48 protein-coding genes (2 of these 48 running past the window's edge) are annotated in these 57,114 nt (G+C 66.6%); 25 read left to right on the top strand and 23 right to left on the bottom strand.

From position 1 onward, the window contains the following. Together IE191_RS01430 and IE191_RS01425 are read left to right on the top strand one after the other, a co-directional pair. Positions 1–2,463 carry the 3' portion of a TonB-dependent receptor gene (locus tag IE191_RS01430; protein WP_191322548.1) on the top strand. The gene continues 381 nt to the left of window position 1, outside the view, so 2,463 of the gene's 2,844 nt are visible here — the last part of the coding sequence; its start codon lies beyond the left edge, outside the window; the stop codon is at positions 2,461–2,463. Between the two features lie 98 nt (positions 2,464–2,561). Then, positions 2,562–4,112: a tryptophan halogenase family protein gene (locus tag IE191_RS01425; RefSeq protein ID WP_191322547.1), complete on the top strand. Its 1,551-nt coding sequence runs from the start codon at positions 2,562–2,564 to the stop codon at positions 4,110–4,112. Here the strand turns inward: IE191_RS01425 and IE191_RS01420 are convergent. Beyond that, complete coding sequence (locus IE191_RS01420; RefSeq protein ID WP_191322546.1) at positions 4,075–5,568, bottom strand: PAS domain-containing protein; 1,494 nt, start codon at positions 5,566–5,568, stop codon at positions 4,075–4,077. The two genes, IE191_RS01425 and IE191_RS01420, sit on opposite strands and share 38 nt — an antisense overlap. Positions 5,569–5,806: 238 nt before the next feature. On the opposite strand from IE191_RS01420, the gene IE191_RS01415 reads away from it, so the two are divergent. Genes IE191_RS01415 through IE191_RS01405 form a run of 3 tightly spaced genes read left to right on the top strand, consistent with a single transcriptional unit; the run spans position 5,807 to position 10,093 of the window. Further along, on the top strand, positions 5,807–6,493 hold the full coding sequence (locus IE191_RS01415) for a response regulator transcription factor (protein ID WP_191322545.1): 687 nt from the start codon (positions 5,807–5,809) through the stop codon (positions 6,491–6,493). A 1-nt stretch (position 6,494) separates the two neighbouring features. Next, positions 6,495–7,835 (top strand): FecR family protein, encoded by a 1,341-nt coding sequence (locus IE191_RS01410; protein ID WP_229815021.1) that lies wholly within the window; start codon positions 6,495–6,497, stop codon positions 7,833–7,835. Next, positions 7,832–10,093, top strand: a complete 2,262-nt coding sequence (locus tag IE191_RS01405; protein WP_229815020.1) for a CHASE2 domain-containing protein — start codon at positions 7,832–7,834, stop codon at positions 10,091–10,093. The genes IE191_RS01410 and IE191_RS01405 overlap by 4 nt, the downstream gene beginning before the upstream one ends. Before the next feature lie 148 nt (positions 10,094–10,241). Here the strand turns inward: IE191_RS01405 and IE191_RS01400 are convergent, their stop codons facing one another. Together IE191_RS01400 and IE191_RS01395 are read right to left on the bottom strand one after the other, a co-directional pair. Then, complete coding sequence (locus IE191_RS01400) at positions 10,242–10,424, bottom strand: hypothetical protein (RefSeq protein ID WP_191322544.1); 183 nt, start codon at positions 10,422–10,424, stop codon at positions 10,242–10,244. Between the two features lie 134 nt (positions 10,425–10,558). Continuing rightward, a complete protein-coding gene (locus IE191_RS01395; protein WP_191322543.1) occupies positions 10,559–10,819 on the bottom strand; it encodes a hypothetical protein in 261 nt (86 codons plus the stop codon). A gap of 167 nt (positions 10,820–10,986) precedes the next feature. Here IE191_RS01395 and IE191_RS01390 point away from each other — a divergent pair, with 167 nt between their 5' ends. Then, positions 10,987–12,063, top strand: coding sequence for a zinc-binding metallopeptidase family protein (locus IE191_RS01390; protein ID WP_191322542.1), 1,077 nt, complete (start codon positions 10,987–10,989; stop codon positions 12,061–12,063). Here the strand turns inward: IE191_RS01390 and IE191_RS01385 are convergent. From IE191_RS01385 to IE191_RS01375, 3 genes are read right to left on the bottom strand one after another with little or no spacing between them, the layout of a single operon-like run. Beyond that, entirely contained in the window at positions 12,056–12,817 is a 762-nt protein-coding gene (locus IE191_RS01385; protein WP_229815019.1) for a GDSL-type esterase/lipase family protein, read from the bottom strand. The two genes, IE191_RS01390 and IE191_RS01385, sit on opposite strands and share 8 nt — an antisense overlap. Then, positions 12,814–14,310: a carboxylesterase/lipase family protein gene (locus IE191_RS01380; RefSeq protein ID WP_191322541.1), complete on the bottom strand. Its 1,497-nt coding sequence runs from the start codon at positions 14,308–14,310 to the stop codon at positions 12,814–12,816. Before IE191_RS01380 ends, IE191_RS01385 begins: the two co-directional genes overlap by 4 nt. Next, positions 14,307–17,771: a glycosyl hydrolase 2 galactose-binding domain-containing protein gene (locus IE191_RS01375; RefSeq protein ID WP_229815018.1), complete on the bottom strand. Its 3,465-nt coding sequence runs from the start codon at positions 17,769–17,771 to the stop codon at positions 14,307–14,309. The genes IE191_RS01380 and IE191_RS01375 overlap by 4 nt, the downstream gene beginning before the upstream one ends. A 129-nt stretch (positions 17,772–17,900) precedes the next feature. Between IE191_RS01375 and IE191_RS01370 the strand changes: the two genes are divergently transcribed. After that, entirely contained in the window at positions 17,901–19,256 is a 1,356-nt protein-coding gene (locus tag IE191_RS01370; protein WP_373299207.1) for a sugar porter family MFS transporter, read from the top strand. Positions 19,257–19,301: 45 nt separating this feature from the next. On the opposite strand, the gene IE191_RS01365 is transcribed toward IE191_RS01370, so the two are convergent. Continuing rightward, positions 19,302–21,881 carry a glycoside hydrolase family 3 protein gene (locus tag IE191_RS01365; protein ID WP_191322540.1) on the bottom strand — a complete coding sequence of 860 codons (2,580 nt, stop codon included), beginning with the start codon at positions 21,879–21,881 and terminating at the stop codon, positions 19,302–19,304. A gap of 159 nt (positions 21,882–22,040) precedes the next feature. Between IE191_RS01365 and IE191_RS01360 the strand changes: the two genes are divergently transcribed. Next, a complete protein-coding gene (locus IE191_RS01360; protein ID WP_191322539.1) occupies positions 22,041–23,300 on the top strand; it encodes an ROK family transcriptional regulator in 1,260 nt (419 codons plus the stop codon). A gap of 23 nt (positions 23,301–23,323) precedes the next feature. Here IE191_RS01360 and IE191_RS01355 read toward each other — a convergent pair whose 3' ends face one another. From IE191_RS01355 to phhA, 6 genes are all read right to left on the bottom strand, one after another. After that, positions 23,324–24,244 (bottom strand): ROK family protein, encoded by a 921-nt coding sequence (locus IE191_RS01355; protein WP_191322538.1) that lies wholly within the window; start codon positions 24,242–24,244, stop codon positions 23,324–23,326. Positions 24,245–24,299: 55 nt separating this feature from the next. Beyond that, on the bottom strand, positions 24,300–25,841 hold the full coding sequence (locus IE191_RS01350; protein WP_191322537.1) for a tryptophan halogenase family protein: 1,542 nt from the start codon (positions 25,839–25,841) through the stop codon (positions 24,300–24,302). A 104-nt stretch (positions 25,842–25,945) separates the two neighbouring features. Then, a complete protein-coding gene (locus IE191_RS01345) occupies positions 25,946–28,900 on the bottom strand; it encodes a TonB-dependent receptor (protein WP_229815017.1) in 2,955 nt (984 codons plus the stop codon). Further along, entirely contained in the window at positions 28,854–29,207 is a 354-nt protein-coding gene (locus tag IE191_RS01340) for a hypothetical protein (protein WP_191322535.1), read from the bottom strand. The genes IE191_RS01345 and IE191_RS01340 overlap by 47 nt, the downstream gene beginning before the upstream one ends. A gap of 61 nt (positions 29,208–29,268) precedes the next feature. Then, complete coding sequence (locus tag IE191_RS01335; protein WP_191322534.1) at positions 29,269–29,571, bottom strand: 4a-hydroxytetrahydrobiopterin dehydratase; 303 nt, start codon at positions 29,569–29,571, stop codon at positions 29,269–29,271. Between the two features lie 8 nt (positions 29,572–29,579). Continuing rightward, positions 29,580–30,446 carry a phenylalanine 4-monooxygenase gene (gene phhA / locus IE191_RS01330; protein ID WP_191322533.1) on the bottom strand — a complete coding sequence of 289 codons (867 nt, stop codon included), beginning with the start codon at positions 30,444–30,446 and terminating at the stop codon, positions 29,580–29,582. Between the two features lie 177 nt (positions 30,447–30,623). On the opposite strand from phhA, the gene IE191_RS01325 reads away from it, so the two are divergent. Next, positions 30,624–31,097 (top strand): Lrp/AsnC family transcriptional regulator, encoded by a 474-nt coding sequence (locus IE191_RS01325; RefSeq protein WP_191322532.1) that lies wholly within the window; start codon positions 30,624–30,626, stop codon positions 31,095–31,097. Positions 31,098–31,104: 7 nt separating this feature from the next. On the opposite strand, the gene aguB is transcribed toward IE191_RS01325, so the two are convergent. The 5 genes from aguB to IE191_RS01300 all read right to left on the bottom strand — a co-directional run bounded on the left by aguB (position 31,105) and on the right by IE191_RS01300 (position 34,734). Then, positions 31,105–31,968, bottom strand: a complete 864-nt coding sequence (gene aguB / locus IE191_RS01320; RefSeq protein ID WP_191322531.1) for an N-carbamoylputrescine amidase — start codon at positions 31,966–31,968, stop codon at positions 31,105–31,107. A gap of 11 nt (positions 31,969–31,979) precedes the next feature. Then, complete coding sequence (locus IE191_RS01315; RefSeq protein WP_229815016.1) at positions 31,980–32,939, bottom strand: agmatine deiminase family protein; 960 nt, start codon at positions 32,937–32,939, stop codon at positions 31,980–31,982. A gap of 206 nt (positions 32,940–33,145) precedes the next feature. Continuing rightward, entirely contained in the window at positions 33,146–33,457 is a 312-nt protein-coding gene (locus IE191_RS01310) for a hypothetical protein (RefSeq protein ID WP_191322529.1), read from the bottom strand. A 43-nt stretch (positions 33,458–33,500) separates the two neighbouring features. Beyond that, positions 33,501–33,944: an OsmC family protein gene (locus IE191_RS01305; RefSeq protein WP_191322528.1), complete on the bottom strand. Its 444-nt coding sequence runs from the start codon at positions 33,942–33,944 to the stop codon at positions 33,501–33,503. A 91-nt stretch (positions 33,945–34,035) separates the two neighbouring features. Continuing rightward, a complete protein-coding gene (locus tag IE191_RS01300) occupies positions 34,036–34,734 on the bottom strand; it encodes a pirin family protein (RefSeq protein ID WP_191322527.1) in 699 nt (232 codons plus the stop codon). 118 nt (positions 34,735–34,852) lie between these two features. On the opposite strand from IE191_RS01300, the gene IE191_RS01295 reads away from it, so the two are divergent. Beyond that, positions 34,853–35,782, top strand: coding sequence for a LysR family transcriptional regulator (locus IE191_RS01295; RefSeq protein ID WP_191322526.1), 930 nt, complete (start codon positions 34,853–34,855; stop codon positions 35,780–35,782). On the opposite strand, the gene IE191_RS01290 is transcribed toward IE191_RS01295, so the two are convergent. Beyond that, positions 35,761–36,606, bottom strand: coding sequence for a LysR substrate-binding domain-containing protein (locus tag IE191_RS01290; RefSeq protein ID WP_191322525.1), 846 nt, complete (start codon positions 36,604–36,606; stop codon positions 35,761–35,763). The two genes, IE191_RS01295 and IE191_RS01290, sit on opposite strands and share 22 nt — an antisense overlap. Before the next feature lie 127 nt (positions 36,607–36,733). On the opposite strand from IE191_RS01290, the gene IE191_RS01285 reads away from it, so the two are divergent. Then, positions 36,734–37,702 carry a bile acid:sodium symporter family protein gene (locus IE191_RS01285; protein ID WP_191322524.1) on the top strand — a complete coding sequence of 323 codons (969 nt, stop codon included), beginning with the start codon at positions 36,734–36,736 and terminating at the stop codon, positions 37,700–37,702. On the opposite strand, the gene IE191_RS01280 is transcribed toward IE191_RS01285, so the two are convergent. Continuing rightward, positions 37,678–38,334, bottom strand: a complete 657-nt coding sequence (locus IE191_RS01280) for a DUF1826 domain-containing protein (RefSeq protein ID WP_191322523.1) — start codon at positions 38,332–38,334, stop codon at positions 37,678–37,680. The genes IE191_RS01285 and IE191_RS01280 overlap by 25 nt on opposite strands. A 176-nt stretch (positions 38,335–38,510) precedes the next feature. On the opposite strand from IE191_RS01280, the gene IE191_RS01275 reads away from it, so the two are divergent. The 9 genes from IE191_RS01275 (at position 38,511) to IE191_RS01235 (ending at position 48,480) form a co-directional block, all read left to right on the top strand. Further along, the gene (locus IE191_RS01275) at positions 38,511–38,807 is read left to right on the top strand and encodes a hypothetical protein (protein WP_191322522.1); all 297 of its coding nucleotides are present in this window, start codon (positions 38,511–38,513) and stop codon (positions 38,805–38,807) included. A 92-nt stretch (positions 38,808–38,899) separates the two neighbouring features. Continuing rightward, entirely contained in the window at positions 38,900–38,989 is a 90-nt protein-coding gene (kdpF, locus tag IE191_RS01270) for a K(+)-transporting ATPase subunit F (RefSeq protein WP_168555055.1), read from the top strand. A 13-nt stretch (positions 38,990–39,002) separates the two neighbouring features. Continuing rightward, complete coding sequence (gene kdpA / locus IE191_RS01265) at positions 39,003–40,718, top strand: potassium-transporting ATPase subunit KdpA (RefSeq protein ID WP_191322521.1); 1,716 nt, start codon at positions 39,003–39,005, stop codon at positions 40,716–40,718. Positions 40,719–40,761: 43 nt separating this feature from the next. Further along, positions 40,762–42,759 carry a potassium-transporting ATPase subunit KdpB gene (gene kdpB, locus IE191_RS01260; RefSeq protein ID WP_191322683.1) on the top strand — a complete coding sequence of 666 codons (1,998 nt, stop codon included), beginning with the start codon at positions 40,762–40,764 and terminating at the stop codon, positions 42,757–42,759. 12 nt (positions 42,760–42,771) lie between these two features. Further along, positions 42,772–43,383 carry a potassium-transporting ATPase subunit KdpC gene (gene kdpC / locus IE191_RS01255; protein ID WP_229815015.1) on the top strand — a complete coding sequence of 204 codons (612 nt, stop codon included), beginning with the start codon at positions 42,772–42,774 and terminating at the stop codon, positions 43,381–43,383. After that, positions 43,380–46,040, top strand: a complete 2,661-nt coding sequence (locus tag IE191_RS01250) for a DUF4118 domain-containing protein (protein WP_444544235.1) — start codon at positions 43,380–43,382, stop codon at positions 46,038–46,040. Before kdpC ends, IE191_RS01250 begins: the two co-directional genes overlap by 4 nt. Next, positions 46,037–46,726, top strand: coding sequence for a response regulator (locus IE191_RS01245; RefSeq protein ID WP_191322519.1), 690 nt, complete (start codon positions 46,037–46,039; stop codon positions 46,724–46,726). The genes IE191_RS01250 and IE191_RS01245 overlap by 4 nt, the downstream gene beginning before the upstream one ends. A 62-nt stretch (positions 46,727–46,788) precedes the next feature. Next, positions 46,789–47,253 (top strand): Lrp/AsnC family transcriptional regulator, encoded by a 465-nt coding sequence (locus IE191_RS01240; RefSeq protein WP_191322518.1) that lies wholly within the window; start codon positions 46,789–46,791, stop codon positions 47,251–47,253. Positions 47,254–47,322: 69 nt separating this feature from the next. Next, entirely contained in the window at positions 47,323–48,480 is a 1,158-nt protein-coding gene (locus IE191_RS01235; protein ID WP_191322517.1) for a pyridoxal phosphate-dependent aminotransferase, read from the top strand. On the opposite strand, the gene IE191_RS01230 is transcribed toward IE191_RS01235, so the two are convergent. Continuing rightward, positions 48,477–49,145 carry a pyridoxamine 5'-phosphate oxidase family protein gene (locus tag IE191_RS01230; RefSeq protein WP_191322516.1) on the bottom strand — a complete coding sequence of 223 codons (669 nt, stop codon included), beginning with the start codon at positions 49,143–49,145 and terminating at the stop codon, positions 48,477–48,479. The genes IE191_RS01235 and IE191_RS01230 overlap by 4 nt on opposite strands. A gap of 99 nt (positions 49,146–49,244) precedes the next feature. Here IE191_RS01230 and pdxR point away from each other — a divergent pair, with 99 nt between their 5' ends. Continuing rightward, on the top strand, positions 49,245–50,693 hold the full coding sequence (pdxR, locus tag IE191_RS01225) for a MocR-like pyridoxine biosynthesis transcription factor PdxR (RefSeq protein ID WP_191322515.1): 1,449 nt from the start codon (positions 49,245–49,247) through the stop codon (positions 50,691–50,693). Here the strand turns inward: pdxR and IE191_RS01220 are convergent. Beyond that, positions 50,672–50,833 carry a hypothetical protein gene (locus IE191_RS01220; protein ID WP_191322514.1) on the bottom strand — a complete coding sequence of 54 codons (162 nt, stop codon included), beginning with the start codon at positions 50,831–50,833 and terminating at the stop codon, positions 50,672–50,674. The genes pdxR and IE191_RS01220 overlap by 22 nt on opposite strands. Positions 50,834–50,976: 143 nt before the next feature. Then, the gene (locus IE191_RS01215) at positions 50,977–51,387 is read right to left on the bottom strand and encodes a group II truncated hemoglobin (protein WP_191322513.1); all 411 of its coding nucleotides are present in this window, start codon (positions 51,385–51,387) and stop codon (positions 50,977–50,979) included. A gap of 66 nt (positions 51,388–51,453) precedes the next feature. Between IE191_RS01215 and IE191_RS01210 the strand changes: the two genes are divergently transcribed. The 4 genes from IE191_RS01210 to IE191_RS01195 form a co-directional block, all read left to right on the top strand. Next, positions 51,454–52,134 (top strand): response regulator transcription factor, encoded by a 681-nt coding sequence (locus IE191_RS01210; protein WP_191322512.1) that lies wholly within the window; start codon positions 51,454–51,456, stop codon positions 52,132–52,134. Beyond that, entirely contained in the window at positions 52,124–53,530 is a 1,407-nt protein-coding gene (locus IE191_RS01205; protein ID WP_191322511.1) for a sensor histidine kinase, read from the top strand. The genes IE191_RS01210 and IE191_RS01205 overlap by 11 nt, the downstream gene beginning before the upstream one ends. Positions 53,531–53,684: 154 nt before the next feature. Then, the gene (locus tag IE191_RS01200) at positions 53,685–56,939 is read left to right on the top strand and encodes an efflux RND transporter permease subunit (RefSeq protein ID WP_191322510.1); all 3,255 of its coding nucleotides are present in this window, start codon (positions 53,685–53,687) and stop codon (positions 56,937–56,939) included. Further along, positions 56,929–57,114: the 5' end (the start) of an efflux RND transporter periplasmic adaptor subunit gene (locus IE191_RS01195; RefSeq protein WP_191322509.1), read on the top strand. Its footprint extends 996 nt past the window's final position; 186 of the gene's 1,182 nt are visible here — the first part of the coding sequence; it begins with the start codon at positions 56,929–56,931; the stop codon falls past the right edge of the window. The genes IE191_RS01200 and IE191_RS01195 overlap by 11 nt, the downstream gene beginning before the upstream one ends.

The raw sequence follows: 57,114 nt of genomic DNA, 5'->3' as shown, positions 1-57,114 counted from the left end.
GGCGACAACCGCGGCGTCGAATACGATCTCTATCCATCCGAAATCATCGATAGCGCCGTGGTCTACAAGACCCCCAGCGCCGATCTGAGCGCCATGGGCGTGGGCGGCACGGTGGACCTGCGCACGATCCACCCGCTGGAGCACAAGCGCACTCTGGTGGCCAACGGCACGCTTGAAAAGAACGCGATGAAGTCCAAGAATCCCGACTTCAAGGACAGCGGCTATCGCCTCGCCCTGTCGTTTAGCGACAAGTTTGCCGACGACACCATCGGCGTGGCGCTGACCGCCGCGACCACGTCGTCGCCTACGCAGGACCAGTATTTCAGCGTCTGGGGCTATGACAAGGGTGCGATCACCTCTGGCCCCGATGCGGGCAAGTATGCGCCTGCGGGCATCGACATCTCCTCGCGCTCCCGTGTGCTCAAGCGGAACACGCTGGCCGGGGTGATCGAGTTCAAGCCTTCCGATGTGTTCCACGCCACGTTCGATGCGCTCTACATCGATTTTTCCGATCGCGGCATTTCGCGGGGCTTTATCGAGGCGCTGCCGATCGCGGCCGACGGCAGCACGGTGATCAGTTCCAATGCCACGGCCATCACCTCGGCCCGGACCACCGGGTTCAATTCGGTTTTGCGCACCGATCCGCTCGACAAGCGCGGCAAGCTCAAGACCTTCGGCGGCAATCTCAAGTACGAACCGTCGCAGGATTTCCACGTGATGCTCGACGTGTCGCATTCCGAAAGCACCAAGCGCGATACGCGCGCGGAAAGCTATTCCGGGCTCGGCCGCGCAGGCCTGACCACGCAGGGGCCCAACAACCTGCGTACCTACAGCTACTCCGGCAATGGCCTGACCTTTTCCAACAATTCGCAAAGCTTCAACGATTATGACGTGGTGCGCCTCGCCGGGCCGCAATCCTGGGGCGGCAGCCTCTCGCCGATCAGCCAACTCAACCAGAGCGCAGTGATCGGCGCCAGTGGCCAGCCGATCGGCTTTGCCCAGGCACAGGACGGGTTCGTCAATACCGGCATTTTCGACGAAAATCTCAATGCCTTGCGCTTTGAAGTTCAGAAGGACTTCGAGGATTCGCTGGTCACCCACCTCAACATCGGCGTGCGTTGGTCCGATCACAAGAAGTCCAAGGCCAACGAAGGCTATTTCCTTACTGCTCAGACTTATCCGCTCGACGGCGCCATTCCCGAGAGCGCCCGGCGCGGCACGGCCGATGTGAACTGGGCCGGGCTGGGCAACGTGGTAGCCTATGATGCCCTCGCCTTGATCAACAGCAACTTCTACACCCGCTATTCGGCGGCCGAACTGGAACCCGATCGCATGGGCGATACCTATGTGATCCGTGAAAAAGTCTGGCAGCCGTTCGTGAAAGCGGATTTCGAGCACCAGTTTGCGGGCGCGCGGATGTTCGGCAATGTCGGGGTGCAGGGGGTGATCACTCGCCAGCGCGGATCGGGCTACAACTCCGTGGTCGGCGCGAACCAGTTCGTGATCGCCACGCCGATCACCGATGGCGCCAACTATTCCCGCGTCCTGCCCAGCCTCAATCTGAATTTCGATTTCGGCGGTGGACAGACGCTGCGCTTTGCCGCCTCCAAGGTGATCAGCCGGCCACGGATCGATTACCTCAATCCCGGCTCGTCGGTGAAGTTTCGCAACAACGTGGCCAACGTCACCAATCCCGATCCCAGCCTCGGCCCATGGGTTTCCACGTCCGGCAACGCGGAATTGCGCCCCTATGAAGCCAACCAGTTGGACTTGTCCTACGAATACTATTTCGCTGCCGACGGCTTCGTTTCGCTGGCCGGGTTCTACAAGGATCTGGTGAACTGGAACGTCGCCACCACCACGATCCGGGATTTCACGCAGTTCTACATTCCCGGCTATCACCAGGCGGTGAGCAGCGATGGCAGCACGATCTACACTCCCGCCACGTTCAAGGGCCTCAACACGACCTATCGCGGCGGGCTGAAGGGCCAGGTGAAGGGCGTCGAACTGCAATTCAGCCTGCCGCTGCGCCAGTTGACTCCTGCGCTCGATGGCCTGGGCCTGGTCGGCGGCGCAGCCTACACCGATGGTGCGCTCGACGATGGCAGCGCGGTGCCGGGCCTGTCGAAATACGTCTACAAGCTCACTGGCTATTTCGAGAAGAGCGGCTTTTCCGCCCGCGTATCGCTCAACAAGCGCACTGGCTATCTTTCCGAGGATCGCGGCGGCAGCAACACGATCTCGCCGGTCAACCGGGCCGGAGAGACTCTGGTAGACGCGCAAATCGGCTATGATTTCAAGAACACGGGGATCGAATACCTCAAGGGGTTGCGTATCTCGTTGCAGGGCCAGAACCTGACCAACCAGAAGGACGTCTATACCGACTCCGCCAGCGGGCTTGTCACGCGGGTAGAAACGTTCGGTCGCAACGTCTTGCTGAACCTGACGTATTCGTTCTTCTAATCGATCGGGGCGGACGGCTCCGACGGCCCCGGCGGTGATGCGGAAATCGCCGGGGCCACATCCGCCCGGAAACCCGGGATGCGGGAGAGGAAAAGGCAATGCACGATCACGCCGGGCAGCGGGTGCGCAAAGTGGTCATTCTCGGCGGTGGCACAGCCGGCTGGATGGCGGCCGCGCTGATCGCGCGCGTGCTGGGCGGCCGCGTGGCGGTGGAACTGCTTGAATCCGAAGAGATCGGCATTGTCGGCGTGGGGGAAGCGACGATCCCGCCGATCCGTACGCTCAACGCCGTGCTGGGGATCGACGAAGCCGAGTTCCTGCGCGAGACCCGCGCCACGATCAAGCTGGCGATCCGCTTTGAAAACTGGCGCGAAGAGGGTAGCGCCTATTACCACACGTTTGGCACCGCCGGGCGCAACACCGCGTTCGCCGCGTTCCACCATTTCTGGACACGCGCCCGCAAACTCGGGCTGCCGGGCAGCTATTGGGATTTCGACCTCAACTACCTCTGCGCCCAAGCTGGCAAGTTCGCTCCGACCGAAGGCAACGATCCGATCTGGGATATGCCCTATGCCTTCCATTTCGACGCGGCGCTCTATGGGCGCTTCCTGCGGCGCTATGCCGAGCAGCGGGGCGTGATCCGCACCGAAGGCATGGTGGCCGATGTCCAGCGCATGGCCGGGGTGGGCAATGTTTCGGCGCTGGTGCTGCGCGATGGCCGGGTGGTGCACGGAGACCTGTTCATCGATTGTTCGGGCAGTCGCGGCGTGTTGATCCAGCAGCATCTTGGCACCGGATATGAAGACTGGAGCCATTGGCTGCCGTGCGACCGCGCCGTGGCCGTGCCGTCAGAGCGGTTTGCCCAGACCCTGCCGTTCACCCGTGCGATTGCCCATGGTGCGGGCTGGCAATGGCGCATCCCGCTCCAGCATCGCAACGGCAATGGCCTGGTCTACAGCAGCCGCCACTTGTCCGATGATGCGGCGGCCGCCTTGCTCATGGCCAACCTCGAGAGCCCCGCGCTGGGCGAGCCGCGGTTGATCACGTTCCGCACCGGGCGGGCGCTGCGCCAGTGGAACCGCAACGTCGTGGCCGTGGGGCTGGCCAGTGGCTTTCTTGAGCCGCTGGAGTCGACCAGCATTCACTTGATCCAGTCGGCCATTGTCCGCCTGCTACATCTGTTTCCGCACCAGGGCATCACCGATGAACTGGTGGCCGAATATAATCGCCAGTCCCGGATCGAGATGGAATTGATCCGCGATTTCATTATCTTGCACTATCATGTTAACAATCGACATGACACCGCGATGTGGCGCGATCTGCGCAACATGGCCGTGCCGGAGCGCCTCGCGCGCAAGATTGCCCTGTTCCGCGCCAATGGCACGCTCGTGCAGGACCAGTACGATATCTTCATGGAGCCGTCGTGGGCGCAGGTGCTGATCGGGCAGGGGGTGCTACCGGTCGATCATCACCCCCTGGCCGCAGAGACGCCAGCGCAGGACTTTGCGGCGCAACTGGCCGATCTGGCGCGGATCAAGGCGCGCCCGTTGGCAAGCCTGCCCAGCCACGATGCCTATCTTGAAAAGGTCGTCGGGCTGAACTCGCCCACCCTTACTCCGGATCGGCCGGTGCCCGCAGGGCGAGGCTGATCCGGCACTGCACGCCTGCGGGCGCGAAGAACAGGTCCACCCGGTTCCCACGGGTGCGGGGCAGGGCGCGTTCGATCAACGTCGTGCCGAAGCCCTTGCGATCTGGCTGGCGCACCGCCGGCCCGCCGCTTTCATGCCACAGCAACTCCACGCGGTTTTCGGTGGTGATCACCGACCAGGTCAGCGAAAGCGCGCCGTCATCGCGCGACAGCGCGCCATACTTGACCGCGTTGGTCGCCAGTTCGTGGAGGATCAGGGCGAGGCCCTGTGCGGCGGCAGGCTCGATCTCCGCGCTCGGGCCTTCCATGGTGACGCGCCCGAACAGATCGATGTGGAGCTTCATCACCGCCATGGCGATCAGCGCCACGTCGGACGGCGCGAGGCGGCCTTCGATCAGCGCGGGCTGGGTTACGGCCAGCACGCTCAACCGCGCCAGGATATCACGGCGGGCGCTGGGCAGGTCCTGGGCATTGCGCAGCGTGGCCGAAACCACGGCCTGGGCCATGGCCAGCGTGTTCTTGATGCGATGCACGCTTTCCCGCATGATCGTGGCCATGCGCATTTCCGTGCGCGCCTGTTCCGTCACGTCCACGCCCTGCACGAAAATGCCTTGGATCGCGCCATCGGCATCGCGCAAGGGCTGATAGGCGAAATCGAGAAACCGTTCTTCCTCGGGCAGGTCTGGCGCAACCTTCAGCATGACCGAGACGCCACGGCCGATATAGGGCTCTCCGGTGCGATAGACCTGGTCGAGCAGATCGATGAATCCCTGCGCCACCACTTCGGGCAAGGCTTCGCCGACGGGCTGACCAAGCAGCGGGCGGTCTCCCACCAGTTGCCGATAGGCCGTGTTGGCGATTTCGAACACGTGGCGCTGCCCGTGGAGAATGGCCACGAATCCGGGTGATTGGTCGAATAGATCGCGCAGGCGCTCGATTTCGGCCTGAACCTGGTTGGCCCGCATCAGGATGCCAGCCTCCAGAATGGCTCCCCGGTTGGCGTCCGCCGGGGCGTTCAGCAGCGCGGTGATGTCTGCGGTATGTTGCAGGATATAGCGCAGCGCGCCGTCCTTGCCCAGGATCGGGACGTGCGTGGCGCTCCAATAGCGCATGGTCGGCACTTCGCCGGGTTCGCCCACTGCATAGGGAATGAACGCGATGTGGTCGGTTTCCAGCGTGTGCAACACGCGATCGATCGAGTGGCGCAGCAGGCGATAGCTCTCGCTGTGCGGATCGGCGGGAAACGCCTCGAACAACGGGTGGCCAACGAAGGTGTCGCGCGTGCGGCCCACGGCTGCCATGTAGGCATCGTTGCATCCCACGATCACGAGATCGGGGCGAAGCATCATATAGGCGTTGGGCGCAACGCCGATCAGGCCGTGGAGACGGCCATCCGCGCTGAAGATATCCGGATCCCTGTCTTCTGTGGCGGGAACTCGGTACTCGGGGCGGTCCATGGCGTGTCCTTGAGATTGGGCACTGTGGTCCGCTCGGGCCGATTTCCCCACCGTGCACGTCTATATGACAGACTTTGCGCACGACCGGAATGGCCCGAAACGGGCTTTTTTGCTGCCTCGGTCGTCTTTGGTCGCGCTGTAAAAGATTGCAAAGGGATTTTGCGCTATCTCGCAATGCGCGCTGGCGTTGCTATGGAGGCGATTGGTCGCCCGGCATTGCGGGCGCAGAAGGGCCGCCGTGCGCATAGCGATTTTGGAAGATGACGTGGCTTTGGCCGGGTTGGTGGAAATGACCCTGGCCGAAGCGGGACACACTTGCGAAGTGTTCGGGGACGGACAGGTGCTCACGCGCGCCTTGCATCGAACCACTTACGATCTCCTGATCCTCGACTGGAACGTGCCGGGGATGACCGGCCTCGGGATCATCGAGTGGACACGCGGCAACCTGGAAGTGCCGCCGCCGGCCCTGATGCTCACCAGCCGTTCGGCAGAGGAAGACATCGTCGCCGGGCTTTCCGCCGGTGCCGACGATTACGTGATCAAGCCGGTGGCGCCGGCCGTGCTCAAGGCACGGGTCAACGCCTTGGGGCGCCGTGCCTATCCCTCGGCCAGCCCGATGGTGGAGCAGTTCGGCCCCTACAAGTTCGACACCCGCGCGGATACGGTCGAACTCGATGGCCAGGCCGTGGCGCTCACCGCCAAGGAATTCGCCCTGGCGCTCCTGCTGTTTCGCAATATGCACCGGGCGCTGTCCCGCGCCTACATCTTCGAGGCGCTGTGGGGCCGCAATCCCGACTTGCCTACGCGCACGCTCGACGCGCATATCTCCAACATCCGCACCAAGCTCAACCTGCGGCCCGGCAACGGGTTCAAGCTGGTTCCGATCTATGCCTATGGATATCGTCTTGAAGCGCTGGCGGCCTGAGATGGCCAAGCGTCGCGCCGCGCTGCTCGCCCTATCGGCTGGGGCGCTGCTGCTGGTCGGCGCACCGGCACTTGCCGCCTCGGCTGCCGACAATCCGCTCCTTACCCCGGCGCCCGGCGACATGGTGCGCTATCTGGTGCGTCCGGGCGACAATCTGTTCCGCCTGGCCAGCGATTACCTGATCCGCCCGGAAACCTATCGCACGGTGCAGCAGCTCAACCGCGTGGCCGATCCACTGCGCCTGCCCGTGGGCAAGACCCTGCTGATCCCGCGTGTCCTGCTCAAGCAGGAAGCGGTGCGCGGTACGGTGCTGAGCTGGCGTGGCGCGGTGCGCATCGATGGCCGCCCGGCCGCCACCGGCATGCCGGTGACCGAGGGCATGCTGCTGGAAACCGGGCAGAAATCGTTCGTGACAGTGACCTTGCCGGATGACACCAGCATTGCCCTGCCATCGCAATCGGCAGTGCGCGTGCGCCGCCTGCGCAAGGTCGTGCTCGATCGCCATGTCGAGCGCTTGTTCGCCATCGAGCGCGGCCGGGCCAGCGCCTCGGTCACGCCGATGACCGATCCGGCCAGCACATTCCAGTTCGCCACGCCGGGCGCGGTGACTTCGGTGCGCGGCACGCGGTTCCGCATGGGCTATGACGCCGATGCGCATCGCGCCACCAGCGAAGTGCTGGAAGGCAAGGTGGGGTTCGATCCCCAGGGTCGCGCGGCGCAAGTCCTGCCCGCCGGCTTCGGCTCGGCGAGTGACCTTGATGAGCCGGTCGCGTTGTTGCCGCCGCCCCGCCTGGTGGAGGCCGGTGCGCCGCAAACCGCGGAAGCCCTGCGCTTTGCCTGGCAGCCCTTGCCCGGCGCGCGCGCCTATCGCGTGCAAATCGCGGCCGACGCGCAGTTCCTCAAGGTGCTGGACGAAACCGTTGCCACCGATCCGGCCGCGCAGTTTGCCGCCTTGCCTGATGGGCATTACTTCGTGCGCGCGACGGGCGTGGACGAACACGGCCTGGAAGGGGAGCCGGCGCTCGCAGACTTTGAACGGCGCCTGGAAAACAGCCTGCGCCTGTCGGTGGAAGAGAGCTGGAACGGCCCGGTGCGGCAATATGTGTTTCACTGGGACCCGGCACACGACAGCCAGGCCCGCTTTCGCTTCCAACTGGCCAAGCCCGGCCGGGAAGAGCGCCCGATGATCGACCGGCCGGACCTGACCAGCCATGCCCTGGTCGGCCTGGCGCTGCCTGCCGGCCGCTATCGCTGGCGCGTGCTGATGGAAGAAATGGTCGACGGCAAGCCCGTGTCGCATTGGAGCGACTATCAGGACGTGCGGATCGAGGCATCCTGGTGAGCCTGGGCCATCAGCTCAAGCTGCGTACGCAGTGGTGGCTGATCCTGGTGGCGGCAAGCGTGATGGTCGTGGTTCTGACCATGGACCACACCATGCTGCGGCTCGACAACGCGGTCTACGATCGCCTGCTTCAGCTTGGTGCGGCGTCGCCGGGCCAGTCGGTGTTGCTGGTGGAGATCGATGATGAGAGCATCGCGCGGATCGGGCGCTGGCCATGGAACCGGGCGATCCACGCCGCGCTGATCGATCGGATCAAGGCCGGGCAGCCACGCGCGATTGCCTATGATGTGCTGTTCACCGAGCCGGGCGATCCGGTGACCGATGCCGCACTGGGCGCGTCCATCGCCGCGGCCGGGCCGATCTTCTTGCCGATGCTGCCACCGATGCCTACCCCTGCGGGCGCAGCGGCGGCGCCAGTACTGCCCATCGAGCCAGTGCGCGAGGCGGCCACGGGCATCGGCTATGCCACGATCGACCCCGATCCCGATGGCGTGGTGCGCTCGGCCCAAGTCGGAGCCGGCCCGGGCGGCCAAGCGCAACACCTGATGGCCTTGACCGCGCGAGCCGCGCTTGGGCAGCAGGATCATCCCTCATCCATGCCGGTCGGCGCGCGGCTCATCCCGTTTGGCGCTGCTGGCCGGCACTGGTCGGAAGTGTCTGCCGCTGCCGTGCTCGCCGGGCAGGTGCCGCCCGAACTGCTGCGCGATCGGGTGGTGCTGGTAGGGGCCACGGCAACCGGTTTGGGCAGCCGCTATCCCACGCCAACCGGGCGCGTCATGTCCGGCCTGGAGATCGAAGCAAATCTGCTTCAGGCGCTGATGGGGCATTCGCTGATCCGCCCGGCCAGCCTGCCCGCGCGCCTGGCGCTCGGCCTTTTGCCGCTGGTCGTGCTGATGATCGGTCTGGGGCCGTGGCGGCGCGCACCGGCGTTGGTTGTCTTCCTGGTCTGTGCCGCAACGGTCATTGCGGTGACGGCACTGTGCCTGCTGGCCTCCGGGCTGTGGCTGTGGCTGCCGCCCGGTGCCGCGCTGGCCGGGCTGGCCGTGGCCTATCCGCTATGGGGCTGGCGCCAGCTTGCCGTGATCGAGCAGTTCATGCGGGCGCAACTGCTTCGGCTGGAGCAGGAACCCTCGCTTTTGCCACGGGTGTCGTTGCGCGGTTCGGCCAAGCGGGGAGTGGCGGGCACGATCGCCTTGTTGCATGCGGCGATCGCCCGCAACCGCGAGATGCGTCATTTCGCCGCCGATCGCCTGGACCAGTTGCCCGACGCCACCGTGGTGGCCGACCTGGCGGGCCGCATCGTCCTGGCTAACGCCGCAGCGCATCGGCTGTTTGCCGGGTTCGGGCTTGCGATCGAGCCAGGCGCGACCCGTGCGCAGGATTTGCTCGCGGCGGTGCGCCTGGTCGGCAGCGGCAACCCGGTGCCCTTTCCGCTGTATGCCGATGAGCCGGCAACGCACGAGGTGCAGCGCGATCAGGCGCACTTCTACCTCGTCGGCATTGCCCCGCAGACCCAGGCCGATGGGCAGCGCGCCGGGTGGATCATGCGCCTGGTCGATATCAGCGAGGCCAAGGCCGCGCAGCGCCAGCGCGACGACGTGGTGCAACTGCTCACGCACGACATGCGCTCGCCCCAGGCCTCGATCCTTGCCGTGCTCGAAACCGCCTCACCCGATCGCATCGCCCCAGTGGAAGCCAGCGCCATCCGCCATTATGCCGAGCGCACGCTGCGCCTGGCCGACGGCTTCGTGCAACTCGCGCGCGCCGAATACCTGGAATACACGCTGGAAGAAGTCGATCTGGGCGACATGCTGATCGATGCGATCGACGATCTCTGGCCGCAATCCCACGCCAAGAGGATCGAGATCGTCACGCATGGCGATGAGCAGATGCTCGTGCTGGGCGAACGCTCGCTGTTGACCCGTGCCCTAGTCAACGTGATCGGCAATGCCATCAAATACAGTCCCGATGGTACGCGCATTACCTGCACGCTCACGCGCGAAGTCCGTGCAGATGGCATTACCTGGGGCCTTTGCGCCATTGCCGATCAGGGCTGCGGGATGGATGCGGACTTGCGCTCCCGCATGTTCGAGCGCTTCGCGCGAGGCCCTGTGGGGCTCGGCCCCAAGACAAGCGGCGCAGGCCTTGGGCTGAGTTTCGTGCATACGGTGATGGTGCGCCACCATGGCGTGATCGGGTGCGAGACCGAGCCGGGGCAGGGCACGACGTTTACCCTGGCGCTGCCGATCAAGGGGTAGCATCGGCCCCAGTATGACCAACAAAGCTGGCAGGGTTTCAACCCGGGCAACCCGTGGTCCGGGGTAATGATCCAGTCTATTGCAAAAATTCCGGAGCCGATCGTGCCTCAGCACGAGGTCCGCAGAATGATCGATGATGGGAGAGCAATCAGTGGTGGGCGGCAATCCAGGCCGCGACCACAACCGCGCTCCAAAGAGCCGAATTGAGTGCCAGAATGCAGGCGAGCTTGCGGCCGTTTGGCACCGGCGCCGGAATTTCGCGCGGTGCCTCCCAGCGCGGGTGCGTCCAGGCCAAAGTCTGCCATTCCGTGCTGTGGATGTTGATGCTCACGAGCGATACCCCGATACGATTGCGTTACCGCCATCGCACATCGTCGGAACCTGCGCCTGTAAAGGAATGTCAATTTCGGATCATTCAGGGGCCAATCACATCCGAACACGAGACATCGGGGGTGAGGGAGGCTTTCACGCGGACGTTTCGACCAGTTCGACGATTTCGAAGACGTGGCTTTTCCAGCCGCGGGCGCGGGCTGCGTCCCGCGCCGGGGCTTCCTTGCGCCGGGCCTCGGCCAGCGAGCGGGTGTGGCCCCAGAACACTTCGGTCTTGCCGTTTTCCAGTTCGGCCACGATGCGCCAATAATGGGTAAAGCCATCGGTGGTCGGTCCGATGGTCTTGACGTATCCATCGGGCATCGTGGCGGTAAGATAGCGGCGTTTCTTTTTCATCGCGGCGGCCTTTTGCCCAAGGGTGCGCGCGATCGCAACCGGTCGCGCGCGTCTGGAGCCGGGTGGATTTTCGCGGAACCGCAACGGGCGGTGCGGCGTAGTGGCGAGGCAAGCCTTCTTGGCTCCCGCTTTCGTCCATCCATTCCCCGCGACCACCGGAGCCAGCCATGCGCCCGTTCGCCTGCCCCAACTGCCTGCGCCTCAACCATTTTGAAGTGCGGGTCTGCCCCGATTGCGCTGCCACGCTGGGTTATGATCCAGCGATCGACCGCTTTCGCCATCTGGCCGACGAGGGCACCACGTGGAAGGATCGCAACGACGATCCGGCTCATCTGGTGGTCTGCGCCAACAACAATGATTTCGGCATCTGCAACTGGCTGACCACGCGCGATGCGCCGGGCGGGATGTGCCGCGCCTGCCGCCACAACCGCACAATTCCCGATCTGGCCGATCCGGCGGTGCCGGCCTTGTGGGGCAAAGTGGAAGAAGCCAAGCGGCGCCTGTTCCACACCCTGATCCGCTTGGGCCTGCCGCTGGAAACCAAGGCGGAAGAGACCCCCACCGCCCAGGGCCTGGCGTTCGACTTTCTCTACGATCCGGCCGCCGTGCAGGGCGGGGCGAAGAAGATCGTGACCGGGCATGACGAGGGACTGATCACGCTGGATGTGGCCGAGGCCGACGATGCCCATCGCGAGCGCGTGCGGCTCGACATGGGCGAGCCGTATCGCACGCTGCTCGGCCACTTCCGCCACGAAGTGGGGCACCACTTCTGGTCGCGCCTGGTGGCCATCGACGAGCCCAGGCTGGAAGCGTTCCGCGCGCTGTTCGGAGACGAGCGCGCGGATTATGGCGAAGCGCTGGCCGCCCACTACAGCGGCGGGGCGCAGCCCTGGACCGAGGACTTCGTCAGCGCCTATGCGACGAGCCACCCGTGGGAGGATTTTGCTGAAACCTTTGCCCACTACCTTCACATCGTCGACGTGCTGGCCACGGCGCGCGGCTTCGACCTCTCGCTCACAGCGTTCGGTGGCAGTGATGGTGACGGGCAGGTGGCCGTGGAATTCGATCCCTACCGCGCCGATGCCCAGGCGCTGGCGGCGGAAATGGCGCCGGTCTCGTTCGCCATGAACGCCGTGAACCGCGCCATGGGACAGGCCGATCTCTACCCATTCCACTTGTCCGACGCGATCGTGGCCAAGCTTGCCTTCATCCAGCAAACGGCGGCGGCTGCGCGCGTCAGCTAAGCCCCTTGGCGGCCAGCATCGGTTCGAGCACCTGCTCCATCGTTGCATAGCCCGCTTCGGTTGGGTGCACGCCATCATAGGCAAGGCCGGGGCGCATCCCGCCCGCGCCATCCTGCAAGGCGGTGTGGTAATCGACGAAAGTGTGCCCGTGCTCGGCCGCATAGGTAGCCAGCCACTGGTTGACCGCCGCGATCGGCGTCACCGTGTCGAGGCCGGGGCGCCAGGGATAGCGCGCGGCCGGCGGGACGGAGGCGAGCAGGACGGCGATGCCGTTGGCCTTGGCCAGCGTGGCCATGGCCGCCAGATTGTCGTGCGTCTGCTGGGCGGTCATCGGGCCGGTATTGCCGGCGATGTCGTTGGTGCCGGCCATGATGTGCACGGCGCGCGGGCGCAGCGCGATCACGTCGGCCATCATCCGCAGCACCATCTGCGGCGTGGTCTGCCCGCCGATGCCGCGCCCGACGCGGCCACCCTGGGCAAAGAACGCGGGACGCTTGTCCGGCCAGCCCTGGGTGATGCTGTCCCCCATGAACACCAGCGTCACCGGCTTGCCGGCGGCAAGGACGCGGGCGTTGTCATCGGCATAGCGGGCGAGCCAGGGAAAATCGGTGAGCCGGCGGCGTTCCTCTTCGCTGAGGCCGGCAGGCGCGGGAGGCGCGTCGGCTGCCCGGGCAGCGCTTGCCGCACCGGCAACGCCCAGCGGCGCAGCAGCCATCAGGGCCAGGATACGGCGGCGATCGGCGGGATGGGTCACAGGTAGCGGCTCCAGCGGCAAGGGGTGTCTGCCAGGGCCTGGACCGTGCTGGTGCCCTGGGGCGTGAGGGAAAGGGTGCGGCGGCCCGGCGCATAGGCCGGCCAATCGGCCAGGGGCGCGCCGGTGCGGGCCAGCGAGAGCCACTGCGCGCGCAACGAGCGGCCATCGGGCAGGGGCGTGCTGCCCAGGGTATAGGTGATGTCGGAACCGTGGAAGCTGCGCGCGCCGCCAGGGGCCAGGTCCAGCTCATAGCGCCACACCGGCCAGCCCTGCGCGGCCAGCAGATCGGCCAGGCGCCCCGCCGGACAACGGAACAGGATGTCGGTGGCAATGCGCAAGTCGCGGCTGCCCAGGCGCGGGTCTTCCGCCGGATCGGGCTGGTCCAGCTTGTAGAACGCGCGCGCCTCCGCCTCGTGCGGACCAAAGGCCAGGGCCACGTTGGCATCGCGGTGGGCCCGCCCGCCGGGCAGGCCGAATTCTGCGCGGTTGGAGCCGACGATCACCGGGCGGGCGGGTGCCTTTGCCAGCAAGGCCTCGGGTGCATCGGGCAGGACCGCACCGTCTATCGTGGTGCGTAGCCACAGGAAATCGTCGCTTTCCAGGGCGCTGTCGTGCAGCGCCTTGTCCGCTTCGAGCAGGGCATGGGCAGAGGCCGCGCGCAGTGGTGCCACGCTGCCATCGGTGCCCAGCACGGCGTCGAGCTGGTCGCCCAGGCGCAGTGCTTCATCCAGTGGACGGGGCGGTAGGCCAAAGCCGGGCGTGCCACTTTGCAGGGCGGCGGCGGCAAACAGGCTCGGCGTCTGTGGGCTGGCCAGCAAGTAGCCGACATCCTCGGCCCCGGCGCTTTCGCCAAAGATCATCACCTTGTCGGGATCACCGCCAAAGCGCGCGATGTTGGCCTTGATCCAACGCAGCGCGGCGATTTGGTCCATCAGGCCGTAATTGCCGGTCTGGCCGTGCCGCTCGGCCGCCAAGGCGCGGTGCGGCAGGAAGCCGAACAGCCCCAGACGATACTGGATGGCGACCACCACCACGTCCTGCTTGGCCAGATCGCCCAGCACGGTGCCGCCCGCCGATCCGGCGCGATTGCTGCCGCCATGGATCCACACCATCACCGGCCGCTTGCCCGACAGTGCGGTCGTGGCCACGTCCAGCGTCAGGCAATCCTCGCTGCCGCGCACATAGTCGGCATGGTTCCAGCCATAGTCGTTCTGGAGGCACGAGGCCCCCTCGTGCGTGGCATCGCGCGGCGCTTTCCATGGCGCAGGCGGCTGTGGCGGCTGCCAGCGCAGTGCGCCAAGCGGCGGCGCGGCATAGGGAATGGCGCGAAAGCGCAGCACGCCGTCCGCGTCGGCCGAGCCAAGCAGCGGCCCGCTGGCGCTTTGCGCGACAGGCCCGCCCGGCGCCGGTGCCGCCAGGGCCGGGCTGGCGCCAAGCGTCAGCGCGGCCGCCAGGGTGCGAGCCAGCGCGGCCCGCCAGGTGAGGCGGCTCATTGCGCCAGCCCGGCGCGCGCGGCCGGCACGTTCCAGCCTTCCAGCATGACGGCCGCAGCAGTGCCGGCAGTCGCGGGCCAACGCACCGTGATCGTGCGGGTTTCGCCGGGCATCACGGCGACATAGTTGTCGCTGTAATAGGCGGGCAGGATGCGCTGGCCGGCCGCATCGACCAGCGTCGCGCGGGCATTGAGCGCGGGGGTGCTGCCATGGTTGGTCAGCGTAATGGTGGCCTGGCGCTCCCCGCCTTCTGCGGAGGTGGATGCGGCGGCCAGCCCAAGCGGCGCAGGCGCCATGGCGTTGAGCGCGCGATAGGCAGCTTCGTCCTTGCCGCGCCAATAGACCGTATCGTTTACGGCTTTGCCGGAGCGATCGGTGATCTTGAGGCTGACCAGCACCATGGGATCGCGGGCAAAGATCGCATCAAGCGGCAGCGCCTTGAGCGTGGTGTCGCGGTTGGCGAGGGCATCGGTCCGGTCGGTCCGCGTGAACAGCACCTTGCCCGCAAGGTCGGTCACCGTGCTGGCCACGGTCAGGCCCCTGGCATCCTGCTGCGTGGTGTTGACCAGCACCAGCGCATTGTCGGGCAGGTTGAGCTGGGCATGCAGTGGCCGGGCGGCGCGCTGGGCCCCGTAATAGGCCGCGTGGGTATCGAAGTCAGAGCTGTAGATCTGCCAGGCGTTGGACGGCCAGGCCGGATGCGTCATCCAGAACAGGCGCCCGCTGTTCTTGGTCCAGAGGTGGCCGAGGAAACCCTCGATCATCGCCTGGTGGGTTTCCAGGTTCATCATCTGCGCCTTGCGCTCGAAATCGGCAAAGCTGGTGGCCGCGCCAAAGCGGCGGTCGAGGCTGGCCATGAACGTCTTGGTGTCGCCGTTGCCGGAGAAATGCCAGTCGTGATAGGCCAGCGTATCGCTCAGCGGCCAGCGATCCGCCTCGGGCACGTATTGCGCAATGGCCGCTGCCGTGGCGAGCGAGGGGGTGCCGGTTTCCACCGAGAACCCGGTGGCGAGATCGGTGAAATAGCCTTCCGGCTGGCGATAGTTGTAAGGCCCGGAGCCTTGCAGGTTCACCGTGTTGGAACTGCCGGTGTACCAGCGAGTGCCGTCCAGCTTGAACAGCAGGTCGTCCAGCCCTTCGTTCAGCGTGGGGTAGGGCACGCCTTCGTTGCGGCCGAACCAGATGATGATCGAGGGGTGGTTGCGATAGCGCTTCACCACGTCCTCGGCATTGGCCAGGAACAGTTGCGGATCCTGCGGCTCCACCTGGAAATTCTGGGTCGATTGCCAGAAATCGTTCAGCACCATCATGCCGTATTCGTCGGCCAGGTCGTAGAATTCCGGCTCGGTGCTGGTGCCCATCCAGTTGCGGATGATGTTGAGGTGGGCTTCCTTGTGCAGGCGGAACGCCGGCTCCATCCTCGCGCGCGAGACGCGCTTCATCGCATCGTCCATGCCCCAGCTACCGCCGCGCGCGGCGATCTTCACGCCGTTGACGCGGATCGTCAGGTGCGGTTCGGGCAGGGTGTCCGCCGCGCCCAGCGGTTGCACGGCGGGCGAAGTCTCGCCCGCTGCCGTCAGCGATTCCACCCAGCCGCGTGGGGTTTCCTTGATCGCCTCGTGGCGCACGTCGATCAGCTTTTGCCCGGCGAGGCGGCCGTCGGTGGGCTGCACGTTCACCCGGCGCAGCGCGCCGGCATGGTCCATCAGCGAAAGATCGTACGACACTTCGCGGATGCCGAAGCGGGTTTCCGCCCGGTCCGACACCGCGCCATCCACCGTGGCCGTCAGATGCAGCGGATGCAGCGCCTGCTCGCCATAGCCGTTGGGCCACCACAGCTTGGGATTCTTGACGTGCAGTTGCGGGAAATCGGCAGGGGTGAAGCGCACTTCGCCTTCGCCCGGCGTCAGCGTGATCGTGCGCTCCACGGTCACGTTGTCGAACGCGGCGCGCACGGTGACGGTGCGCGGGGCATCGGCATCGTTGCGCAGCGGCACGGTGATCAATACGTCAGCGCTGTCGGTGCGCGGCAGCGGCAGGTCGGTCACCACCTGGCTGTCGAGCAGGCGCACGTCGCCCCGCGCGGCAAGCTGCACGTCCTGCCACAACCCGGTGTCGCGGTCACGGATGCCGGGGATCCAGTCCCAGCCTTCGGTGGCGACGAACGTGGGGCCATCGATCGCCAGTTGCCCGCCGTTCTCGCCAACGCCCGCCGCGATCGACTGCTCGTGCGGAATGCCCGGATGCGGCGGCGGCGAGACTTTCACCGCGATCACGTTTTCGCCTGCCACCGGCACCAGGGTGAATTCGCCACGGGCAAAGGCGCCCTTGGTCTGGCCCAGCTTCTTGCCGTTGACCCAGATCTCGGCGGCATAGTTGATGCCGTTGAAGCGCAGCGCCAGGCGCTTGCCCGCCGCATCGGCCGGCACCGTGAAGCTGGTGCGATACCACCAGTCCTGCCGCGCCAGGCTTTCGGGAATGCGCATGTTGTTGAGGCCGTAATAGGGATCGGGATAGACCCCGCGATCGACCAGCGTCGTCAGCACCGTGCCCGGCACCGTGGCGGCGCGCCACAGGCCCTTGGGGTTGCCGGGTTGCGACAGCGCGGCGCCATCGGCGCCCGGCACATCGGGCGCACCGGCCAGTTGCCAGCCGTTGATGCGCCACAGCCCCTCGGCCAGCGGTTGCACCGCCGGGGCCGTGGGCGCCGGCTTGGCCACCGGGGCGGAAAACCCGCCCTTGGCCTGGGGCAGGGTCCAGGGATCCTGCTGGCGCCAATAACCCGTGTTGGCGGTCTTCTGGAATTCCCAGCCCACGCCGACGTGCCACATCTGCACCAGGTCGAAATCGGGTTTGGCCGCGACCAGGGCCTGAACTGCCGGGGCGGGCAGGGCGCCATCCTCGATCCGCGCATCGACCAGGTCGCCGCCGAAATGCCCCAGGCCCGGCAGCGCCGGGGCCACGGCCAGGCGGGGCGCCAAGGCCCCGGCATCGGGCACGGCGCTGCGCGCCACTTCCTGCCCATCGACATAGATCACGCCTTCGCTACCATTCCAGCTCGCCGCCAGGTGGGTAAACCGCCCCGCAGCCAGCGCGCGCGGCGCCACCAGTGTCGCCCCGCCAACGCGCAGCGCCGGCTTGCCATCGACAAGCAGCAGGGCGCGCGAAACGCCGCCAGCCGTATCGCCAATCGCGAGCAGAACCACGCTGCCCGGCTGCACCGCCTGTGGCCGAACCCAAGCGGCAAAGCCGGTGGGGGCACGGGCTGCCAGAACCGGCGCATCGGCCGGCACGTCACGGGCGATGCCGATCCCGCCCTGCATCACGGCCGCGTTCCACGGGCCGCCATTGGCAACCGGCGCAGCGCCCGCGAGCGGGGCTGTCATCCCACCCAGAATCGTGGCGGCAAGCAAGCTGGTGGCAAAGCGCATCGAATGTCCCTCTCCAAATCCGCGCGTCACCCGCTTGGCCGGGCGTTTGCGCCGGTGTATGGCATGGTGCGCGCGGCGCTCCCATCCCAACATCGTCGGTTCCCTTCTGACGCAAACCGAATTAATAAGTCAAATTGAATTATTCATTGGGAGAGAGCGATGCACGCGAATTTCGAGGGTGGCGCGGGCGGGGAAGGAGCCGGTTTCTCGGCATCGATCCCGCCGATGCGTGGCGCGGCGTTGAAAGCGGCAGTGGCAGCGAGCCTCGCCGGCTTGCTGTTCGGATTTGATACGGCCGTGATTTCGGGGGTGACCGAGGCGCTGCGCCAGCATTTCGCGCTATCGGCCACCGGGCTTGGCATCGCCGTGTCCTCCGCGCTGTGGGGCACGCTGGTGGGTGCCAGCGTGGCGGGGCGATTGGGCGACAGTCTGGGCAGCCGCCGCGTGCTGATCTGGATCGGCATTGCTTACCTCATCTCGGCGCTGGGTTCGGCCCTGGCCAATGGCATGGGCCTGTTCGTCGCGTTCCGTTTCCTGGGCGGGCTTGCCATCGGCGGGTCTTCGGTGCTGGCGCCGGTCTATATTTCGGAAGTGAGCGCGGCGGCCCGGCGCGGGCGCTTGGTGGCCATGTTCCAGTTCAACATCGTGGCTGGCATCCTGCTGGCCTATTGCAGCAATTGGCTGCTGGCGTTGGCTTTTCCGGCCGACATTGCCTGGCGCGCGAAGCTTGGCGTTGCCGCGCTCCCCGCGCTGTTCTTTGCGCTGATGCTGCCCGGCATCCCGGAAAGCCCGCGCTGGCTCGCTGCCAAGGGGCGCGCGGCGGCGGCACGGGATGCGGCTGATCGTCTGGGCATCGAGGCGCCTGCGGTGGCCAGCACCGACCAGTCCGACACGAAGCTCGACTGGCGGCGGCACCGCCGGCCGATCCTGCTGGCGCTAGCGATCGCCGCGTTCAACCAGTTGTCCGGCATCAACGCCATCCTCTATTATCTCAACGACATCTTTGCCGCAGCGGGCTTCACCGGCGTTTCGGCAGACCTTCAGGCGGTGGTCATCGGCCTGACCAACCTGATCGCGACGATGGTGGCGATGACGGTGATCGACCGCGTCGGCCGTCGTCCGCTGCTGCTGACCGGGGCGGTGGGCACGACCATCGCCCTGGCCGGCGTGGCCGCCATCTATGCCACCGGCCAGGGCGCGGCGCTGCTGCTGCCGCTGCTGGTGCTGTTCATCGCCGCCTTCGCGTTTTCACAAGGTGCGGTGATCTGGGTCTATCTTTCGGAAATCTTTCCCACGCCGGTTCGCGCGCGGGGACAGGCGCTGGGCAGTACCACGCACTGGGTGCTCAACGCCGCGATCAGCTTTGCCTTCCCGGTGGTGGCGCAGTTCACGCAGAGCCTGCCGTTCGTGGTCTTTGCCCTGGCCATGGCGGTACAGGCCGTGGTGGTGTGGCGGTTCTTCCCGGAAACGCGCGGCGTCGATCTCGACGAGCTGGCGGCGCGTCTTTCGGCCTGAAACCAAGCGCGGCGGGGCCTTTTACCAGGCCCCGCCGCAACCCGCTCAGTGCGTGGCGCAGGCCAGGCGCACCTGCGCATCCATGCCAAGCTTCACCCGCGCCAGGCTGACTGTCATGGCGCCGGGGGTGGACAGGATCAGTGGCGCTTCCACCGCGTCCATCTTTGCGCCGGCCTGGCGCAGGCATTGCAGCGGCACGCCGAGCGTGGTCCAGGCGCCGCGTGGCAGCATGTCCAGCTTGCCCAGGGGCAGGCGCGCGGTCTTGCCGGCGCTGCGCAGGCCAAGGCTGACCGGCGCGGTGGGCGCGCTGTCCACGCGCACGGTCGCCACCAGCATCATCTCGCCGTTGGTCTCGCGCGAGAGGTCGGCCGGCGCGTGGGTGGTCAGCGCCAGGGCCGCTTCGCCCTTGGTGCCGGAAAAGGCAAAGGTGCGCGCCCCTTCCTGCACCTGATAGTCTGTGGCGCTGATCGTCACGCCGCTGTCTGCCACGCTCGCCGGCACGCTGGTGATCCGGGTGATCCCGCCCGTGCCGGCGTTCTGGATTTCCAGTGACCAGCCCGGCGTCGGCACACCTTTCTGGAAGTATTCGGTGGTGCTGCCGGCGCTATCGTCCACGCCCGATTGTTCGGGCAGCGGTTGCCACGGCGCGGCTGCCGTCTTGGTCGAAAGCCCATAGCCCAGCGGATAGAGCGTGGCACCCCCCGGCACGGCGGTGTTGGGCCAGCGGAACGGCAGGCGACCGGTGAAATCGTGGGCCATCGTGCCGTCGGCCCGGCGCAACAGCACATCGGCCACGCCTTCGCCTTCCGATCCCGGCAGCCACGCCACCACAAAGGCATCGGCCAGGTTCAGGAACGGGTTGGTGTAAAGCGGCCGCCCGGTCAGCATCACGGCCACCACCGGCACCCCTTGGGCCTTGAGCCGGCGCATCGTTTCAAGCGGCGCACGCAGATCGGGCTTGAGTTGCAGGCTGCGCAGGTCGCCCTGGAACTCGGCATAGGGCGTCTCGCCGAACACCACGATGGCCGCGTCCGGCTTGGCGCCGGAATAGCTGCCATCGGGTGAGAGCGTGGCCTGTCCGCCCGCCACCTTGGCCGCCTCCGCGATACCTTGCCACAAGGTGGTTGCGCCGGGGAACAGCTTGGGGTCGAGCCCGGTGCCCTGCCACGACAGCGTCCAGCCGCCCGATTGCCGGGCAATGTCATCCGCGCCGTCACCTGCCACCAGGATCCGTGCCTTGGGCGACAGCGGCAACAGGCCCTTGTCGTTCTTGAGCAGCACGAGCGATTCCCGCACGGCCTGGCGCGCCACGGCGCGATGCTGCGCGCTGCCGAGCAGATCGAACTGGCCGGCATAGGGGCGGGAGGAGGGGCGCCCCGCCTCGAACAGGCCGGCCCGCATCTTCACGCGCAGCACCGCGCCCACCGCTTCGTCCAGACGGGCCATGGGCACCGTGCCGTCCCGCACTTGCGCGATCAGGCTGTGATAGAGCGGTTTCCAGCTATCTGGCGCCATCAGCAGGTCGATCCCGGCGTTCACCGCTTGCGGGCAGGATGCATTGCTGCATCCGGCCACCTGGCCATGCGCGTTCCAGTCGCTCACCACGAGCCCGGCAAAGCCCATGCGCTTTTTCAGCACATCGGTCAGCAGGCTCTTGTTCCCGGTCATCTTCACGCCGTGCCAGCTCGAAAAGCTGGCCATGACCGACAGCACCCCGGCGTCGATCGCGCTGACATAGGGCAGGGCGTGCACCTTGATCAGCGTCGCCTCGTCCACCACGGCATCGCCCTGGTCGCGCCCCTCGAAAGTGCCGCCATCGGCCAGGAAATGCTTGGCCGTGGCGATCACGTGCGGCCCTGCCAACAAGGGGCCGGCATTGGGCTTGCCCTGCAACCCCTCGATGAACGGCCGGGCATAGCTCGCCACCAACGCCGGGTCTTCGGAATAACCTTCGAACGCGCGGCCCCAGCGCGTGTCCTGCGGCACGGTGATGGTCGGGGCAAAGGTCCAGTCGATGCCGGTCACGCGCACTTCGGTGGCGGTGACGGCGGCGATCTTTTGCAGCAAGGCCGGATCGTGCGTGGCGCCCAGGCCCGAGTTGTGCGGAAACAGCGTCGCCCCCACGATATTGCTGTGCCCGTGCACCGCGTCCGTGCCCCACATCACCGGGATGGCCACGCCGCCATCGCGCTTGTCCACCGACGCATCGTAAAACGCATCGGCCAGCTTGAGCCATTCCGGCGCCGGGGCATAATCGTTGCCGCCCGGTCCGGCATTGCCGCCGTTGAGCACCGAGCCCAGGTGATAGCGGTGCACGTCTTCGGGCGTTACGGCGGATAGGTCGGCCTGGAGGATCTGGCCGACTTTTTCCTCCAGCGTCATGCGCTTGATCAGGGCTGCGATCCGCGCTTCCATGGCGGTGTCACGGCGCCAGGGCCAGTGCGCTTGCGGCCACAGCCCGGGGTGGGCCGTTGCGGCATCGGTATCGGCACCCGCCGCGCTGGTGGCGGCATGCGGCGCGGACGCGGCAACCTGGCCGGCCGCCGGCAAAGCTGCTGCCAGGCCTAACGAAAGAACCAGTGCGGCGCAGGACACGCGCGAGGCAGGAATGTGGGATCGGGGCATTGTGGGCATCCTTAATTAAAACAAGTTTAAATAATTTTTGGTTTTCTGATGGCATTGTGCCAAAGTCCGACATGATCGGAGCGCGGGGCGCCAACATTTGCGCGGGGGGATGCTGTTTTGCGCATTTGTTTTGCGCGCCGTGCGTGGCAATAGACAGACATGGGATCGAGGCACGATGAACAGGTTGAAACCGCGCCGGACGGCAGCCACGCGGGCGCGGCGGGCGTAATGGCGAGCGACCAGATCCGCCTTTCGGGCACGAATCTCGAGCGGGCGGCTGATCACAACCAGCGCGTCACGCTGCACGCGATCCGCGTGAACGGGCCACTGACCCGCATTGATCTGGCGCGGATCACCGGCCTCACGCCGCCGGCCATCGCCAATATCACCAAGCGGTTGATGAGCGACGGCTTGATCGAGGATGCCGGCCAGCGGCGCGGTGGGCGCGGCCAGCCGGCCACGCGCCTGGTAATCAACCGCACCGCCTGCTATGCCATCGGCGTCAATATCGATCGCGACCACATCACCCTGGTGATTGTGGATTTCGCCGGCGCGGTGGTGGCGGGCATCACGCAGGACATCGCCTTTCCGATGCCGGAGGATGTCCGCGCGCTCTATCGCGGCTCGATCCACCGCCTGATGGACGAGGCCGGCGTTGATCCGGCGCGCCTGGTCGGGCTGGGCGTGGCCAAGCCCGACGATTTCGGCCTGGTTGACCTGCCCGGCAAGCCCGCCGATTTCGCCCGCTGGGAAACCACTGATCTCGCCGAGATTTTCCACGGTCCGTTCGATCTGCCGATATTCGTGGAAAACGATGCGGCCGCCGCCGCCATGGGCGAGCAGCAACTGGGCCACGGGCAGACTTGCTCCAGCTTCTTCTACATCCTGATCTCGTCCGGCCTGGGCGGCGGGCTCGTGGTCGATGGCGCCTATTTTCGCGGGGCGAATGGCCGCAGCGGTGAAATCGGGTTCTTGCTGGCGCGCGCCGAGGGGCAGGCGCCGCATCCGGTGCAAGACGTTGTTTCCCTCTCGGGCGTGCGCCGCACGCTCGAACGCGCCGGGCAGAGCGTGGCCGACTTGCGCGGCAATCCCGATGACCCCGGCCTCGATCCGGCGATGACCGCCTGGGTGGATGCGGCAGCCGAGGAATTGTGCGATCCGCTGATTGCTGTCAATTGCCTGATCAACCCGGCGGCGATCTTCGTCGGCGGCCGCTTGCCGGCGCGCTGGGTCGATGCCCTGGCCGATCGGCTCAACCATCTGTTGCAGCAGCGCGGTGCCCACGTGCCCGCGCTGTCGCCGGTGCAGCGCGCTCGGCTGGCAGAAGATGCGCCCGCTGTCGGCGCCGCAATTCTGCCGTTCAGCCATTTCCTGCTGCCAGCCGCGCGCGTGCTGTGGACGGCCGACGCGCCCGCCTGAACGGCTGATTGGGCAAGGGCAGATCACGCGGCCGCCCGCGTTCCTGTCTCCGCAGCCGCTTCCAGCGCATCAAGCGCCAGTGCCACCGGACCAAGCGGGCCGGCCTTGTCGCCCAGCCCCGGCGCGCAGCAGTAATCCTCCGCTTCTGGTACGGCCATGTATCCGGCCACGCTTTCGCGCAGTCCGGCGTGGATCAGGCCAATCAACTGCGGCTGTCCCTGGATCACCCCGCCACCGAACAGGATGCGGCGCGGCGCGGTGGTGAGCAGCATGGCATGGCACATCTGCGCCAGGGGATGGGCGACGGCCTGCCACACCGGATCGTCAGCCGGGATGCCATGGATCGGTCGCTCGCCCAGCCGCGCCTTGATCGCTGGGCCAGATGCCAGCCCTTCGACGCAATCGCCGTGATAGGGGCAGGCCCCGGCCCAATCGTCTCCCGTCAGCCGGGCCACGCGGATATGGCCCAGTTCGCAGTGCGCCAGGCCCCGCGTCGGCCGCCCGTTGACGATCAGGCCCACGCCCACGCCGGTGCCCACGGTGACATAGGCATAGTCCGTCAGGCCCTGCGCCGCGCCCCAACGGCCTTCGGCCAGCGCCGCAGCATTGACGTCGGTATCGAAACCCCACGGCTCGTCATGCCCGCCGCGCAATGCGCCCAGCACGTCGGTGTCGCGCCAGCCTGGCTTGGACGTGCTGGTGATATGGCCATGGTTAGGGGCGGCGGGATCGAGTTCGACCGGCCCGAACGAGCCCACGCCAATCGCGGCGAACGGCAGGTCGCGGCGCCATTGCTCCAGCAGCACGGCCAGCGGCGGCAGAGTCTCGGCCGGGCTCAGCGTGGGCAGCGTATGCTGGGCCAGAATCGTGCCATCCGCGCTGGCCAGGCTGGCGATGCACTTGGTGCCGCCCAGTTCGATTCCGGCGACGCGCGTTTCAACCATGTCTGCAAAGTCCTTCGGGAAAAGATACTGCCGTTGAGGCGGCTTGTCGGCGGGCCTAGGCACCGCGCGTGATGTGGGCGATGAAATCGCGGTGCGGGCGGGCATCGGCCACGGCGGTGGCAACGGTTTCACGCATGCGGTGCAAGGCCGCGCGGATTTCATCGTCGGTGAAATGGTCCGCCATGGGATCGTGCGCATCCGGCAACCAATCGAACCCGGCGTACATCGACAGCCAGCTCGGATCGAGGAAGCTTTCCCATTCATAGCGCACCAGGCGCCCACGCGCGCGAAACAGGCGCAGCTTGTGGGCCAGCATTTCGGGCACTTCGGCCTCGCGCAGGCGGTCCCAGAACGGTTCGCCCACGCGCCGGTTGCCCAGGTAGTGCAGGATCAGGAAATCGCGGATGCGGGCATATTCCAGGCTGGTGGCGCGGTTGAACTCGTCGGCCAAGGCTGGATCAAACGTGGCATCCGGGAAGAAGTCCGCCAGGCGTTCGATCGCTGTCTGGATCAGGGTGATGCTGGTGGATTCCAGCGGCTCCAGAAAGCCGGCGGCCAGCCCCATGGCCACGCAGTTTCCTGCCCAGAAGCGTTGGCGATGCCCGGCGCCAAAGCGGATCAGGTTGGGTTCGGCCAGCGCCTCCCCCTCCAGCCGCGACAGCAGCTTGGCGGTGGCCTCGTCGTCAGACAGCATGGCGCTCGAATAGACATAGCCATTGCCCACGCGATGTTGCAGCGGAATGCGCCACTGCCATCCGGCCTCGCGCGCGGTGCTGACGGTATAGGGCCAATCGCGCGTGGCGTCAGCAGCGCAGGGGATGGCCACGGCCCGGTCGCACGGCAGCAGGTGGGTCCAGTCGATCCATTCCACGCCCAGCGCCTTGCCCAGCAACAAGGAGCGAAATCCGGTACAGTCGATGAACAGGTCGCCGGCCACCTGGCCGTGCTCCTTGGTGACGAGATGGGCGATATGGCCGCGCTCGCCGTCCAACGCCACGTTGGTGATCACGTCGTCGATATGGCGCACGCCTTGGCCCAATGCACGCGCACGGAGCATGGCGGCAAAGTGGCTGGCATCGAAATGCACCGCCCAATCGAACACCGCGAGGTCATTGACCGGCTTTTCCGGCGGCAGCATGAACGCGCCGCGCCGCGCCATCGCGGTGCACAGGCTATAATCGGCAAGGTCAGTCGGCTCTCCCGCATGGCGCAGCTTGAGCCAGTATTGATGGAACGGCACCCCGCGCGAGGGGACGCCGTAAAGCCCGAAAGGATGGAAGAAGCGCTGCCCCGGCGCGGCCCAGTCCTGGAATTCGATCCCCAGTTTGACCGTGCCGCCCGTGGCGCGCAGCACGTCGATATCATCCACGCCGATCGCGCGGAAATAGTCGCGGATGCCCGGCACCGTGGCTTCGCCCACGCCGACAGTGCCGATCGCGCTCGATTCCACCACGGTGATGCCAACGCCCTGGCGCGCCAGTCGCCCGGCGAAATAGCACGCCGCCATCCAGCCGGCGGTGCCGCCACCAGCGATCACGATCTCGCGAATGGGCTGTGCGCCGCTATGGGCGGGATTGCTCGCGGGCTGGTCGATCATGACAACACCCTTTGCATCAAGCGAAAAGACCCGCCGTCCAGGGGAGGATTGGAACGGCGGGTCAGTCGGGAGGTCGCTAAGGCAGCCTGGCTGTCCTCAGCGCATCAGAACTTCGTACGCGCGCCGATCAGGAAGCGGCGTTCGTAGATGTTGTTGAAGGCCTTCTGGTCGGGGAACGAGAGGTAATACTTCTCGTGCTCGCCGGTCAGGTTGGAGCCCTGCGCATAGATCGTCAGGCGCTTGTTGATGTCATACGACACCGATGCGTCGATATAGTTGGTCGGCGCCTGCATCAGGGTCAGGCCCGTGATGCCGGCGAAGTTGGTCTGTTCCACGCGGGCCGAACGATAGTTCCACGCAACGCGCGCCTGGAGACCATACTTTTCGAACCACAGCGCGGCGTTGACCTGGTGCTTGGAGTTGTCCTGGAACGGCAGCTTGGCCCCGGTCAGGTCGGTGCCGCCAGCGTTGGAGTCCGACAGCGTGTAGTTCAGGTCCACCCCGAAACCACCCAGCGCACCCGGCAGGAAGTCGAAGCCCAGCTTGGCCCCTGCTTCCAGACCCTGGAGATAGCCACCAGTGCCCTGAACCTTGGAATTGATGTTCACCGTGTTGCGCACCACGCCGTCCTGGTCAGGCAAGTCAGACCGCTTGACCGAATCCGTCGCAATGAAGCTCTTGATGTCCATGCGGAAAAGCCCAAAACTGAGCAAGCTGGTACGGTTCAGGTAATACTCGAATGAAAGCTCGTAGTTGGTCGATCGCCATGGATTAAGCATCGGGTTGCCGTTGGAGTTGCCCCCGGAAACGCGGAATATTGGTGGATTGAAGGTAGTGTCGATGGCGTAGTTGAGATCAAGGCCACCACCCCAGTTATCCAAATCCAGCAGCGTCATATTCTTGGAAAATGCTGCGCGCACGCGAAACTTTTCGGTCACATCGAGCGAGGCATTCATCGCAGGAAGCCAGTCGGTGAACGAACGGTGCGTGATGATATCACCCACATCCGGCGCGGGCAGGCCATAGGCTGCCGCCGGGCCAGAGATGTTCTGGCGCACGTTGAACGTGGTGTTGATGACGCGCAGGCCGGCGTTGGCGCGAAATGCCATGCCGCCGATGTCGGTGTTCCAGTTGATCTGCCCATAGGCTGACTTCTGGTGCAGGTTGATCGAGTACGACCGGCCCGGAATGACGAATTCCTTGTTGCCGGGGTAGAAGCTGTTCTGGAACGACACCGCATCGTCCATGGCATGCGGGTCGAGCACGTAGAACGAGCCGACGCCACCCACCGGCACGGTGTACTGCTTGAGGTACTTCGAAATCGTCGCGTCGTTGCCCAAGCGCGTGAGGCCGGCCGTGTAAAAGCCGTTGGCATCGCCGGCAGAACAACTGCTGTTGTTCATCTGGACGTCGAACGCCTTCCACTTCACGTAGCAGCCATTGGGGTCCGAAGCTCCCTGGCCGGCATAGAGCGGGGCGGCACGATCGAAGTAATAGGCTTCCGCGCTGCGCTCACCATAGCGCGCGCCGAAGTCGAACGAGACTTCCGGCGAGAATTCATAGCTGGCGTCGAAACGCGCCACCTTCATGTCGGAATTCGAGCGGTAATTGTTTTCCGACGAGGTGGTCTTGAAGCCATAGGCAGCCGGGTTCGACAGGTTGTTGGCCAGCGCGCTTGGCAGGTTGAAGTTGGGCATGTCGCCGCGATAGTCGATCGTCGCGGGCAGGGTGTTGTAGGTATAGCCCAGCGGGTTGAACGTGCGATCGCCGCCCAGCGCAGCGGGATAATGGCCCACGCCGTTGAACCACTGCTTGCCGTTCGACAGGCTCAACTGGAAATAGCTGTCGTCGAAGTTCTTGTGCGCCTTGCCATAGAGCCCGCGCAGCGTCGCCTTGAATGGCCCGCTGTTGTAGCGCAGTTCGAGGTTCAGGTTGATCGAGTCCGACTTGGTGCGGCCCGTTTCTGAATAACTGTCGAAGTTCTGCAATGTGTAGTTGTACTGATCCACAACGTTGAAGTTGTAGCCATTGATCTTGACGCCGGTATCGCGCGAATGGCCCGGCACAAAGTCCGCAGCCTGCCAGTTCACCGCCTGGAACTGGAAGCCGGCAGTGCGATCGTACTGGGTCTGCTTGGTGTAGAAACCATCGGCAACCAGGTCGAGCTTGTCGTTCAGGTGCGCCTGGAACGAACCATTGAGACCAAAACGCTCGCGCGAGGTGATGCGGTTCCAGCCGGTGTGCGCCTGGGGCGAGAAGTAGACATCGTTGGCATCACCGTCGCCGTTCACGTCGACGCCGACCACCTGGCCGCCGGACAAAACCGTGGTGCCGCGATTGGGATCATCGAAGCGGAAGCCGCCATAGCCGGTGGCGTTGGCAATCGATTCATCGGCCAGGCGGCCACCGTAGTCGCGCTGAATGCCCGAATACGAGTTCGACAGATCGACCTTGGAATAAGACGCCGAAACGAGGAAGCCGACGTCATCGCCGCGCCAGGCGAGCAGCCCGTTGACCGACGGATTCCACTTCTTGGCCTTGTCGCCATACGATCCTTCAACCGCTGCTGCACCCGACAGGCCCTGCTTGAAATCGAACGGGCGGCGGGTCAGCAGGTCGATCGTGCCGCTGATGCCCGAGGCGATCAGGGAAGCGGTGGGCGACTTGATGACGTTCGCGCCGGAGAAGAGCTGCGAGGGAATGTCGGTGAAGTTGGGCTGCGTGGTGGTGATCGAGTTGGCACCGAGATAGGCTTCGCCATTGAGCAGGGTCTGAACCTGGGGCAGGCCGCGCACGTTCACGCCAGCGCCTTCGCCCGCGTCACGGCGTATCTGCACGCCTGGAATGCGCTGCAACGAGTCCGAGATGGTCACGTCGGGCAGCTTGCCGATGTCCTGCGCGGAAATGGCATCGACCACGCTGGCGCTGTTGCGCTTCACGTCGATCGCACGGGCGACCGAGGCGCGAATGCCGGTCACGATGATCGCTTGTTCCGGGGTTCCGGCAGCGCTGTCAGCGGTGGGGTTTTCTGCGGTCTGGGCCGCAGCCAGCGCTGGCATGGTCAGCGCGATGGCAGACGCCGCGTAACTGAGCACGCAAGCGCGGGACGCAAAGGATCGCATCGAAATGTTCCTCTCCTGAAGATCGTAGGTCTAGCTTACGATTAAACAATTTTGTTTTATCTATTTGCCCGTGGATGCGGTTTGCGTCAAACGCTTTCTGAACATTTCTGAAATGAATTGATAAAATCAATTTATCATCAATAGCTTGATGCTGAATGATGGAGCCTTTTCGAACCTGTGCGAGCGCCACCGGATTCGGGATTTGTGCGCCAATATCTTCCTCCCGCTGGCCCTTGATAGGCAAGAAAAAGCCCCCGGAGCGCGTGCTCCGGAGGCTGCTGTGAAGGGCCGATGGGGGGTGTGGATCAGGCCAGCGAGTCGATGATTCCGGCCAACGTCACATCGCGTGTAGAAATGCCCCCCGCGTCATGCGTGGTCAGCCAGATGTCCACCCGGTTGTAGACATTGCTCCATTCCGGATGATGGTCCAGTCGCTCGGCGGCAAAGCCGACTTGCACCATGAAGGCCATGGCTGCGGGGAAATCGGGCTTGACCACCCGGCGATAAAGCGCGGCGCGCGAAGGATCGTGTTCCCATGCAGGCAATGCAGCAAGGGCCTGCGCCAATTCTTCCTGATCGAGCGGAGCAACGGGGGATGGGCTGGCCATGTGTATCCTTATGCAAGCGAGGGCTGACGGGCATAGGCCTGGGTGCCGCGATGCCACACGCGATCGTGCGGCAGCACAGCATCGGGAGCAAGCGCTGGCAACCCCGCCACTTGGGCATAGAGCGGCGCGAAATCGGTGTTGCGGGTCTGGTCCAGCAGATCGGCAAAGCTGTCGATCACGAAGTAGCTCTGCTGGTAGGTGTCGATATGATAGTCGGTGCGCAGCAGCCGCGCGAGATCGAACCCAAGCCGGTTGGGCGAGGGATCATCCAGCGCGAACACGCTTTCCCCGCGTGATGAGACAATCCCCGCGCCGTAGATGCGCAGGCCTTGCGTGGTGCGCACCAGCCCGAATTCCACCGTATACCAATAGAGCCGAGCCAGGTTGGTCAGCGCATCGAAGCCCTGCGCGCGCAAGCCGCCTTCGCCATAGGCCTGCATGTAATCGGCAAAGACCGGATCGGCGAGCAGCGGGACATGGCCGAACACATCATGGAACACGTCCGGTTCCGAAAGATAGTCCAACTGGTCAGGACGGCGGATGAAGCGCCCCGCCACGAAGCGGCGGTTGGCCAGGTGCTCGAAAAACACCGCATCGGGCACCAGGCCGGGCACGGCCACCACTTCCCAACCCGTGGCGCGATGCAGCCGCTCCGACAGCTCGGCAAAATCTGGAATGCCGGGGCGCGACAGGCGCAGGATATCGACCCCGGCCAGGAATTCCGGTGCAGCCCGATCGCGCAGCATGTCGACTTGGCGGGCAAACAGCGTGTCCCACGTCGCGTGGTCGGCCGGGGTGTAACTGGCCCAGTCCTGCGGGACGGTCCAATCGGCGGCTGCGCCGGGCGGCGGCGTGGAGGGATGGTCGCTGGCCATGGCGACACTGTGCGGCAAAGCGGCTGCAATGTCGTTTCAGAATGAGCGTGTAACACGCTCAGGTTGATAGACGTGTTTCAATATTCCCTGGATAGGCGATATACTTTTCGCATCCATTTCGCTGCAATGCGATATTTGCTTCGTGATTCGTGCTACAACCCTTTGCCTGGACCTGTCATGACAACCGCCACGCTCGTTCTCGATCCGCTCGACCGGCGCCTGCTCCAGGCGGTGCAGCGCCAGGCCGATCTCAGCCACGCCGCCCTGGCCGAGGCGGTGGGCACGTCGCCGGCATCGTGCTGGCGCCGGCTCAAGGCGCTGGAGGATGCCGGCGTGCTCGGCCCCGCTGTGCGCCTGCTCGATCCGGCTGCGCTCGGCCTGGCGCTCGATGCGGTCTGCCAAGTGCGCATGAAGGCGCACGATGCCCAGGCGCGGGGCAGCTTCGAACAGTTCGTGATGGATCGCGACGAAGTGCTCGAATGCCTCTCGATGTCGGGCGAATGGGATTACCAGTTGCGCATCGTGGTGCGCGACATGGCGCAATACGAACACTTCCTGATGCACGCGCTGTTGCGCCATCCGGCTGTAGCCACGTCCGCCTCGCACTTCGCGCTCAAGCGGATCAAGGCCACCACGCAATTGCCGGTGTGAGCGCGCGTCAGCCGCCGTGGCTGCCGATCACGCCATAAAGCTCGGGGCGGCGGTCGCGGAACAGGCCCCAACTCGCGCGTTGCGGGGCGATTTCATCGAGATCGAACGTGGCGGTGATCACCGCTTCCTCCTCGCGTCCGGCCTGGGCGACCACGGCGCCGAACTGGTCGGCGATGAATGACGAGCCATAGAACATGATGTCGCCATCCTCGTTGCGTTCAAAGCCCACGCGGTTGGCGGCGATCACCGGCACCATGTTGGCCCCGGCATGCCCTTGCATCACGCGCTGCCAGTGGGGCTGGCTGTCATAGCCGGGAAAGGCCGGCTCGCTGCCGATCGCGGTGGGATAAAGGATCAGTTCGGCCCCTTGCAGCGCCAGCGCGCGGGCGCATTCGGGAAACCACTGATCCCAGCAGATGCCGGCGCCGATCCGGCCAAACGCGGTGTCCCAGGTCTGGAAGCCGGTGTCGCCGGGCGCGAAAAAGTATTTCTCGCGATAGCCCGGCCCCTGCGGAATGTGGCTCTTGCGATAGAGGCCCAGCTCCGAACCGTCGGCGTCGATCATCGCCAGGGAATTGAAATGGGTCGATCCCACCTGCTCGAAAAAGCTGATCGGCAGCACCACGCCCAGCTCCGCCGCCAGATCGGCAAAGCGCGCGATCACCGGATGCCCGCCCCAGGGGCGGCCCAGCGCAAAGTGGCCGGGGCGCTCGTCGGCGCAGAAATAGGGCGTCTCGAACAGTTCCTGCAACAGGATGACTTGCGCGCCACGGGCCGCCGCCTCGCGCACCAGGCTTTCGGCACGGTCCAGGTTGGCGGCAAGATCCCAGGTGCAGGCAAACTGGGTGGCGGCAACGGTCACGGGGCGCATGGGCGTGCTCCTCAAGCGGTAAAGTGGGGCGCGGGCTGGTGCTGGGTGATGCAATGGATCGACCCGCCGCCATAGGGCAGCGCGGGCAAGGGCAATTGCACCACCTCGCGGTCTGGGAAGGCGGCTACCACCGCAGCACGCGCGGCGGCATCCTGCGGCACGCCATGGCCGGGCATGATCACTGCGCCATTGGCGATATAGAAGTTCACATAGGATGGCTGGTGCCGCGCGTCGGCCGGGTCGATCACCGGCGCGGCCGGCAGGTCCACGATGGTGAAGGTGCGTCCCTTGGTATCGCGCTGGGCCAGCAGGGCGGCGCGATTGGCTGCCAGCGTCCGCGCACGCGGACCTTGCGCGGTTGCGGGGTCTTCCATCATCACCACGCCCGGTCGCACGATTGCGGCCAGGCAATCGACATGGCCATCGGTTTCCACTTCGCCGGCATCGCCGGGCAGCCAGACCACGGTTTGTGCCCCCAGCGCGGCGCAGAGTTCCGCCTCCACCTGCGCGCGGGTTAGCCCCAGATTGCGATTGGCATGAAGCAGGCAGCTTTCGGTGGTGATAACCGTGCCTTCCCCGTCAGAGAGGATCGCGCCGCCTTCGGCCGTCAACGGGCAGGTGACCAGCGGCAGGCCGAGATGCTCCGCCAGGTGCCGCTTGAGCGCGGCATCGGCGGCATAGGGATGGTATTTATGCCCCCAGGCGTTGAACGCCCAGTTGACCACGGCCAGGCCGCCCTTGGTGCCGCGCACGAACGTCGGCCCGGAATCGCGCATCCAGCTATCGTCGATCGGCGCCACGAACGGGGTGACATCGGGGCCGCACTGGGCGCGCACAGCGGCTTCATCCTGCGCGCGGCAGACCATGATGACCGGTTCGTGCCGGGCGATGGTCCGCGCCACCAGGGCGAAATCGGCCTGCGCGGCAGCCAGCCGGTGGCGCCACAGCTCGGTCCGAACCGGCCAGGCCATCCAGCATGCGGAATGCGGCTCGGTTTCCGCTGGCATGAGGAATTTTTGCGCAAGGTAGGGCGACAGGTCCAGTCGCATGGGGTTGCTCGCTTGCTGATGCTGGATGCCGTGGCGGTATCGCCCTGGCAACACGGATCATGGCGCAAGCGCGGCAACCTGCCAAACGCGGTCTTTTCACGCTTTCGATGAAAAGCCTTCACCCCAACTCAAGCGGCAAAGCGCGCAATCGCTGCCAGTCCGGCCTCGTCGAGGCCACGCTGGTGCAGTTCGCCGATCAGCAGGCCATCGGGAGTCCTGCCGGCGCGGGTGGCGCAGGCAAAGCGGCGCACCGCTTCCAGGCGCGGGTCGGCGAGCGGCACCGGGGCGTTGTCGCCGAACAGGCGGGTCATCCAGCGCTGCATGCGCGTCTTGGCATGGTCGGGAACGGCGGGCGCGCGGCAGCCGATGGTTTCGGCATCGTGGGCGCCGACATGGGCCGCCAGCCAATCCTGGCGGGAGAGGGAGGGAGCAGGCAACATGGCAAAATCTCCTTCACGAACAGCGGGAAACGGACCGGGTGGATCAATCCGCCAGCGCGGTGGAAACGGTGGCGCCCTGGGTCAGCGTCTTGTGCACCGGGCAGCGATTGGCGATCGCCAGCAATTCGGCACGGATCGCCGGGTCCAGCGTGGGATCGAGGGTGATCACGCGGTCGAATTGGTCGGGCGGAGTTTGCCCGGCGGCGCGGGCATGGCGCACGTGGGTCTGCACTTCGCCGATCTCCCAACCCTTGCGCCCGGCGTAGAAGCGCAGCGTCATCGTGGTGCAGGTGGCCAGGGCCGCGCAAAGCAGGTCATAGGGCGTCGGGCCAGTGCCCAGCCCGCCGAGCGCCACCGGTTCGTCGGCCAGGATATCGTCCTCATTCTCCCGCCCGCCGATCGCCAGGCGGGACTGGAACGTGCCGGCCCCGGTGCTGGTGGCGCTGGCATGGGGCAGATGGGCGGGGGCGGGAGCAGTGTCGGTCATGGCCTTGAACCTTTCAGGGCATCGGCGGGCGCGGGCGGAAAGGCAGGGGAGGGCGGCTGCTGCGCCGTGCAGCCGCCCTTGGCAGGTGGGGTCAGAGCGTATCGACCAGCACGATTTCGCTGTCTTCCAGCGCAGTGATGGTGATCGTGTCCAGATCGGCAATGGCCAGGCCATCGCGGGCATTGGCTTCCACGCCATTGACGGCGACCTTGCCGGTAGCCGGCACCAGGTAGCCCTTGCGTTCGGCCCCCAGCACATAGTCCACGCACTGCCCGGCGTGCAGCGTCGCCGCCACCAGGCGCGCTTCGGTGCGGATCGGCAGGGCGTCCTTGTCCTGCGCATAGCCGCTGGCCAGCACGACCAGTTCACCAGCGCGTTCCGCCTTGGGGAACTGGCGGGCGCCCCAGCTCGGCTGTTCGCCGCTGCGGGTGGGCATGATCCAGATCTGGAAGATGCGGGTGGTTTCATCCTCCAGGTTGTATTCGGCATGGGTGATCCCGGTGCCGGCGCTCATCACCTGCACGTCGCCAGCGGCGGTGCGGCCCTGGTTGCCCAGGTTGTCGCGGTGGGTGATCGCGCCTTCCCGCACATAAGTGATGATTTCCATGTCGCGGTGGGGGTGCGGGGGAAAACCGCTCTTGGCTGCGATGGTATCATCGTTCCACACGCGCAGGTTGCCCCACGCCATGCGGGCCGGATCATAGTAGTCGGCAAACGAGAAGTGATGGGCAGCGTCCAGCCAGCCGTGGTTGGCGCGGCCGATGCCAGAAAAGGGGCGCAGTTCGATCATGGCTTGTCTCCGATCGCTGGCGGCCTTCCGGGCCGCTCAGCTCTTGGGGCCAATCTAGGCATTCTCGCTTGCAAAGAAATGGCAATGATGGAAAATCATCGGTGAAGGAAATTGCATAATGTCTTTGCCCGATCTGGAAGCCTGGGCGATCTTCGCCAAAGTGGTGGACACTGGCTCATTTGCCGCTGCGGCCGATGCGCTGGGCCTGTCCAAGCCCACGGTGTCCAAGGCGATCACCCGGCTGGAGGCCCGGCTGGGCGTGCCCCTGCTGCATCGCACCAGCCGCCGCCTGGCCTTGACCGAAAGCGGGAGAGGCGTGCTCGACCGGGCGCGCCGCATCCTCGCCGATGGCGAAGCGGCAGAAGCGCAGGCCGGGGCCGAAGGCGACGTGCCGCGCGGGCTGGTGCGCCTGGCGGTGCCGATGGGCTTCGGCCTGCGCCATGTCGCGCCGCTGCTGCCGCAATTCTTGGCCGAATATCCCCACGTCGGGCTCGATCTCGATCTGTCGGATGCGCGCGTCGACGTGGTCGGCGGCGGGCATGACGTAGTGCTGCGCATCGCCGGGCTGGACGACAGTTCGCTGCGCGCCCGCCGCCTGTGCACCGTGCGCCGCCCGCTCGTGGCCGCGCCCGCCTATCTCGCCGCGCATGGCACACCCAGCCATCCGCGCGAATTGTCCCGCCATGCCGGGCTGCTCTACACCAATCTCGATGCGCCCGATGTCTGGCGGTTCCACCACGCGGTGGAGGGGGATTACGTCGTCACCGTCAAGGGCCGCCTGGGCGCCAACAACGCCGATGCCCTGGCGCCGGCCTTGCTGGCGGGGCAGGGACTGGCACTCCAACCCGATTTCATGGTGTGGGAAGACCTTGCCGCCGGCCGCCTGGTGGAAGTCATGCCGGAATGGCGATTGCCCGATATTGCGCTCCACCTCGTCACGCCGCCCGGCAGCCAGCGTCCGGCGCGGGTGCGCGTGCTGATCGACTTTCTGGCGCGGCACCTGTCGCGCGCACCCTGGTCTTTGGCTCAGGTCGCCGCTGCCCAGTGAAGGATCGCGGCGGTCAGTGCTTCGGCCGCCAGATTGTGCCCGCCGGGGCCGATCACGGCAAACTCGATCGCCGGCAGTTCGGGCAGCACGCCGTGCGGGCGCAGCGGGGCCATTCCTTGCGGCACCAGGCGCAGCGAGTGGGGCATCACGCCAAGCCCGGCCCTTGCCGCCGCTGTCAGCCCGCTCAGCGAGCCGCTGGTAAAGGCTACGCGCCACGGCACCCTGGCGCGATCGAGCGTGTCGAGCGCCAGCGCGCGCGTCACGCTCGGTGGGGGATAGAGCAGCAGCGGCACGGCATCGCCATCCTCATGGCGGAAATCGTGCGCCGCCACCCAGCCGACCGTCTCGCGCCAGGCGGTCACCCCGCGTCGCTCGCCGGAGCGTTTCTTGACGAACATGATGTCCAGCCCACCGGCTTCGAACCGGTCATAGAGCGTCTCGCTCAGGGCCACGGTCAGGGCCACGTCGACATCGGGATGGCGGCGGGAAAACTGCGAGAGCACGTCGGGCAGGGCCGACAGCACGAAATCCTCGCAGGCGCCAAAGCGCAACTGCCCGCGCAGGCGCAGGCCGGAGAGATGCGCGTCCATGCGGCCATGCGCCTCCAGCACGCGCCGCGCGTGGTCCAGGAACGCCTGCCCTTCGGCCGAGAGCGCCACGCGGTGCGTGTCCCGCGCCAGCAGGCGCCGCCCGGCGAGGTCTTCCAGGCGGCGGATCTGCTGGCTCACGGTCGATTGCCGCGTGCCGAGCACGCGCGCCGCTCCGGTGAAGCTGCCGCATTCCGCCACGGTGACGAAGGCGCGCAAGAGGTCTGGCCCGATCATCGCGCCATCATGCCACAGCGCAAGCGGCTATCAAGGGTGTGAATGACTGTTATCGTCATGATCATGATTGTGCATGGCCGTGGCACAGCGTACCTGCCCAGCACACGTTTTCGGCAAGGACCATGCCATGGGCAAGCTGCGCACCCTGATCGACCCCTATTTGCTGCTGCTGATCGGCACGATCGGCCTGGCGGCGCTGTTTCCCGCCCATGGCAGCGGCGTGGCAGTGGCCGATGCGGCGGTCACGGTCGCGGTCGCGCTGTTGTTCTTCCTCTATGGCGCGCGGCTGGCACCCCAGGCGATCTGGCAGGGGATGGCGCATTGGCGCCTGCAATTGCTGGTGTTCCTCAGCACCTTCCTGCTGTTTCCGCTGATCGGCCTGGCCGTGGTCCACACCATCGGCGGCTTCGTCGCGCCCGATATCGCGGTCGGCCTGCTGTTCCTCTGCGTGCTGCCGTCCACGGTGCAATCGTCGATCGCCTTCACCTCGATCGCGCGGGGCAATGTGCCCGCCGCGCTGTGCAGCGCGTCGCTGTCCAACCTCGTCGGCGTCGCGCTCACCCCGGTGCTTACCGCGCTGCTGCTGCCCACTTCGGCCAGCGGCGGCTTTTCGCCCCATGCGCTGGAAAGCATCGCGATGCAGATCCTGCTGCCCTTTGCGGCGGGCCAGGTGGCGCGGCCGTTCATCGGCAACTGGTTGGCACGCTACAAGAAAATGGTCGGCTACGTCGATCGCGGCTCGATCCTGCTGGTGGTCTATGCCGCGTTCAGTGCGGGCATGGTGGCCGGGGTGTGGACCCGCCTGGCGCCGATCGACCTGCTGATCGTGCTGGTGCTCAACCTGGTGATCCTGGCTCTCGTGATCGCGGCGACCACTTTTGCCAGCCGCAAGCTGGGCTTTTCTACCGAGGACGAGATCACCATCGTGTTCTGCGGGTCGAAGAAAAGCATGGCCAGCGGCATTCCCATGGCCACGATCCTGTTTGCCGGCCACGCGGTCAGCCTGATCGTCCTGCCGCTGATGCTGTTCCACCAGGCGCAGTTGTTCGTCTGCGCCACGCTGGCGCGGCGCTATGCCGCCCGCCCGGAAGCCTGATCCGCACCAGCGCCGTCGCAGGGGTCCAGCACCAGCAACAGCCGGCGCTGCCCCGTGCCGGCAATTGGCGGAGAGCGATGCAGCACGGCCGGCTCGGCCACCGCCAGCCGCCCCTTGAACAGCCCGACCTGGCCCGGCTGCATCTGTCCGATCGGCGCCTCGGCGCCGCCGGGGGCCAGTGTCCATTGCGTGCCGGGGCCAACCAGCGGCATGATCAGCCGCACGCTCACATAATCCATGTGAAACCGGCGGCAGGCATCGGTATCCACCACGTCGAGCCGCAGGCGCAGGCGTGGACTGTCGGTCAGCGCCGCAAACCCGCGCATCTGCCGCGCGATTTCCACTGCCAGCGCCACGGTCGCCGGCGCTGCGGCAAAACCGGCGGCACGCAGGCGCTCGCCCAGGTCCTGGGTGCGAAACGGCGCCTCGATCCAATCGTCGATGTCGTCAATTTCCCCCAGGTCCACGCCATCGAGCCAGGCGAGCGCCAGCGGGCGCGGGCGTTGCCATAGCGCGAGTTGCACGGTTGGCTGGTGAATGCGCGCCAGCACGGCCTGGCAGGGCGCAGCGGCAATGGCCGGATGCGGCGGCACGACTTTGTCAGGGCTGGCAGGTGCGTTGGTCAAAAGCATCGTGGCTCGCTTTGATCGATTTGATGTAACGTTGCAACATATCATCCGACGCGATCCGCCGCCTGTCAAGTGCCCCGCAACTTTACGCAATCCTTATGCCCACCGCCCACCGCGCCGTGGAACCTTAACGGCCATCGGGACCACATCGGCGCCGTGTCACAGCCAAGGAGCTGATCATGAACTATCGATCTGTGGGGTCGCGCGGACGCGATTGGGGGCTGCGCCTCGCAGGCCTGGCCGCGCTGGTTACGGTGCCGTTGCTGGCGCGCGGCCTGTCGCATGTGGAGCATGCCGAGCATGGCCATCCCGGCCCGCTGGCGCTGCTGGTGGCGTTGCTGCTGGTGGCCGCGCTGTGGGCGGGTCTTGGCCTGGGCTTGGGTGGCGCGGGCTTGTTCCGCCTGCAACCGCGCCCGCCCCGCGCCTGGCTCCCGCTTTCGCACCAGGAAACGGTGCAGAAGGATCGCGCCCAATGACCGATCTTGTCTGGCTGGCGATCCTTGCCGGCCTGTTTGGCATCACGCTCGCCGCCGTCGCGCTTTGCGACAAGGCCTGAGGAACCCTTCCGATGACCATCTCCGAAACGCTCGCCGCGCTCGTCGCGGCGGGCCTGCTTGTCTATCTCGTGGCCGTGCTTCTGCGGCCCGAACGCTTCTGACGGGGGCCAAGCCATGACATCCGCCACCCTGGTTTCGGGCTTTGGCCTGATCCTCGTCTTTACCGCGCTTGTCGCGCTGCTGGCCAAGCCCTTCGGGCTTTGGCTCTTTGCCATCTATGAGGGGCGCCAGACCCCGCTGCACCGCGTGCTTGGCCCGGTGGAGCGTGGCTTTTATCGCCTCGCCGGCGTCAACCCGGATCAGGAGCAGAACTGGCGGCAATATGCGCTGCACCTGATGCTGTTCCAGGTGGCTACGGTGGTCTTCACCTATGCCATCCTGCGGCTCCAGGGCGTCTTGCCGATGAACCCGCGCGGGTTGCCCGGCATTTCGCCCGATGGCGCGATGAACACCGCGATTGCTTTCGTCACCAACACCAACTGGCAGTGGTATGCCGGTGAAACGGTGCTGTCGAACCTGTCGCAGATGGTCGGCCTGACCCTCCACAACTTCCTTTCGGCCGCCACCGGCATCGCCGTGGCTTTTGCCCTGTTCCGTGGCTTTGCCCGCGCGCAGACCAGCAACCTGGGCAACTTCTGGGCCGATTGCACCCGCATCACGCTCTATGTGCTGCTGCCCGCCTGCGTGGTCTATGCCCTTTATCTGGTCGCCAGTGGCGTGCCGCAGACTTTTGCCAGCCTGGTCAATGCCACCACGCTGGAAGGCGCGCACCAAGCCATCGTGGTCGGCCCGGTCGCGTCGCAGGAAGCGATCAAGATGCTCGGCACCAACGGTGGCGGGTTCTTCAACGCCAACTCCGCCCATCCGTTCGAAAATCCCACGGCGCTGGTCGATTTCGTCCAGATGCTGTCGATCTTCGCGCTGGGTGCGGGCCTGACCTACACGTTCGGCAAGGCCGTGGGCAACACGCGCCAGGGCTGGGCTATTCTCTGGGCCATGCTGCTGCTGTTCGTGGCCGGTGCATCGATCGTGTGGTGGCGTGAAGCCGCCGGCAACCCGATGCTGCACCACCTGGGCGTGATGGGCGCCAACATGGAAGGCAAGGAAGTGCGCTTTGGCGCGGCGGCCAGCGCCTTGTTCGCCACCGTCACCACGGCCGCTTCCTGCGGCGCGGTCAACGCCATGCATGACAGCTTCACCGCGCTGGGCGGCATGATCCCGCTGTTCAACATGCAACTGGGCGAGATCGTCATCGGCGGCGTCGGTTCGGGCATCTATGGCTTCCTGCTGTTTGCCGTGCTGGCGGTGTTCCTGGCGGGCCTGATGGTGGGTCGCACGCCCGAATACGTGGGCAAGAAGATCGAGGCGCGCGAAGTGAAGCTGGCCGTGCTGGCCATCGTCATCCTGCCGCTGTGCATCCTGGGGTTGACGGCCGTGGCCGTGGTCCTGCCCGCCGGCCTTGCCGGGCCGCTGGCCAAGGGGCCGCATGGCTTCTCGGAAATCCTCTATGCCTTCACCTCGGCCACGGCCAACAACGGGTCGGCCTTTGCCGGGCTCACCGCCGGCACGCCGTTCTACAACGGCCTGCTGGGCGTGGCGATGTGGCTCGGCCGCTTCCTGGTCGTGATCCCGGTGCTGGCGATTGCGGGCAGCCTGGCTGCGCGCAAGCAGACCCCGGCCGGTCCCGGCTCGTTCCCCACCACCGGTGGCCTTTGGATCGGCCTGCTGGTCGCCACGATCCTGATCGTGGGTGGCCTCACCTTCCTGCCGTCGCTGGCGCTTGGCCCGGTGGCCGATCATCTGACCGGCGCTGCCAATCTGCTCTACTGACTCTGCTCTATTGAGGATACCTGACGTGTCCCAACCTACCTCGATGTTCTCCGCCGAACTGGTCGTTCCGGCCCTGGGTGGCTCGCTGCGCAAGCTGCATCCGGCCCAACTGGTGCGCAATCCGGTGCTGTTCACCACGGCCGTGGTGGCACTCCTGCTCACCGTGCTGCTCTTCGTGGGCCAGACCGGCCTGTCGCTCGGCTTCCAGATCCAGTTGATCGTGTGGCTGTGGCTTACGGTGCTGTTCGGCACTTTTGCCGAAAGCCTGGCCGAAGGGCGCGGCCGCGCCCAGGCCGCTTCGCTGCGCGCCACGCGGTCAGACCTGGTCGCCCGCCTGCCCGATGGCAGCAAGGTCTCTGCCGCCACGCTGCAAAAGGGTGCGGTGGTGATGGTTGCCGCTGGCGAACTGATCCCGGCCGACGGCGAAGTGATCGCCGGCGTCGCCTCGGTCAACGAAGCGGCCATCACCGGCGAAAGCGCGCCGGTGATCCGCGAGGCGGGTGGTGACCGCAGCGCCGTCACCGCCGGCACCCGCGTGCTGTCTGACGAGATCACCGTGCGCGTGACGCAGGAAGCCGGGCAGGGCTTTCTCGACCGCATGATCGCGCTGGTCGAAGGCGCGCAGCGCCAGAAGACGCCCAACGAGATCGCCCTGACGATCCTGCTGGTCGGCCTGACGATAATCTTCCTGATCGCGGTTGCCACGATCCCGGCCTTTGCCCGCTATGCCGGTGGACAGATCCCCGTCGCCGTGCTTGCCGCGCTGCTGATCACGCTGATCCCCACGACCATTGCCGCGCTGCTTTCGGCTATCGGCATTGCCGGGATGGACCGCCTGGTGCAGTTCAACGTGCTCGCCAAGTCGGGCCGCGCGGTGGAAGCGGCGGGCGATATCGACGTGCTGCTGCTCGACAAGACCGGCACGATCACCGTGGGCGATCGCCAGGCCAGCCAGTTCCTGCCGCTCAACGGCACTTCGCCGGTCACGCTGGCCCGCGCTGCGCTGGTCGCCAGCCTGGCCGACGAGACGCCCGAAGGCCGCTCGATCGTGCGCCTGGCGCAGGAAGCCCATGGCCTTGAAGCGCCAGAAGTGCCGGCCGGGGCCGAGGTCATCCCGTTCACCGCGCAGACGCGCATCTCCGGGCTGGACAACGCCGGCCATGTCGTGACCAAGGGCGCGGTCGACGCGATCCTGCGCAGCGTGCCCGAAGCCGCGCGCGGCACCGCCGCCACTGAGTTGCGCCGCATTGCCGAAGACGTTGCGCGCCAGGGGCAGACGCCGCTGGCCGTGGCCGAAAACGGGGTGCTGCTGGGCATCGTCGCGCTCAAGGATGTGATCAAGGCCGGGGTGCGCGATCGCTTTGCCGAACTGCGCAAGATGGGCATCCGCACGGTGATGATCACCGGGGACAACCCGCTCACCGCCGCCGCAATCGCCGCTGAATCCGGGGTGGATGATTTCCTGGCCGAAGCCACGCCGGAAGACAAGCTGGCGCTGATCCGGCGCGAGCAGCAGGGCGGCCGCCTGGTGGCCATGTGCGGCGATGGCACCAACGACGCGCCCGCTCTGGCTCAGGCGGACGTGGGCGTGGCGATGAACACCGGCACCCAGGCCGCGCGCGAAGCCGGCAACATGGTGGACCTGGACAGCGACCCGACCAAGCTGATCGAGATCGTGGGCCTGGGCAAGCAGTTGCTGATGACGCGCGGCGCGCTCACCACGTTCTCGGTGGCCAATGACGTCGCCAAGTATTTCGCCATCATCCCGGCGATGTTCCTGGTGCTCTATCCGCAGCTTTCGGTGCTCAACGTCATGCACCTGGCCACGCCGCAAAGCGCGATCCTGTCGGCGATCATGTTCAACGCGCTGATCATCCCGGCGCTGGTGCCGCTGGCGCTCAAGGGCGTGCGCTATCGCCCGGTGGGGGCAGGGCAACTGCTCGCCCGCAACCTCGCGATCTTCGGCATGGGCGGGCTGATCGCGCCATTCGTCGGGATCAAGGCGATCGACCTTGTCGTCGCCGCGCTGCATCTTGCCTGAGGAAACTGGACCATGACTTCCGCAATCAATCGCGAACTCGTCGCGGCGCTCCGTCCGTCGCTGGTGATGACGGGGCTGTTCGCCGGGCTGCTTGGCCTGGCCTATCCCGCCGCGATCACCGGCATTGCCCAGGTGGCCTTTCCCTGGGCCGCCAATGGCAGCCTGGTGACCGAACACGGCCAGGTGATCGGGTCTGACCTAATCGGCCAAGGCTTTGCCAGCCCGCGCTATTTCCACGGCCGTCCGTCGGCTGCGGGCAGCGCCGGATACGATGCCTCGGCTTCGGCCGGCTCCAACCTCGCGCCTTCGTCCCAAGCCCTGCACGATCGCGTCGCCGGCGCGGTCAAGGATATTGCCGCCACTTCACCAGGCTCTCCCGTTCCGCCTGACCTGGTGACCACCTCTGCCTCGGGGCTTGATCCCCATATCAGCCCCGAGGCAGCCTTTTTCCAGGTGGACCGCGTGGCCGCCGCCCGTGGCCTCCCGCGCGAGACGGTCCGCGCGCTGGTGACGGCGCAGGTCGAGCAGCCCTTGCTGGGCCTGCTGGGCGAACCGCGCGTCAATGTGCTGCGGCTCAATCGGGCACTGGACGAAGCCACGGTGTCGCGCGCACAAGGGCATTGATGACGCCCGCACGCCCCGATCCCGAAGCCCTGCTGCGCCTTGCCGAGCAGGAAAGGTCAGGCCGCCTCAAGGTTTTCCTTGGGGCGGCGCCTGGCGTTGGCAAGACCTGCGAAATGCTCGACGATGCGCTGGCCCAGTCCCGCGCCGGCGTGGACGTGGTGGTCGGCATTGTCGAGACTCATGGCCGCGTGGAGACCGAGGCGCGGCTGCGCCCGCTGCCGATGCTGCCGCGCAAGGAAGTGGCCCATCGCGGCCACACCCTGCTGGAAATGGACATCGACGCCATTCTCGAGCGCAAGCCCGCGCTCGTGCTGGTGGACGAACTGGCCCATGCCAATGCGCCGGGCAGCCGCCACGACAAGCGCTGGCAGGACGTCGAGGAAATTCTCGCCGCCGGGATCGATGTCTGGTCCACGCTCAACATCCAGCATCTTGAAAGCCTCAACGACGTTGTCGCCTCGTTCACCCATGTGCGGGTGCGCGAGACAGTGCCCGATCGCCTGCTCGATCGCGCCGAGATCGAGGTGGTCGATACCCCGCCCGACGAACTGATCGAGCGCTTGCGTGCCGGCAAGGTCTATGTCCCGCACGAGGCAGCGCGCGCGCTGCACCACTTCTTCTCGCGCTCCAACCTTTCGGCGCTGCGCGAACTCGTGCTGCGCCGTGCCGCGCAGGCGGTCGATGCGCAGATGCTCGATGCCGTGCGGGCGCAGGCGCTTGCGGGCACCTGGGCCACGGCCGATCGCGTGCTGGTGGCGGTGGGCAGTCACGATGCCGCCAGCGACGTGGTGCGCGCCGGGCGGCGCCTGGCCGATGCCCTGCGCGCGCCATGGACGGCGGTGCATATCGAGACGCCGGGTGAGCGTGGCGCGCAGGCCAATGCCCGCCTGGCCGAAGCGATGCACCTCGCCACGCAACTGGGCGGGCAGGTATTGGCCCTGCCGGCCGCCGGTGTGGTTGAAGGTCTGGCTCAGGCCGCTGCCGATACCCGCGCGACGCTGGTGGTGGTGGGGGCGCCACGCCCGCGCCGCTTTGCCTGGCAACGCCGCCTGACGGTGGACACGCTGGCGCGGCGCCTGCCCGATCTGGCCTTGCAACAGGTGCCGGTGGCCCATGGCGCCGCCGCGCGCGTCGCGCGTGCGCAGCCGCCCCTGGACATGGCCACCTGGGGGGGCACGCTGCGCGGACTGGTGCCGGCGCTGGCCGCCACCGCGCTGGTCACCGCGCTCGGGCGCCTGTTGTTTGCCGCCGCGCCCATCACCAATGTGGCGCTGCTCTATTTCCTGCCGGTGATGCTCGCGGCCACGCGCTATGGCCTGGCCACCGGGGTGATCACCGGGCTGGCCGCCTCGCTGGCCTACAACTTCTTTTTCATCCCGCCCACGGGCACGTTCACCATCGCCGATCCGCAGAACATCATCACCGTGCTGGTGCTGGTGGCTGTGGCAGCAGTCAGCAGCCAGTTGGCCGCGCGGTTGCGCCAGCAGGCGCTGCTCGCCGGAGCCAGCGCGCGCACCAGCGCGGCGCTGGCCGGCTTCGCGCGCCTGCTCACCGGTGTGACCACGGCCGAAGAACTGGGGCGGGTGCTCTGTGCCGAGGCAGCGCGACTGCTTGATGCCCATGCCGTGCTGCTGCTGCCCGATGGCGGCAAGATGACCGTTGCGGCGGCCTATCCGCCCGAGAACCGGCTTGAAGTGCTGGACCTGGCCGCCGCGCAATGGGCGTTCGATCGTGCTCAGCCCGCCGGGCGCGGCTCGGGCACGCTCACCGCGTCGGAATGGCTGTTCACCCCGCTGGCAGCCGGTGGCGCGCCGCTCGCCGTGCTCGGCTTGGCGCGGGGAGACGCCACGGCGCCGGTGCGCAGCGACCGCCTGCCGCTGCTCGGCAGCCTGGCCGATCAGGCCGGGCTGGCGCTGGAGCGCATCCGCCTGGAGCATGACATGGCCGGCGTGCGCCAGTTGGAAGAGCGTGACCGGCTGCGCGCCGCGCTGCTCTCGTCGATCAGCCACGATCTGCGCACACCGCTCACCGCCGTGGTCGGAACCTTGCGCGAACTGATCCCGGCCAATGCGGACCAGGCACCGATCCTCGCCACCGCGCGGGCAGAGGCCGAACGGCTGCAACGGTTCATCGCCAACCTGCTCGACATGGTGCGGATCGAAGCGGGTGCCATCCCCCTGCGGCCCGAGGCGGTGGACCTGGCCGAAGCCGTTGCCAGCGCGGTGCACGACTTGCGCCGTACGCTCGGCACCCGCCCGGTCACCATGGACATTGCACCCGATCTGCCGCTGGTCATGGTCGATCCGCGCCTGTTCCACCATTGCCTGATCAACCTGATCGAGAATGCAGTGCGCCATGGCGGCGAGGAAGGCGCGATCACCCTTTCGGCAAAGCGCCGCCCGGAAGGACTGGACCTGATGGTGCTGGACGAAGGGCCCGGCTTGCCACCGGGCATGGAATTTCGCGTATTTGAAGTTTTCACAAGGGTGGAAGGCTCCGATCGCAAGGGCGGCACAGGCCTGGGTCTAGCCATCGTCAAGGGGTTTGCCCGGGCGATGGGGATCGCGGTCAGCGCGACCAACCGCACCGATCACCCCGGCGCGCGCTTCACCCTGCGTTTCTCGGAAAGCCAGTTGCGAAAGATAAGCCCCGAATGAACAGTTTGGCCACCCGCGTGCTGGTCGTGGACGATGAACCGGCCATCCGCCGCCTGCTGCGCGGCAGCCTGGCCCGCGCCGGGCACGACGTGATCGAGGCCGCCGATGCCCGCGCCGCGCTCGCCGCGCTGGCGATCGACAAGCCCGATCTCGTGCTGCTCGACCTGGGGCTGCCCGATCGTGACGGGCTGGAACTGATCCCGCTGGTCAAGGCTACGGGCGCCGCGCTGCTAATCGTTTCCGCGCGCGATGCGACCGAGGAGAAAGTCGCCGCGCTCGATCTGGGGGCAGACGACTATGTCACCAAGCCTTTCGATACCGAGGAAGTCCACGCCCGCATGCGTGTCGCGCTGCGCAGCCGGCTGAGCCGCGTGGCCGAGGAACCAGTGGTGCAGGTGGGGGCGATCACTGTGGACCTTGCCGCTCGCCGCGTGCTGCGCGATGGCATGGAAGTGCACCTCACGCCCAAGGAATACGGCTTTTTGGCGCAGTTGTGCCGCCATCCTGGTCGCGTTGTGTCGCATGCCGCACTGCTGCGTGCGGTGTGGGGCGCTGGGCACGAGCATGACGTGGAATACTTGCGCGTGGCGGTGCGCGGGGTGCGGCGCAAGCTGGAAGACGGTGATGTTGAAAGCAGCATGATCCGTAACGAGCCGGGAGTGGGGTATCGCCTGATCATGGGCTGATCCTGCACGTGGCTTGCGCCGATGCCGCGCATGGTGCATCCGGCCACGCGGAGGTGCCCGCCGTGCTCAATTCCCGTGATCTCGCCATTCTCGATATTCTGCAACGGGACAGTGAGACGCCGCTGGCCGAAGTGGGCGCGCGGGTGCATTTGTCGCCCTCAGCCTGTTCGCGTCGCATCGCCCACTTGCGCGAGGCGGGCTATATCAAGCGCAACGTGGCGGTGATCGACCGGGCGAAGGTGGGTCTGCCCACCACCGTCTTCGTCACGGTCAGCGCGCGCACCCACAGTGCGGCCTGGACCGAGCAGTTCCGCCAGGCCGTGGCCCAGATTCCCGAAGTGATGGAAGTCTATCGCCTGACCGGCAGCATCGATTATCTGCTGCGTATCGTGCTGCCGAGCGTCGATGACTATGACCGTGTCTACAAGGCCCTGGTGGCGCGGATCGAGATGAACGTGGTCTGCGCCTCGATCGTCATGGAAACGGTGAAGTCAGCCGAAAGCCTGCCGCTCCATCACGCCGGTTGACCGCGCCGGCATGCCACGGCACCTTTGCGCCGCACGATTGCGTAGCCCAGCGCCAAGGAACCTGCCGCCATGACCGACCTTTCGTCTGCCCTGCCGCTCGACCGCCGGCGGATGTTCCAGCTTGCCGCGGTTCTGGGCGGCAGCATGGCCCTTGGCGAGCGGGCGCTGGCCGCACCGGGCGGCCCCAGCGCGTCGGCTGCGCCCAGCCTGAAAGTGGCGCCGGGCACGATCCGCCTTAACGGCAACGAATATTGGGAAGGGCCGGTCGAGGATGGCACCGACGCCGCGCGTTCTGCCGTGGCGCGCAGCAACTATTACGATCCCGCCGGCGAACGCGATGCCCTGATCGAGACGGTGGCGACGATGGAGCGCGTCGGCGCCGATCACGTCGTGCCCTGGGCCGGATCGGGCAGCCCGCTGGCGCGGTCTGTTGTCGGCTTTTGCAGCCCGCAGCGCGGCCTGGTGACTGCCGATCCGACATTCGAGGTGGCCTGGATGGTGGCCGGCTATGTGGGCGCGCCGGTGGCCAAGGTGCCGCTGCGCGCCAGCGACCAGGCCCACGATGTGCGCGCGATGCTCGCCGCCAATCCCCAGGCCGGCCTCTATTACATCTGCAATCCCAACAACCCCACCGGCTCGCTCACGCCGATGGAGGATATCGTCTGGCTGGCCAATGCCATGCCCAAGGATGCGGTGCTGTTGCTGGACGAGGCCTATCTGCACTTTTCCCACGCAGCATCGGGCATGGACCTGGTGCGCAATGGCAGCAACGTGATCATCCTGCGCACCTTTTCCAAGATCTTCGGCATGGCGGGGATGCGCATGGGGCTGTCGATCGCCCGGCCCGAGCTTCAGGCCCGGCTGATGCAATACGATGGCGTGATCCAGACGCTGCAACTGCCGGTGCCCGCGCTGGCCTGTGCCAGTGCCAGCCTGCGCCGGATGGAGCAGATCACCGCGCGGCGCGAACAGAATACTCAGACGCGCGAGAAGACCGCCGCCTTCCTTGCCCAGCGTGGGCTGACGGTGTTGCCGAGCGCGGCCAACATGCTGATGGTCGATTGGGGCAAGCCCGCCGCGCCGATCAAGGCCGGGTTCGAGGCCAAGGGCATTGCCATCGGCCGCTCCTGGCCGATCTGGCCCACCCGCTCGCGCATCACCATCGGCTCTCCTGCGGAAATGGAGCGCTTCTGCAATACGGTAGAGCGGGTGGTCAGCCAGGCTTAGGCGCCGCGCAGCCGGCCTGAAGCAATCAGGGCGCCCAGTTCCGGCGGCAATGGAAGGTCTTCCGGCATGTCGGGCGCGGCTTCGGCCGCGGCCAGCGCGGTATGCATCGGCAGCACTCCGGCCCAGACCGGCACATGGGCATCTTCGGGATCGCCGGGCGGGCCGGTGCGATCCTTGACGCTGGCTTCCTCGATATCCATCCACACCACGGTGCTGGCCTTGGCTTCCTGCGCGGTCATCGGGCGCAGCGTGTCCCAGCGGCCGGGAAACAGGCTGTCGACCATGGCACGCAGCGCGGCCGCGCTCGCTTGTGCATCGGTGATCCGCTGCGCGCGCCCGAACACCATGGCGCTGCGATAATTGACCGAGTGGTTGTAGGCCGAGCGCGCCAGGACATAGCCATCCATCAGGCTGACCGTCAGGCACACGCGCTGCCCCTCGATCTGCCGCAGGAAGCGGCTGGCCGAGGAACCGTGCCAGAACAGGCGGTTGCCCTCTCGCCAGTGAATCGTGGGGGTCACATAGGGTTCGCCATCGATCACATAGCCCACATGGCACAGCGGCGCGGCATCGAGCACGGCGTGGACATCGGCCCAGGCATGGCTGGCGCGGTTGTGCATGCGCCTCACCCGGCTGCGCGGCGTAACGGGAAATTCCTGGTTCATCGCTCTCGTCTCTTGGGTTGATGCCGAGACCATGGCGGAGAAGTGGTTTGCTGATGAGAGCCACTTGCCTGAATCGCATCAGTCCAGTTTGATGGCGCGATGAGCAAGGAACCCACTATCTGGCTGGTGCTCGATCGCGCAGCGGGCGATCTGGAAGGGCAGGTCTATCGCGCCTTTCGTGCCCGCATCCTGAGCGGCGCCTTGCCGGCTGGCGCGCCCCTGCCTTCCACCCGCAGCCTGGCGCAGGCGCTGGGGCTGGCGCGCAGCACGGTGGTGGCGGGTTACGATCGCCTGGCCGCCGAAGGCTATCTGCGGGCCGCGCGCGGTTCGGCTACCCGCGTGGCGCCGCTGTCACCTGTGCCCGAGGGAAGCAGCGCGCATCGCCCGGCACCATCGGCGGCAGTGGTCACGCCTGCCGATCCGGCGCGGTTCCTGCCGCTGCGGCCCGGCGTGCCGGATCTCGATGCCTTTCCCCACGCGGTCTGGGCGCGATGCCTGTCTGCCCGCGCCCGCGCGCTGCGAGTTCACGACCTGGGCTATGCCGACGAGCAGGGCCTGCCGCTGTTGCGCGAAGCCGTGCTCGATCACGTGCGCCGCACCCGCGCCGTGGTCGCCGATCCGGCGCAAGTGGTGATCGTGCCATCCACCGCCGCTGCGCTGGCGCTACTGGCGCAACTGGTGCTGCGACCCGGCGACACAGCCTGGGTGGAGGAGCCCGGCTATGCCACGGCGCAGGCGCTGTTGCGCGCGGCGGGTGCCCGCCTGGTGCCGGTGCCGGTCGATGGCGAGGGGATCGATCCGGCACGCGCGCCGCGCGGGGCGGTGCCGCGGCTGATCCACGCCACGCCCTCGCATCAGTATCCCACCGGCGCGGCCATGAGCCTGGCGCGCCGCCTCGCGCTGCTGGACCGGGCCACGCGAGGCGGCGCGCTGGTGGTGGAGGACGATTACGACAGCGAATTCCATTATGCCGGGCGGCCTCTGGCCAGTCTGCAAGGCCTCGATGAGCAAGGCTGTGTTGCCTATCTTGGCACCTTTTCGAAGGTTCTCGCGCCCGGCCTGCGCGTGGCCTATGCGGTGGTGCCGCCGCGACTGGTGGCGCCGATGCAGGCCGCCGTGCGCCTTTCGGGCGGGACCGTGCCGATCCACACCCAGGCGGCGATGGCCGATTTCCTGCGCGAAGGGCATCTCAACGCGCACATCCGTCGCATGCGCAAGGTCTATCACGAACGCATGGTCGATGCGGCAGCCTGCCTTTCTCGGAGTGCGGCAGGCCGCTGGAGGGTCGGACCGGTCGCTGGGGGTCTGCAACTGGCGCTTTGGTTCACACAGCCCAACGCTGACGATCAGGCCATCGCCCGCCAACTCCAGGCCGACGGCCTGGGCATTATCGCCCTCTCACCGCTGTTTCTGGGGCCGGCGTGGGCGGGACTGCTGATTGGCGTGGCGACAGCATTGCCTGATGTGGTCCAGCACCTTGTCGATGCGCTGGATGCGATGATGCCGGTTCGACGCGGGCGCGGGGTTCAGGCCCGCCAGTCGCGATAGCCGCGATGGCGCAAGGGGCGCCCGCAGTGCCGGCACGGCGCATATTCCGTGCCCTCTTCGTAATAGCGCTTGCCACGATTTGGGTCATGGCGCCCGATGCTGCAAAGCAGCATGGCCCAAAGCTTGGGTGGATTGTCCATGGCTACGCTCCTGATCGCCAAATTTTCAGCAAAAACGCGGACGTTTGGCGAATCTTGCAGCGTTGGCTGCAATCGCTATTATTGCACTGCACACAGCGTTAGGCGAGCAAATTTACAATTGCGTTGCATTTTCGCCGCGATGGTTAATTCCGGTTCGCCATATGCCAGGCAAGCGCTTCGACACGCTCGACAATAGCCGTCGACAGAGGCGAGGGCGGGACAAATTCCGCCCAGGCGGCGTGGAAGCACAGCAGCCAGCCTTCGATCTCGGCCTGGCCGATCGACGCGCCCATGTGGCGCATGCGCAAGCGGGGATGGCCATATTGGCTCGTGTAGAGCGGAGGCCCGCCAAGCCAGCCGGTCAGGTATTCGTACAGCCGCTGTTCCGCGCGCTCCAGCGAAGGGGGATGCACCGCGCGGCAGGCCTGCGCGCCGGGCAGGCTGTCCATCAGCGCATAGAACCGCGCACAGAACGCCCGCACCATCGCTTCACCGCCCAGTTCGTCATAGGGCGTCGCGGCGGCGGGGGACTCGCTTTCCGGGGCATGGCTCATGCCGCGCCCATAGGCCTGCCCGCGCCCGCTGGCCAGCGGGCATGATCGCGATTACAAGGCGCCACCATGGCACGCATTCTGGTTATCGAGGACGACCCCGACACCGCCGGCGAAATCGTGGCCGAATTGCGCGGCCACGGGCACGAAGTCAGTGCTGCCGGCGACGGCGAGCGCGGCGTGGAACTGGCCCTGCGCGAGCCGTTCGACGCGATCACGCTCGATCGCATGTTGCCCGGGCTCGATGGGTTGTCGGTGGTGGCGCGGCTGCGTGCGGCGGGCCTGACGCTGCCGGTGCTGATGATAAGCGCGCTGGGCGATGTGGACGAGCGCATCGCCGGCCTGCGCGCCGGTGGTGACGATTACCTGATCAAGCCTTTTGCGCCCAATGAGATGGCCATGCGCGTGGAAGTGCTGTTGCGCCGGCAACGCCAGATGACCGGCGCCACGGCCATGCTGGTGGCCGGGCCGGTGGAAATGGACCTGATCCGCCGCGAAGTGCGTGTGGATGGCGAGCCGGTGCGGCTGTTGCACATGGAGTTTCGCCTGCTGGAATTCCTGATGCGCAACGCCGGGGAAACCGTGGCGCGCCAGATCATCTTCGAGCGAGTCTGGGGCTATTACTTCGATCCCGGCGCCAACCTGATTGCCGTGCATATCGCCCGCCTGCGCAAGAAGATCGACCTGCCGGGGCGGCCGTCCCTGATCGAGACGGTCAAGGGCGAGGGGTATCGCTTCGATGCCGGCTGAATGGCCCTGGGCCAGTTGGCCGCGGCTTTCCGCCATCCGCAAGACCAGCACGTTCCGCCTGGCGGTGATGTTCGGCGGGGCTGCGGTGCTGGGCGTGCTGCTGGTGCTGGCAATGGTCTACAGCCTGACCGCAGGCGAACTGGATACGCGCGTGGACCTGATCCTGCGCACCGAAATGGCCCGGCTGTTGGCCGTGCCCGAGGCGGACCTGCCGATGGCGGTGGATGCGGCGGTGCAGCGCGGGACCAATCCGCTGGGCCATGTCGGCCTGATTTCACCCGGCGGGCGCTGGGTGGCGGGCGATCTCGGCGCCAGCCCGCCTTTGCGGCTTGGCCACACTTATGCGCGGGACGATGGGCCGGATGTGCGCGGGCCGCTGCATATCCTGGCGCAGCGCACGCCGGGCGGGGCGATCATCCTGGTCGGGCGTGATTCCACGATCATCACCGACTTGCGCGATCATGTGCTGGCGATCCTGCTGGCCAGCGGCCTGGTGGTCATGCCGCTGCTGCTGGGGTCGGGGCTGGCGCTCAGCCTGGGGCCGCTGCGCCGGGTGGACCGCCTGCAACAGGTGGCCGGCAAGATTGCCGGTGGGCGCCTCGATGCCCGCATGCCGATCGAGGGACGGGGTGACGAACTGGACCTGCTGGCCGATACCGTGAACCACATGGTCGGCGAAGTGGAACGGTCGATGGCGCAGGTGAAGTCCGTCACCGACGCCATTGCCCACGATCTGCGCACCCCGCTCACCCGCGTGCGCAATCAGCTCTATCGCGCGGCCCGCGCCCCCGATCTGCCCGAGGCGGAAGGGTACCGCATCGCCGCCGCGATCGAGGATCTCGATACGGTGTTGGCCCGTTTCGCCGCGCTTTTGCGCATTTCCGAAATCGAGGCGGGCCATCGCCGCAAGGGCTTTGCCCCGACCCGGATCGATGAACTCGCCAGCGTGGTGATCGATCTCTATGCGCCGCTTGCCGAAGAGCGCGACGTGGCGCTGGTGGCGGGCGAACTTGCCGCCGTGTCGCTGGTTTGCGACGGGCAATTGATGGTGGAGGCGATGAGCAACCTGGTGGACAATGCCATCAAGTTCAGCCCGCCCGGCGGCACGGTCACGCTCACGGTGGCGCAGCGCGGCGGGGAAGCCGTGATCGCGGTGGTCGATGAAGGCGTGGGTATCCCGCCAGAGCAGGTCGACGCCGTGGTGCGCCGTTTCGATCGCGGCGCGGCATCGCCGGCCGTGCCCGGTTCGGGGCTGGGGCTGAGCGTGGTGGCGGCGGTGGTCCACCTCCACCAGTTCACGCTGGATTTGCAGCCGGCGCGGGCCGATCCGGCGCGGCCAGGCCTCAACGCCTGCATCCGAGCTGGCGCATCCAGCGCCCCACTCGCGGCAATGTGAAATTCATTTCATTGGCTTGGCGCACGCCGCAGGTTCAAGGGACCCGGCGGTTGGCGCCGCACCATCGGCGCTCTCTTACGTTTCTGGCGCCTGCCGGTGCCGGTCTTCGCGCATGCGAAGCGCCGGGCGGTGGGCCAAATCCTTTGGGAACGCCATGCTGCAACTGGTCAAGCTCGCGCTCAGCAAGCCCTATACCTTCGTCGTCCTGGCCATCCTGATCGTGCTTTCGGGCTCGATCGCCTGGCTGCGCACCCCCACCGACATCTTTCCCGACATCCGCATCCCGGTGATCGCCGCCGTCTGGCAGTATCGCGGCCTGCCGCCGGAAGACATGGCGGGGCGGGTGGTCTATTACTACGAACGCTCGCTCACTTCGACGGTCAACGATATTGACCATATCGAAAGCCAGTCGATGAACGGCGTGGGGGTGGTGAAGATCTTCTTCCGCCCCGGCGTCGATATCCGCACTGCCACCGCGCAAGTCACGTCTGTGTCGCAGACGGTGCTCAAGCAGATGCCGCCGGGTATCACGCCGCCGCTGATTCTGAACTATAGCGCGGCGACTGTGCCGATCCTCAAGATGGCGCTCTCTTCGGGCAAGCTTTCCGAACAGGCGATCTATGACCTCGGGCAGAACGGTATCCGTCCGCGGCTGGCCACGGTCCAGGGCGCGGCCGTGCCTTCGCCCTATGGCGGGCGCGAGCGGCAGATCCAGATCGACCTCGATCCCGCCGCGCTGTTGCAGCGCCATCTTTCCGCCGCCGACGTGGGCGCTGCGCTCGCCGCGCAGAACCAGATCGTACCCGCCGGCACCACCAAGATTGGCGAGTTCGAATATTCCATCCGCCTCAACAACAGCCCGCAGGTGATCGATCAGCTCAACGCGCTGCCCATCCGCACGGTGGATGGCACGACGGTGACCATCGGTGATGTCGCCCACGTGCACGATGGTTCGCCGCCGCAGGTCAACGAGGTGCGCGTCGATGGCGGCCGCGCCGTGTTGATGACAATCCTCAAGTCCGGCTCGGCCTCCACGGTCGACATCGTCAACGATGTCAAGGCCTTGCTGCCCAAGCTCAAGGAAACGCTGCCCGACAGCCTCAAGGTTCAGTTGCTGTCCGACCAGTCGCTGTTCGTGAAGGCGGCGGTTTCGGGCGTGGTGCGCGAAGGCGTGCTGGCGGCTGCGCTGACCAGCCTGATGATCCTGCTGTTCCTCGGCTCGTGGCGCTCCACGGTGATCATCGCCACGTCCATTCCGCTCGCCATCCTGGCGGCCGTGGCGGGGCTGGCGGTGACCGGCGAAACGCTCAACATCATGACCCTTGGCGGCCTGGCGCTGGCCGTGGGCATCCTGGTGGACGATGCCACCGTCACCATCGAGAACATCAACTGGCACCTGGAACAGGGCAAGGGCGTGGCCCAGTCGATCATGGACGGGGCCGAGCAGATCGTGCGGCCCGCGTTCGTGTCGCTGCTGTGCATCTGCATCGCCTTCCTGCCGATGTTCTTCCTGCCGGGCGTGGCCGGGTTCCTGTTCGCGCCCATGGCCAAGTCGGTGGTCTTTGCGATGATCGCCAGCTTCGTGCTGTCGCGCACGCTGGTGCCGACGATGAGCAACTTCCTGCTGCGCGCGCATGGTTCGGAACACGCGGTGGAGATCATGGTCAGCCATGATGCGATGACCGGGCAGAAGCCCGGCATGCATCCGCTGCGCCGGTTCCAGCATGGCTTTGAAATGCGTTTCGAGGCGATCCGCGCATGGTATGTCGCGGTACTGCGCGCGGCGTTGGCCAATCGTCGCCGCTTCGTGCCCGGCTTCATGATCGTGGTGCTGGCGTCGCTGGTGCTGGTGCCGTTCCTGGGGCGGAATTTCTTCCCCAGCGTCGATGCCGGCCAGATCAGCCTGCACGTGCGCGCGCCGGTCGGCACCCGCCTGGAAGAAACCGCCGCCCTGTTCGACAAGGTGGAGAACCAGATCCGCGCCACCGTGCCGCCGGGCGAACTGGTCTCGATCGTCGACAACATCGGCATGTCTTCTTCGGGCATCAACTCCGCCTATGCCAACAGCGGCAGCATTGGCCCGCAGGATGGCGATATCCTGGTCACGCTGGCCGAAGGGCACCATCCCACCGATGGCTATGTCCGCGCGCTGCGCGAACGCTTGCCGCGCGCCTTTCCGGGCACGACGTTCTCGTTCCTGCCGGCCGATATCATCAGTCAGATCCTGAACTTCGGGGCGCCCGCGCCGATCGACGTGATGGTCACCGGCCCCGACACCAAGGCCAACGCCGACTATGCGCGCATGCTGGCCGGCCGCATGGGCCACGTGGCGGGGATCGCCGACGTGCGGATGCAGCAGGCGACCAGCGCGCCCGAACTGCGCTTCGACATCGACCGCGCCCAGGCCGATCGCCTTGGCGTGACTGAAAACGACGTGACCAAGAGCCTGTCGGTCAACCTGGCCGGCAGCGCGCAGGTGGCGCCGACGTTCTGGCTCAATCCCAAGAACGGCGTGTCCTATCCGATCGTGGTGCAGACGCCGCAGTATCGCACCGACAGCATCAATGCCCTGGACAACATCCCGGTCAGTTCCGCCCGCCCCGGCGCGGTGCAACTGCTCGGCGCGCTGGGCACGATGACGCGCGAACCCACCCCGGCGCTGATCTCGCACTATGCGGTGCAGCCCGCGTTCGACGTCTATGCCACCACGCAAGGGCGTGACCTGGGCGCCGTGGCCGGCGATGTGCAGAAAATCCTCAAGGACACGGCCAACAGCCTGCCCAAGGGATCGACCGTCACGATCCGCGGCCAGGTGGAAACGATGAACGCGGCTTTCACCGGCCTGGTGCTGGGCCTGGTTGGCGCAGTGGTGCTGATCTACCTGCTGATCGTCGTCAACTTCCAGAGCTGGATCGACCCGGCGGTGATCGTCTCGGCTCTGCCGGCGGCACTGGCGGGCATTGCCTGGACGCTGTTTGCCACGCACACGCCGCTGTCGGTGCCGGCGCTGACCGGGGCGATCATGTGCATGGGCGTGGCCACGGCCAACTCGGTGCTGGTGATCAGCTTTGCCCGCGAGAGGCTGGCCATCCTGGGCGATGCCACGCTGGCCGCGATCGAGGCAGGCTCCACCCGCTTCCGTCCCGTGCTGATGACGGCTCTGGCCATGATCATCGGCATGGCGCCGATGGCGCTGGGCCTGGGCGAGGGGGGCGAGCAGAACGCCCCGCTGGGCCGCGCCGTCATCGGCGGCCTGGTCTGCGCCACCATTGCCACGCTGGTCTTCGTGCCCGTGGTCTTCTCCATCGTCCATCGCAAGACGCGGGGCGGCGGCGCTGCATCGCAGCCCACGCCGCCGCCGTCCGCCGACCCCATTTTCTTCAAGGGAGACCTTGTCCATGCAGAATGACACCAGCCTGGTCGTGGGCCAGGAAGACGCCCCCGCGCGCGCGCCGCGCGGCCTGAAGACCGCCGGCCTGGTTGCCGCCGTGGCAGCCGCCGCTATCGTCGGCATCGGGCTCTACAGCCGCCACAGCGAGGCGCTCGATACCCATGCCTGGAGCGAGGCGCAGGCGATCCCCACT

It is taken from the genome of Novosphingobium pokkalii, from assembly GCF_014652855.1.
Classification (GTDB): Bacteria; Pseudomonadota; Alphaproteobacteria; order Sphingomonadales; family Sphingomonadaceae; genus Novosphingobium; species Novosphingobium pokkalii.
Note: the sequence above shows the minus strand (reverse complement) of the source record. Positions and strands in the feature narration are given on the sequence as shown.

Excerpts from the sequence above, each read along its gene's own strand:
- IE191_RS01425 (WP_191322547.1), top strand. The coding sequence starts at position 2,562 with ATGCACGATCACGCCGGGCAGCGGGTGCGCAAAGTGGTCATTCTCGGC.
- IE191_RS01420 (WP_191322546.1), bottom strand. The coding sequence starts at position 5,568 with ATGGACCGCCCCGAGTACCGAGTTCCCGCCACAGAAGACAGGGATCCG.
- IE191_RS01410 (WP_229815021.1), top strand. The coding sequence starts at position 6,495 with ATGGCCAAGCGTCGCGCCGCGCTGCTCGCCCTATCGGCTGGGGCGCTG.
- IE191_RS01395 (WP_191322543.1), bottom strand. The coding sequence starts at position 10,819 with ATGAAAAAGAAACGCCGCTATCTTACCGCCACGATGCCCGATGGATAC.
- IE191_RS01390 (WP_191322542.1), top strand. The coding sequence starts at position 10,987 with ATGCGCCCGTTCGCCTGCCCCAACTGCCTGCGCCTCAACCATTTTGAA.
- IE191_RS01380 (WP_191322541.1), bottom strand. The coding sequence starts at position 14,310 with ATGAGCCGCCTCACCTGGCGGGCCGCGCTGGCTCGCACCCTGGCGGCC.
- IE191_RS01370 (WP_373299207.1), top strand. The coding sequence starts at position 17,901 with ATGCACGCGAATTTCGAGGGTGGCGCGGGCGGGGAAGGAGCCGGTTTC.
- IE191_RS01365 (WP_191322540.1), bottom strand. The coding sequence starts at position 21,881 with ATGCCCCGATCCCACATTCCTGCCTCGCGCGTGTCCTGCGCCGCACTG.
- IE191_RS01360 (WP_191322539.1), top strand. The coding sequence starts at position 22,041 with ATGGGATCGAGGCACGATGAACAGGTTGAAACCGCGCCGGACGGCAGC.
- IE191_RS01355 (WP_191322538.1), bottom strand. The coding sequence starts at position 24,244 with ATGGTTGAAACGCGCGTCGCCGGAATCGAACTGGGCGGCACCAAGTGC.
- IE191_RS01350 (WP_191322537.1), bottom strand. The coding sequence starts at position 25,841 with ATGATCGACCAGCCCGCGAGCAATCCCGCCCATAGCGGCGCACAGCCC.
- IE191_RS01345 (WP_229815017.1), bottom strand. The coding sequence starts at position 28,900 with ATGCCAGCGCTGGCTGCGGCCCAGACCGCAGAAAACCCCACCGCTGAC.
- IE191_RS01335 (WP_191322534.1), bottom strand. The coding sequence starts at position 29,571 with ATGGCCAGCCCATCCCCCGTTGCTCCGCTCGATCAGGAAGAATTGGCG.
- phhA (WP_191322533.1), bottom strand. The coding sequence starts at position 30,446 with ATGGCCAGCGACCATCCCTCCACGCCGCCGCCCGGCGCAGCCGCCGAT.
- IE191_RS01325 (WP_191322532.1), top strand. The coding sequence starts at position 30,624 with ATGACAACCGCCACGCTCGTTCTCGATCCGCTCGACCGGCGCCTGCTC.
- aguB (WP_191322531.1), bottom strand. The coding sequence starts at position 31,968 with ATGCGCCCCGTGACCGTTGCCGCCACCCAGTTTGCCTGCACCTGGGAT.
- IE191_RS01315 (WP_229815016.1), bottom strand. The coding sequence starts at position 32,939 with ATGGCCTGGCCGGTTCGGACCGAGCTGTGGCGCCACCGGCTGGCTGCC.
- IE191_RS01310 (WP_191322529.1), bottom strand. The coding sequence starts at position 33,457 with ATGTTGCCTGCTCCCTCCCTCTCCCGCCAGGATTGGCTGGCGGCCCAT.
- IE191_RS01305 (WP_191322528.1), bottom strand. The coding sequence starts at position 33,944 with ATGACCGACACTGCTCCCGCCCCCGCCCATCTGCCCCATGCCAGCGCC.
- IE191_RS01300 (WP_191322527.1), bottom strand. The coding sequence starts at position 34,734 with ATGATCGAACTGCGCCCCTTTTCTGGCATCGGCCGCGCCAACCACGGC.
- IE191_RS01295 (WP_191322526.1), top strand. The coding sequence starts at position 34,853 with ATGTCTTTGCCCGATCTGGAAGCCTGGGCGATCTTCGCCAAAGTGGTG.
- IE191_RS01290 (WP_191322525.1), bottom strand. The coding sequence starts at position 36,606 with ATGATCGGGCCAGACCTCTTGCGCGCCTTCGTCACCGTGGCGGAATGC.
- IE191_RS01285 (WP_191322524.1), top strand. The coding sequence starts at position 36,734 with ATGGGCAAGCTGCGCACCCTGATCGACCCCTATTTGCTGCTGCTGATC.
- IE191_RS01280 (WP_191322523.1), bottom strand. The coding sequence starts at position 38,334 with ATGCTTTTGACCAACGCACCTGCCAGCCCTGACAAAGTCGTGCCGCCG.
- IE191_RS01275 (WP_191322522.1), top strand. The coding sequence starts at position 38,511 with ATGAACTATCGATCTGTGGGGTCGCGCGGACGCGATTGGGGGCTGCGC.
- kdpF (WP_168555055.1), top strand. The coding sequence starts at position 38,900 with ATGACCATCTCCGAAACGCTCGCCGCGCTCGTCGCGGCGGGCCTGCTT.
- kdpA (WP_191322521.1), top strand. The coding sequence starts at position 39,003 with ATGACATCCGCCACCCTGGTTTCGGGCTTTGGCCTGATCCTCGTCTTT.
- kdpB (WP_191322683.1), top strand. The coding sequence starts at position 40,762 with ATGTTCTCCGCCGAACTGGTCGTTCCGGCCCTGGGTGGCTCGCTGCGC.
- kdpC (WP_229815015.1), top strand. The coding sequence starts at position 42,772 with ATGACTTCCGCAATCAATCGCGAACTCGTCGCGGCGCTCCGTCCGTCG.
- IE191_RS01245 (WP_191322519.1), top strand. The coding sequence starts at position 46,037 with ATGAACAGTTTGGCCACCCGCGTGCTGGTCGTGGACGATGAACCGGCC.
- IE191_RS01235 (WP_191322517.1), top strand. The coding sequence starts at position 47,323 with ATGACCGACCTTTCGTCTGCCCTGCCGCTCGACCGCCGGCGGATGTTC.
- IE191_RS01230 (WP_191322516.1), bottom strand. The coding sequence starts at position 49,145 with ATGAACCAGGAATTTCCCGTTACGCCGCGCAGCCGGGTGAGGCGCATG.
- pdxR (WP_191322515.1), top strand. The coding sequence starts at position 49,245 with ATGAGCAAGGAACCCACTATCTGGCTGGTGCTCGATCGCGCAGCGGGC.
- IE191_RS01220 (WP_191322514.1), bottom strand. The coding sequence starts at position 50,833 with ATGGACAATCCACCCAAGCTTTGGGCCATGCTGCTTTGCAGCATCGGG.
- IE191_RS01215 (WP_191322513.1), bottom strand. The coding sequence starts at position 51,387 with ATGAGCCATGCCCCGGAAAGCGAGTCCCCCGCCGCCGCGACGCCCTAT.
- IE191_RS01210 (WP_191322512.1), top strand. The coding sequence starts at position 51,454 with ATGGCACGCATTCTGGTTATCGAGGACGACCCCGACACCGCCGGCGAA.
- IE191_RS01205 (WP_191322511.1), top strand. The coding sequence starts at position 52,124 with ATGCCGGCTGAATGGCCCTGGGCCAGTTGGCCGCGGCTTTCCGCCATC.
- IE191_RS01200 (WP_191322510.1), top strand. The coding sequence starts at position 53,685 with ATGCTGCAACTGGTCAAGCTCGCGCTCAGCAAGCCCTATACCTTCGTC.